This is a genomic window from Pseudomonas sp. GP01-A4 (assembly GCF_058780865.1).
This window is the reverse complement of the sequence record NZ_JBYSWF010000012.1, coordinates 1-56983: the sequence shown is the minus strand read 5'-3', so window position 1 is coordinate 56983 and position 56983 is coordinate 1. Positions and strand designations below refer to the sequence as shown.

The window sequence follows — 56983 nt, the reverse complement described above, 5'->3', positions numbered from 1 at the left end:
TGATCTGACCGGCCAGAGCCTCGCTGACTTCTTCGATCTGCAAATCCTGGCCCAATTCGTCGATAACCCGATCGATCGGCACCAGCTTGGCGTTCTCAAGCGCACGCTCGAGCACCGCCATATCGAACTGTTGTTCTTCGTACTCCACGCGGTTGCGCTTGGCGTGGGTCTTGGGGTTCACCGAGATGACCCCGCAATATTCCGGCATGTGCTTGGCGAAATCCGCCGTGCCGATCTGGGTCGCCAGGTCGATGATGTCTTGCTTGTGACTGGCGATCAGCGGGCGCAGTACCAGCTTCTCGGTCACAGAGTCGATCAACGACAGGTTCGGCAGGGTCTGGCTGGACACCTGGGAAATCGCTTCACCGGTGACCAGTGCGTCGATTTCCAGCCGATCCGCGATTCGGGACGCAGCGCGTAACATCATACGCTTCAATACTACGCCCATATGACTGTTATCGACTTTCCCGAGAATTTCTCCCAGGACTTCCTCGAACGGTACGCTGACAAACAGCACCCGTTGCGAGCTGCCGTACTTCTTCCAGATGTAATGCGCGACTTCCATCACGCCCAATTCGTGTGCACGCCCGCCCAGGTTGAAGAAGCAGAAGTGGCTCATCAGCCCGCGGCGCATGATCTGGTAGGCCGCGACAGTGGAATCGAAACCGCCGGACATCAATACCAGGGTCTGTTCCAGGGCACCCAGCGGGTAGCCGCCGATGCTGTCGTGCTGGCTGTGGATCACAAACAACCGTTGGTCGCGAATTTCCATCCGCACTTCAATTTGCGGCTCTTTCAGGGAAATTCCGGCAGCGCCGCACTCGCGACGCAGCTTGCTGCCCACATATTTCTCGACATCCATGGAGCTGAACGGGTGCTTGCCGGCGCGTTTGCAACGCACTGAAAACACCTTGCCTGCCAGCACATCGCCGTAGTGCTGCTTGCACTTTTCGGTGATGTCGTCGAAGTCGCCCAGCGGGTACTCGTCGACCTGCAGGAAATGCGCGATGCCCGGCACGCAGCTCAGGCGCTCGGTCATGTCCTTCAGGGCCTTGGGGTCTGTGAGGCGGGTTTCCAGCTCGAGATTGTCCCACACACCATTCACCACCACAGCCGGGTCCAGATCGCGGAGCACGGCACGGATGTTCTTGGCCAATTGACGGATGAAACGCATCCGTACCGGTCGGCTCTTGATGGTGATCTCGGGGAAGACTTTAACGATTAATTTCATGAAAACAGCGCGCGCAGGCCCAGCCGAAAAAGGGGGGCGCGGATTATAGCGGAAATCGCTCAAGGTTTAACCAGTTAATATGCAACTGACCTTTCGCGCACCAAAACGGGTCATAAACCAAAATAAGCGCTACATTGCGGTGCGCAATTTCTTCCGTTTCAGCGGATTGCACCTTTATAGGGGCGTTTTTGTGGCAAAAAACCCATGTCGGGGCACTGGCATGCAATTTGCTCTCTTGTGAGGCAGGTTGCCTTGGTCGAGTATTCGCGCCGCCATCACCCACATTCTAAGGGCTACTCCACTACCCCAGCCCGAAGCCACCCGGAGGACACTATGTCGAAGTCGGTTCAACTCATCAAAGATCATGACGTCAAATGGATTGATCTGCGCTTCACGGACACAAAAGGCACTCAGCACCACGTGACCATGCCGGCTCGCGACGCGCTGGATGACGCCTTCTTCGAAGAAGGCAAAATGTTCGACGGTTCCTCCATTGCCGGCTGGAAAGGCATCGAAGCTTCCGACATGATCCTGATGCCGGACGACAGCACTGCCGTACTCGACCCGTTCACCGAAGACCCAACCTTGATCATCGTCTGCGACGTGATCGAGCCTTCGACCATGCAGGGCTACGACCGTGACCCACGTGCGATCGCCAAGCGTGCCGAGGAATACCTGAAGTCGACCGGTATCGGCGACACCGTATTCGTAGGCCCGGAACCAGAATTCTTCATCTTTGATTCGGTCAAGTTCAAGTCCGACATCTCTGGCTCCATGTTCAAGATCTTCTCCGAACAAGGTTCGTGGATGTCCGACCAGGACGTGGAAGGCGGCAACAAAGGCCACCGTCCAGGTATCAAAGGCGGCTACTTCCCGGTTCCTCCGTTCGACCACGACCACGAAATCCGTACCTCCATGTGCAACGCCATGGAAGAGATGGGCCTGGTCATCGAAGTTCACCACCACGAAGTGGCGACTGCCGGCCAGAACGAAATCGGCGTGAAGTTCAACACCCTGGTTGCCAAGGCTGACGAAGTTCAGACCCTGAAGTACTGCGTACACAACGTGGCTGATGCCTACGGCCGTACCGCTACCTTCATGCCTAAGCCTCTGTACGGCGATAACGGTTCGGGTATGCACGTTCACCTGTCCATCGCCAAAGAAGGCAAGAACACCTTCGCTGGCGAAGGTTATGCCGGCCTGTCCGACACTGCCCTGTACTTCATCGGCGGTATCATCAAGCACGGTAAGGCCCTGAACGGCTTCACCAACCCATCGACCAACTCCTACAAGCGTCTGGTCCCAGGTTTCGAAGCTCCGGTAATGCTGGCCTACTCGGCTCGCAACCGTTCCGCTTCGATCCGTATTCCTTACGTGTCCAGCCCTCGCGCTCGCCGTATCGAAGCCCGTTTCCCGGATCCGGCAGCCAACCCGTACCTGGCCTTCGCTGCCCTGGTCATGGCCGGCCTGGACGGTATCCAGAACAAGATCCACCCTGGCGACGCCGCCGACAAAAACTTGTACGACCTGCCGCCTGAAGAGGCCAAAGAGATCCCACAAGTATGCGGCAGCCTGAAAGAAGCCCTGGAAGAGCTGGACAAGGGCCGTGCGTTCCTGACCAAAGGCGGCGTGTTCAGCGACGACTTTATCGATGCCTACATCGCCCTGAAAAGCGAAGAAGAAATCAAGGTCCGCACCTTCGTACACCCACTGGAATACGAGCTGTACTACAGCTGCTGATCCGGTAGCGCTGCGTAACGCGGCGTGATGAAAAAGGCCTCCTTTGGGAGGTCTTTTTTTTGCCCGCAAAACCCTGTGGGAGCCGGCTTGCCCGCGAAAAATTCAAAGGCACCGCATTTCTTCAATACTTACGCGTTATCGTTAACGACCTTCGCGAGCAAGCTCGCCCCTACAGAAGAGGGATCTGCCTTGAAACTCAAAATTGGGTTCATCTTGCTGGCCATCAGCGCCAATGTATTCGCAGCACCACCCACCCTCGCCCCGCTGCTCGACAGCATTGCCGAACGCCTGGCGATTGCCGACCAGGTGGCCCTGAGCAAATGGGACAGCCACAAGCCCGTCGAAGACCGCCCACGGGAGCAGGACGTGATCGCCAGCGTCGTCGCCCAGGCGCCGAGCTACAAACTGGCACCGGCACAGGCCGAGCAGTTTTTCTCGGCCCAGATCGAGGCGAACAAACTGGTGCAGTACGCCCACCTTTCCGACTGGCAGCTGCAAGGCAAGGCGCCGAATGACCCACGCCCGGATCTGGTCGGCCAGATCCGCCCTAAACTGGACCTGCTGCAAAAACGCCTGCTGCAACAGCTGGCGGACTTCACCCCGGAGCGCACCAACCCGCAATGCCCGCAATGGCTGGCCCAGGCCAATCACGCACCTGCCAAAGACGCGCTGCACCAACTGGCAATGATCCGCGCCACCGCCGAGCTGTGCCTCTATAAAATCTAAAATTGCGAACGCCATCAAAATGTGGGAGCGGGCTTGCTCGCATGGCGGTGTGTCAGTTGATATATGCATGACTGACACGCCGCCTTCGCGAGCAAGCCCGCTCCCACAATTTAGATCCGACCCATTCAGCCAATCAGTCGCTGCCACCAGCTTCCTGAACAGACTTTTCAAAACCGCACTATATTGGTGCGATACGCTGCACCCTTCCCACTTACGCAACCCATTTTGGTTCGAAACTTCCCGTCCAAGCTGGCAGAACGCCACAGTTTCGCGCCTTAAGCCCCCATTTCAGGGCTTTAACGCTTCTTTTCGGAGCTTTGGTTTGGTTTTTGCATTTTCCTTGTATCAGCGTGTGCCTCAAGCCCGCGCCTTGCTCCAAAAGAGGTCCTAATGACCATCAGCGACGCACTGCACCGCCTGTTACTCGACAACCTGACCACCGCGACCATTCTGCTCAATGACGAACTGCGCCTTGAGTACATGAACCCGGCGGCGGAGATGCTGCTGGCCATCAGCGGGCAGCGCAGCCATGGGCAATTCATCAGTGAGCTGTTCACTGAGTCGGCCGAGGCCTTGAGCTCGTTGCGCCAGGCCGTGGAGCAGGCGCACCCGTTCACCAAGCGCGAAGCGATGCTCACCGCCCTCACCGGCCAGACCCTCACCGTCGACTACGCGGTTACACCGATCCTCAGCCACGGCGCCACCTTGCTGCTGCTGGAGGTGCATCCCCGCGATCGCCTGCTGCGCATCACCAAGGAAGAGGCGCAGCTGTCCAAGCAGGAAACCAGCAAGATGCTGGTGCGCGGCCTGGCCCATGAGATCAAGAACCCCCTGGGCGGGATTCGCGGTGCCGCACAGCTGCTGGCCCGCGAGCTGCCGGACGAGAACCTCAAGGATTACACCAACGTCATCATCGAGGAAGCCGACCGCCTGCGTAACCTGGTAGACCGCATGCTCGGCTCCAACAAGCTGCCGTCGCTGGCAATGACCAACGTGCACGAAGTGCTGGAGCGGGTTTGCCAGTTGGTGGAGGCCGAAAGCCAGGGCTGCATCACCTTGGTGCGCGACTACGACCCGAGCATTCCCGACGTATTGATCGACCGCGAGCAGATGATCCAGGCGGTGCTCAATATCGTGCGTAACGCCATGCAGGCCATCAGCAGCCAGAACGAGCTGCGCCTGGGGCGCATCAGCCTGCGCACCCGTGCCCTGCGCCAGTTCACCATTGGCCACGTGCGCCATCGCCTGGTAACCAAGGTCGAGATCATCGACAACGGCCCCGGCATCCCTGCAGAACTGCAGGAAACCATCTTTTTCCCAATGGTCAGCGGCCGCCCGGACGGTACCGGGCTCGGCCTGGCCATTACCCAGAACATCATCAGCCAGCACCAGGGTTTGATCGAATGTGAGAGCCATCCCGGTCACACCACCTTCTCGATCTTTCTGCCACTGGAACAAGGAGCCCCATCGACATGAGCCGTAGTGAAACTGTCTGGATCGTCGATGACGACCGTTCTATCCGCTGGGTCCTGGAGAAAGCCTTGCAACAGGAAGGCATGACCACCCAGAGCTTCGACAGCGCCGACGGGGTGATGAGCCGCCTGGCTCGCCAGCAGCCCGATGTGATCATCTCCGACATCCGCATGCCCGGCGCCAGTGGCCTGGACTTGCTGGCGCGGATTCGCGAGCAGCACCCGCGCCTGCCGGTGATCATCATGACCGCGCACTCGGACCTGGACAGCGCTGTCGCGTCCTATCAGGGCGGCGCCTTTGAATACCTGCCAAAACCGTTCGACGTGGACGAAGCGGTGGCGCTGGTAAAACGCGCCAACCAGCACGCCCAGGAACAGCAGAACCAGGAAGCCCCGCCGGCCCTGACCCGTACCCCGGAAATCATCGGCGAAGCGCCGGCGATGCAGGAAGTGTTTCGCGCCATCGGGCGTTTGAGCCACTCCAACATCACCGTGCTGATCAACGGCGAGTCGGGTACCGGTAAAGAGCTGGTGGCTCACGCCCTGCACCGTCACAGCCCACGGGCGGCGTCGCCGTTCATTGCGCTGAACATGGCGGCGATCCCGAAAGACTTGATGGAATCGGAACTGTTCGGCCATGAAAAAGGCGCGTTCACCGGCGCAGCCAACCTGCGCCGTGGCCGTTTTGAACAGGCCGACGGCGGCACGCTGTTCCTCGATGAAATCGGCGACATGCCGGCCGACACCCAGACGCGCTTGCTGCGGGTCCTGGCCGACGGCGAGTTTTATCGGGTAGGCGGGCACACGCCGGTCAAGGTCGACGTACGTATCATCGCGGCGACGCACCAGAACCTGGAAACCCTGGTGCACGCCGGGAAATTCCGTGAAGACTTGTTCCACCGCCTGAACGTGATCCGCATCCACATCCCACGAATGTCGGACCGTCGCGAGGACATCCCGACCCTGGCCCGTCACTTCCTCAGCCGCGCCGCCCAGGAGCTGGCCGTCGAGCCGAAGCTGCTGAAAAGCGAGACCGAGGAATACCTGAAGAACCTGCCATGGCCGGGCAACGTGCGTCAGCTGGAGAACACCTGCCGCTGGATCACGGTGATGGCTTCGGGGCGCGAAGTGCATATCAGCGACCTGCCGCCTGAGCTGCTGAGCCTGCCGCAGGATTCGGCACCGGTGACCAACTGGGAGCAGGCACTGCGCCAATGGGCCGACCAGGCCCTGGCACGTGGCCAGTCGAACCTGCTGGACAGCGCCGTGCCGGCTTTCGAGCGGATCATGATCGAAACCGCCCTCAAGCATACCGCTGGACGTCGTCGCGACGCCGCCGTGCTGCTGGGCTGGGGCCGCAATACGCTGACACGCAAGATCAAGGAGCTGGGGATGAAGGTCGACGGTGGGGATGATGATGAAGGTGATGAGGCCTGATCACTAATCCCTGATCCACTGAAGATCTAATGTGGGAGCCGGGCTTGCCCGCGATGGCGCTGTGTCAGTCACTGGATTTATCGACTGACACAGCGCCATCGCAGGCAAGCCAGCTCCCACATTTGTTTTGTACCAGACTAACGACCGTGCACCGCTTCAATGCACCACGAACCGGCATCGCGCACTTATCCAACGCCTGAAACCCATGCCTTGTTAAGAAAATATTAAAACCCAAAAAAGCCAAAGCCCCGTATTCCGGGGCTTTGCGCTTTCTGAAGAAATTTTTTGGCGCCACTTCGCAATTCTGGCACGCGCCCTGCAATAACCCTGTTACTACCCAGTTTCGGGGACCTTGGTACAGGCAGGCCGAGAATCCCCTCTTTAACACCCGGGGTGCTTGATGCGGATCGCGTCGCGCCCCACACCCGTTTCGGGAACCTCGGTACAGGCAGGCCGGGGATTCCCTCTTTAACACCGAAGCCTTTGGCTTCACCCCGTTTTGGGAGCCCTGGTACAGGCAGGCCGGGAACTCCCTTCTTTACACCCGGGGCTTATGAGGCAACGCGCCCATAGCCCCAGCCCGTTTTGGGAACCTTGGTACAGGCAGGCCGGGGATTCCCTCTTTTATTGCTCCTGGAGATGGATCTCCACCCGCCAGCGTCCATCGGCCTTCTCTCCCGACCACTCCCCGCGCAACGGCCGAGCCGCCACCAGGTTCAGCAGCAAGCCGCCATCGGTCTTGCGTACGCGCCAGTTCACATCCTTGTCATTGACCTTCAATTGGCCGCCCTGGGCCTTGCCAAGCGCATCGAACAGCAGCGCCACGGTGCCGTCGATATGCTCGCCGTGCAGCTTGGGTTCGCTGTTGAACCACACCACCAGGCCATCGGCGGCGGGCTCTACCTGCTGCAGCTCAACCGGGTCTGGCGTGGTCAGCCGGCCGATCATCAGGCCTACCATCAAGCCGACAATCGCCAACGAGCCTAAAACCCGTGGCAATAGCTTCGGCCTGGGGTCTTCTTCAGGGGTAGAATGCAGCGCATCTTTGCCTTCGGAGCCGTGCATGTTTCACGTCATCCTTTTTCAACCAGAAATTCCGCCGAATACCGGCAACGTTATCAGGCTGTGCGCCAACAGTGGCTGCCACCTGCATTTGATCGAGCCCTTGGGTTTCGACATGGACGACAAGCGCCTGCGCCGCGCCGGGCTGGACTACCACGAGTACGCCACCCTGCAACGCCACGCCGACCTTGCCAGCTGCCTGGAAAGCCTGAACCACCCACGGTTGTTCGCGTTTACCACCAAGGGTTCGCGGCCGTTTCATGATGCCAGCTTTGCCGAAGGCGACGCCTTCCTGTTCGGCCCGGAAAGCCGCGGCCTGCCGGCAGACGTGCTCGACGCCCTGCCCGACGGCCACCGCCTGCGCCTCCCGATGCGCGAAGGCTGCCGCAGCCTGAACCTGTCCAACACCGTGGCCGTCGCGGTTTACGAAGGTTGGCGGCAACTGGGGTTCAAGTAACACTGCATAACGAATGTGGGAGCGGGCTTGCTCGCGAAGGCGGAGTGCCAGTCAACGAAGATATCGACTGAAGTACCGCATTCGCGAGCAAGCCCGCTCCCACATTGGATCGGCGTCGTTGCTCAGAACAGCTTACTGAACCGTTGGCGAGCCTTCCTGTTGCATGCGCTGCAGCTCTTGCGCATACAGGGCATCGAAGTTCACCGGGGCCAGCATCAGCGCCGGGAACGAGCCACGGGTGACCAGGCTGTCCAGGGTCTCACGGGCATACGGGAACAGAATGTTCGGGCAAAACGCGCCCAGGGTGTGACTCATGGACGCTTCGTCCAGGCCCTGGATCAGGAAGATACCGGCCTGTTGCACTTCAGCAATGAAGGCCACTTCTTCGCCGTTCTTGACGGTGACCGACAGGGTCAGCACGACCTCGTGGAAGTCACCTTCCAGGGCCTTCTGACGGGTGTTCAGGTCCAGCGCAACGCTCGGGGTCCATTCCTGACGGAAGATGGCCGGGCTTTTCGGCGCTTCGAACGACAAGTCACGCACGTAAATACGCTGCAGGGAAAATTGTGGGCCTTGAGCTTCTTCTGCTGCCGCTTCGGTGTTCTGTTGGTCAGTCATCGCAGATCCTTCGTGATCTTGGGGTCTTTTAGGGGTTAGGAGTCAGACGTGAAGCAGCGCATCCAGTTTACCGGCGCGCTCGAGTGCGAACAGGTCATCGCAACCACCGACATGCTTGTCACCGATCCAGATCTGCGGCACGGACGTGCGTCCCGCTTTCTTGGTCATCTCGGCGCGCACCTGGGGCTTGCCATCAACCTTGATCTCTTCGAAGACAACGCCCTTTTTCACAAGCAGGGCCTTGGCCCGCATGCAATAAGGGCAATAATCGCTGGAATAAACGACAACCTGGCTCATATCACTTCACCAGCGGCAGGTTATCGCCACGCCAGCTGGAAATACCACCCGACAGTTTGGCGGCGTTGAAGCCGGTTTTCAGCATCTCGCGGGCGTGGGTGCCGGAGTGCTGGCCCTGGGCGTCGACCAGGATAATGGTCTTGGCCTTGTGCTTTTCCAGCTCGGCCAGGCGCGAAATCAGTTTGTCCTGGGGAATGTTCAGCGCGCCGACAATGTGACCGGCGGCGAAATCCTTGGCGGGACGAATGTCCACCACTACGGCCTCATCCTTGTTGACCAGGGCGGTCAGCTCGGACGTGCTGAGGCTGCGGCCACCGCGGCTCAATTCGTGAGCGATCAGCAGCGCCAGCAGTACGACGAACGCACCAGCGAGCAAATAGTGGGTAGTGGCAAATGCAATCAGGTGATCAACCATCAAGGAGGTTCCAGGGCGTTAAAATGGCGGTAAGTATACACAGCCGTCATGGTCGGCCAACCCCCGTAAAGCGGTGACGTGGTCGGAACTTCGCTTTAAACTGCCACTCCCTTTTCTATTCCCTTCATTCATTACCGCCGCGAGAGGATCTATGACTACTACGCCTAAACCTTTGGTCCTGATAATTCTCGATGGCTTCGGACACAGTGAAAGCCACCACGACAACGCCGTGTACTCGGCCAGCAAGCCAGTACTGGACCGTCTGAGCGCTACCGTTCCGAACGGCCTGATCTCGGGCTCGGGCATGGATGTTGGCCTGCCGGACGGCCAAATGGGCAACTCGGAAGTCGGCCATATGAATCTCGGTGCCGGACGAGTGGTCTATCAAGACTTCACCCGCGTGACCAAAGCGATCCGCGACGGTGAGTTTTTCGAGAACCCAAACATCTGCGCGGCAGTGGATAAAGCGGTCAAGGCCGGCAAGGCCGTGCACTTCATGGGCCTGCTGTCGGACGGCGGCGTCCACAGCCACCAGGACCACCTGATCGCCATGGCCGAACTGGCCTTCAAGCGCGGCGCCGAGAAGATCTACCTGCACGCGTTCCTCGACGGCCGCGACACCCCGCCGAAAAGCGCCCAGTCCTCCATCGAACTGTTGGATGAAACCTTCAAGACCCTCGGCAAAGGCCGCATCGCCAGCCTGGTCGGCCGCTACTTCGCCATGGACCGCGACAACCGCTGGGACCGCGTGGCACAGGCCTACAACCTGATCGTCGACGGCCAGGCCGAATTCAACGCCACCACCGCCCAGGAAGGCCTGGAGGCCGCCTACGCCCGTGGCGAGAGTGACGAATTCGTCAAGGCCACCACCATCGGCGAACCGGTCAAGGTCGAAGATGGCGACGCCGTGGTGTTCATGAACTTCCGCGCCGACCGTGCCCGCGAGCTGAGCCACGTATTCGTCGATGCCGGCTTCAAGGACTTCGAGCGCGCCCGCCAGCCGAAAGTCGAATTCGTGATGCTGACCCAATACGCCGCCAACATCCCGGCCCCGTCGGCATTCGCCCCGGGCAGCCTGGAAAACGTGCTGGGGGATTACCTGGCGAAAAACGGCAAGACCCAACTGCGCATTGCCGAAACCGAGAAGTACGCCCACGTGACCTTCTTCTTCTCCGGCGGTCGTGAAGAACCGTTCCCGGGTGAAGAACGCATCCTGATCCCGTCGCCGAAAGTCGCCACCTACGACCTGCAGCCGGAGATGAGTGCCCCGGAAGTCACGGACAAGATCGTCGACGCCATCGAACACCAGCGCTACGACGTGATCGTGGTCAACTACGCCAACGGTGACATGGTGGGCCACAGCGGCAACCTGGAAGCGGCGGTAAAAGCCGTGGAATGCCTGGACCTGTGCGTCGGCCGCATCGTCGACGCGCTGGAAAAGGTGGGCGGCGAAGCGCTGATCACCGCTGACCACGGCAACTGCGAGCAAATGTCCGACGAATCCACCGGCCAGGCCCACACCGCCCACACCACCGAGCCGGTGCCATTCATCTACGTCGGCAAACGTGACTTTAAAGTACGTGATGGCGGCGTGCTGGCCGACGTGGCACCGACCATGTTGATGCTGATGGGGCTGGAGAAGCCGAAAGAGATGACTGGCACTTCGATTCTGGTCTGACACAGTTCAGGGGTTGCTCAAAACAGGCAGCCCGTCAATAATGGACTTGAGCGCGAAACCAGTTGCCTCCAGCGGCGATAACTGGCGTAGGAACCCCGCAGATGGCTGGATATCCGCGTAGGGTGAGACCTCCACACCCCTGCTTGAGGGTGTGTATATGAATATCAAGCAAGCACTACTTAGGGCAGTTCGAAAGAGCTGCCCTTTTCTTTGGGCGTCACAAAAGCTCGTAACGCTTGTAGAGCAACTCACCATGACGATGCTTGTTCAAGGCCTTGGCATCTGTCTGCATGAAGTTCCACAGCACATTGCCAGCCTGAATATTGACCACCACCAGCATCTGCCTCCTGGATTCATAAGCCCCAATGAATGCTAAACGAGCGGAGCAATCGCTATAAGCAACACGCCATATTTCCAGAGGCCCCGTCAATGTGTCCAAGGCGAACCTGACATAACGCTCTCTGGCGTCCTGCCGCTTTTCAACAATGTGCTGCAGACAGCTACGCCTGATCGCTATTTGCCCCAAAGGCGAGGCAACTTCCACTTCCGAACAGCTCGAATGGGCAATGCCAAAATGCATTGCGACTATATCGATGGCCGCTTCGACATCGTTGCCGGCGGCCACTTCCTCAAGTGGACGCGCTCGCAAGGCCCGATCCAGACTACGAAGGTCGGGAAGCCCATAATCAAGCCACGTATGCTGGCCTTTTGACTCGTGAATACAAGGCATTACTGACTATGCCGACCGTCGGATTAACAGGGCCGAAGAGTCTATTCCGAGCGCAAATGCACCGTCAGGGTGGAGCATTTCAAGGCATTTCGCGAAGCACACAAAACAACTGCAGAATCACGACACGACGCTCTCAACCGCTCGTCGCCTTCAAAGGGCTATGGGACTTGCCCACAATTGCTTGCAGAATGCGGCCACTGGGCACCTAACTTGCCTGCCAAGCCGAATTGGGCGTTTTTTTTGCAGCGCTTGGCGGGCATACTAGGCCGTCCCTTTCCCTGGTGTCGCCCGCCTCTATGCTTCGCGCCTTGATTACCCTTGCTCTTGTCTGCCTGCTCCAACCGGCGTTTGCCGATGAGCGCGCACAAACCCAACAACAGTTGGACGCTACGCGTCAGGACATTACCGAGCTGAAGAAGCTGCTCGGCAAGCTCCAGGAAGAGAAGTCCGGCGTGCAGAAAGACCTGCGCGGCACGGAAACCGAGATGGGCAAGCTGGAGAAGCAGGTCCAGGAGCTGCAAAAAGAACTAAAGAAAAGCGAGTCGGAACTGGAGCGACTCGACGCTGAGAAAAAAAAACTCCAGAGCGCCCGCGTTGAACAGCAACGCCTGATCGCGATCCAGGCCCGCGCCGCTTACCAGAACGGCCGCCAGGAATACCTCAAGCTGCTGCTCAACCAGCAGAACCCGGAAAAATTCGCCCGCACCCTTACCTATTACGACTACCTGAGCAAGGCCCGCCTGGAGCAACTGAAAAGCTTCAACGAGACCCTGCGCCAGTTGGCCAACGTCGAGCAGGAAATCGCCAACCAGCAGGCGCAGCTGCTCGACCAGAAAACCGCCCTCGACAGCCAGCGCGACGAGCTGGACAAGGTCCGCAAGGAGCGCCAGCAGGCGCTGGCCAAGCTGAATGACGACGTGAAGGCCCGTGACGCCAAGCTCCAGGCCCGCGAGCAAGACCAGGCCGACCTGGGCAAAGTCCTGAAAACCATCGAGGAAACCCTGGCGCGCCAGGCCCGTGAGGCAGAGCAGGCGCGGCAAAAAGCGCTGCTTGCCCAGCAGGAAGCCGAAAAAAAGCGCGAGCGTGAAGCCGCCGAGGCAGTCGCCAGCGCCACTACCGACGCCCCGGCCCCGCGTAAACCGGCGCGTGCAGCACCTGGCCCGCTGGTTTCCAGCGCCGGCGAATCCTTCGGCGGACCTTTTGCTTCAGCTCGGGGCAAACTTCCATGGCCAGTTGATGGTCGATTACTGGCACGCTTTGGTGAAACCCGTGGCGATGACACCCGCGCCAAGTGGGACGGTGTGATGATCAGTGCCGGTGCCGGCACCCAGGTCCACGCTATCCACGGCGGCCGTGTGGTATTCGCCGATTGGCTGCGTGGCGCAGGTTTGTTGGTGATTCTTGACCACGGTAATGGCTATTTGAGCCTTTACGGCCACAATCAAACTTTGCTTAAAGCGGCAGGTGATGTTGTAAAAGCCGGTGAATCCATCTCCACTGTCGGTAACAGTGGTGGCCAGGACACCCCGGCGCTGTACTTCGCTATTCGTCAGCAGGGCCGCCCGAGCGACCCGGCACAATGGTGCCGTACCCAAGGATAAGGGTCGCATCTACATTAGGAGTTCGTTCGACATGCTGCATTTGTCCCGCCTCACATCGCTGGCCCTGACGATCGCTCTGGTGATCGGCGCGCCTTTGGCATTCGCCGACCAGACCGCCCAGTCGGCCACGGCCGCGACCACCAAGGCCCCGCTGCCGCTGGACGAGTTGCGCACCTTTGCCGAGGTCATGGACCGGATCAAGGCCGCTTATGTCGAACCTGTGGACGACAAGACCCTGCTGGAAAATGCCATCAAGGGCATGCTCAGCAACCTTGACCCGCACTCCGCCTACCTGGGCCCGGAAGATTTCGCCGAGCTGCAGGAGAGCACCAGTGGTGAATTCGGTGGCCTGGGCATTGAAGTCGGCGCCGACGACGGCAACATCAAGGTCGTTTCGCCGATCGATGACACCCCTGCGTCCAAGGCCGGCATCCAGGCCGGTGACTTTATCGTCAAGATCAACGGCCAGCCGACCCGCGGCCAGACCATGACCGAAGCCGTCGACAAGATGCGCGGCAAGATCGGCCAGAAAATCACCCTGACCCTGGTGCGCGACGGCGGCACGCCGTTCGACGTGACCCTGACCCGCGCCACCATCACGGTCAAGAGCGTGAAGAGCCAGCTGCTGGAGTCGGGCTACGGCTACATCCGTATCACCCAGTTCCAGGTCAAGACCGGCGACGAAGTGGCCAAGGCCCTCGCCAAGCTGCGCAAAGACAACGGCAAGAAACTCAGCGGCATCGTGCTCGACCTGCGCAACAACCCGGGCGGCGTGTTGCAGGCAGCGGTGGAGGTGGTCGACCACTTCATCACCAAGGGCCTGATCGTCTACACCAAGGGCCGTATCGCCAACTCCGAGCTGCGCTTCTCGGCCACCGGCAACGACCTCAGCGAAGGCGTGCCGATGGTTGTGCTGATCAACGGCGGCAGCGCCTCGGCTTCGGAAATCGTCGCCGGCGCCCTGCAAGACCAGAAACGCGGCGTGCTGATGGGCACCACCAGCTTCGGCAAAGGCTCGGTGCAAACCGTGCTGCCGCTGAACAACGAGCGTGCCTTGAAGATCACCACGGCGCTGTACTACACGCCGAACGGTCGCTCGATCCAGGCCCAGGGCATCGTGCCGGACATCGAAGTGCGCAAGGCCAAGATCACCAACGAAGCCGACAGCGAGTTCTACAAGGAAGCGGACCTGCAAGGCCACCTGGGCAATGGCAACGGCGGCGCCGACCAGCCGACCGGCAGCGGCTCGAAAGCCAAACCGATGCCGCAGGACGACGATTATCAGTTGGCCCAGGCGCTGAGCCTGCTCAAGGGCCTGAGCATTACGCGCAGCCGTTGATATGCGCCGTGGACTGATCATCGCTTTGCTGTGCTGTCTGGCGGGTGTCGCCCAAGGCAACCCCGCCAGTGCAGCCCCCGCTGAACACAAAGCCTACCTGACCCTGATCATCGACGACCTTGGGCAAAACCTGCCCCGGGATCGTCGTGTGCTCGCCCTGCCCGGCCCGGTGACCACGGCGATCATGCCCGACACACCCCACGCCGCCGAATTCGCCCGCGAAGCCCACAAGGCCGGCAAGATCGTTATCCTGCACATGCCCATGGACCCGGCCACCGGCCCGTTCGCCTGGCACCCCGACCTGCCTATCGAAGAGCTGGGCAAACGCCTGGACGCGGCCTTCAAGGCCGTGCCCTACACCGCCGGCATCAACAACCACATGGGCAGCCGCATGACCGCCCAGCCGGAGGCCATGGCCTGGTTGATGGGTGAGCTGCAACGACGCCACAAGTTCTTCGTCGACAGCCGCACCAGCGCTAAAACCGTCGCCGCCGCCGAGGCGCAAAAGATTGGCCTGGCCAGCGTCTCGCGGGATGTGTTCCTCGACGACGAACGCACCGAAGCGGCCATCACCACCCAGCTGCAGACCGCGATCAAGCTGGCCCACAAACAGGGGTCGGCGGTGATGATCGGCCACCCTTATCCACAGACCCTGGCGGTACTCGAACGTGAGCTGCCCAAGCTCAAGGCCCAGGGCGTCGAGTGGATCGACATCAAGTTGATGATCAGCCTGCGCAGCAACCAGGCCATGGCCGGCCACGGAAAAAACGGCACTTACCGCTAGTGCTATATAGCTACCGCGCCTGACCGAGCGGACTCTTCGATAGTGGATCTTCGTATCCACTGGAGAGTCTGTAGATGAACTCACTGCAATACAAAGACCTGCTGATCAACTTCACCACCGAGTTCGTTCCTGTATGGAACGACAAAGGCACTCGCGCCGAGAAACCCGTGACCTTCTGGCGCCCGAGCACATCCTCCGACGCGCTGGGCAACTTCGTCCCGCTGGGTGATGTGGCGGTGGCGGGCTACCACAACATCAATCAACTGAACATCGTCGCTGTTGTCAGCGAAGTTGACCGGGAGAATGGCACCGCCTTGCGTCCCCCCGTCGACTTCGAGAGAGTCTGGGAACACTCGGGACCAAGGGCGCGCGCCAATTTCTCAATCTGGCGGCCCACCGCTCCAGAAGGTTATGTGGCGATGGGGCTGGTCTGTGGCCTCGGTAACGACAAACCACCACGCAATACCATCCGCTGTGTCAGAGAAGACCTGGTGACTCAGGCCTATGTCGACCAGTTGATCTGGAGCGACCAAGGCAGCGGCGCCCACCGGGACTTCAGCGCCTGGGGTGTCTCCCCGTCGCAAGCAGCTCCTGGCCAAGCCTACCTGGCACCGGGCACCTTTACCGGCGCCGAGGGCTATGCCAAGCCAACCAGGCAAAGCCCGGTGCACGCCCTGCGGCTGGACCTTGCGCTTCACTCCGAAGATTTGCCGCCACTTTCACCCGAAATGGCACCAGGACGCACGATGCCGGAGCAGGTAACAGAGGGCATTCATGTGTGCGAACTGCCCTGGTTTACCGTGAACGACCCGACCCTGACGCCCCTGGAAAAACTGCAAACCTGCCCGGTATATCGGTTGAAAAGAATCGACCAGTACAGCTTGGTGGCCAGCGGTCAAAACACCACGCCAGCAAGCCAAACCTTCAGTTGGGTATTCGCAAAAGGAGAGATCAGTGACTTCTCCATGGGCCTGCGCTCCTTGACCGGCCTAGATATAAAGGCTGCCTGGGCACCCCGGCATCCGTTGAGTATCAGTGCCAACCTCAATCGCGACTTCACGCATACGGGCTTGACCGCACAAGGCTGGGAACGGGAGGGCGTGGCGGATGTGATGGCTTACATCCCGGCGAATAAATCCATCGCTGCCTACCTGGTCAAAAGCCGATACGAGCTATTGCGGGCTGACGGCAGCCAGCTCGGGCCAACCCTGACCTATGCCAGCGGAGATAACGTCTACTTCAGCGAGCTGCTGCAACCTGAAGCGGCGGTTACTGCTGTTGAGGAGCCAGAGGAAGTACCAGAAGAGGTGCCCGAGCCCACAGAAAACAACCTAGAGATAACGCCCCATGATTTCATCGACGACACCCTCCTGCCGTAACTGATCGAGGGCCGCCTGGAGTTTCGCCACTACGTCATCCGGCACGTTTTTGTTCAGCGCCAGGTACAGCTCCGCGCTGTTGAAACGCAACACAGTCTTGAGCCCGGTCACCCCGACCTGGCGTGCCAGATAACGGCCCGCCGGGTCCCCGGTGGCCCACAGGTCGATCTGGCCATCCACCAGCTTTTTCGCGTTGTCCTGATCCCGCAACACGATCACCGGCTTGAGCCCCTGCTTCTCCAGGCTCTCGGCGATGGCGTCGCCCTTGTAGGCGCCGATCTTGTAGCGCCGCGCCTGCTCAAGGTCGCTCAGCTGGATCTTGCTGTCAGCCTTGGCCAGCAGCACCCAATCGTCCGGGCCGATGGGGCCGACCCATTTGAACAGCGCCTCACGGTCCGGCAAGCGCGCCATCACGAACACGCCGTAACCGGGTTTTTCCAGGGCGAGTTTGTAGATCCGGTCCCAAGGGAACCGCAGGGTCAGGTTGTAGGAAATACCGGCACGCTGGAACGTCTCGCGGACGATGTCCACGGCAATGCCTTCGATGTTCTCTTCCTTGGCGAAGTTCTTGCCGTTTTTCGCCATGTTGTACGGCGGGAAGTTTTCCGTCAGCAACACCAGGGAAGCGCCGTCGGACGGTTCATCAGCGTAAGCCGAACCCGTCAGCAGAACGGTGGTACTGGCGAGGGCGAGCAGCAGGTCTTTGAACATGAAAGTTACCGGAATCCATGGCAAGCCCAGAGAGTGCCGCGAGCCTGCCATGGTGTCCAGTGACGTTTAGCGTACGACGATACCGCGCGCCGCCATGTAGGCCTTGGCCTCAGGCACGGTGTATTCGCCAAAGTGGAAAATACTCGCCGCCAGCACTGCGCTGGCGTGGCCTTCGATCACGCCGTCGGCCAGGTGCTGCAGGTTGCCGACGCCGCCGGAAGCAATCACCGGGATGCCCAGTGCGTCGCTGATGGCGCGGGTCACGCCCAGGTCGAAGCCGTTTTTCATGCCGTCCTGGTCCATGCTGGTCAGCAGGATTTCACCGGCACCCAGGGCTTCCATCTTCATCGCCCACTGCACGGCATCCAGCCCGGTCGGCTTGCGCCCGCCGTGGGTGAAGATCTCCCAGCGCGGGGTTTCGCCCGGGCCGGAGACTTTCTTGGCGTCGATGGCAACCACGATGCATTGCGAACCGAAGTGCTGTGCGGCTTCGCCGACAAATTCCGGGTTGAACACCGCCGCGGTGTTGATCGAAACCTTGTCCGCGCCAGCATTCAGCAAGTTGCGAATGTCCTGCACGGTGCGCACGCCACCGCCCACGGTCAGCGGGATAAACACCTGGCTGGCCATGCGCTCCACGGTATGCAGCGTGGTGTCGCGACCATCGACGCTGGCGGTGATGTCGAGAAAGGTAATCTCGTCGGCACCCTGTTCGTCGTAGCGGCGGGCGATTTCCACCGGGTCGCCGGCGTCACGGATGTTCTCGAACTTGACGCCCTTGACCACGCGACCGTTGTCGACGTCCAGGCAAGGGATGATGCGTTTGGCCAGCGCCATGGTCAGTCCTCAGCCGTTGTAGGCGTCGCAGTAAGCCTGGGCTTCAGCGACGTCCAGGGTGCCTTCATAGATCGCCCGGCCGGTGATGGCGCCGATGATCCCCGGCGCCTTCGCGTCCAGCAGCGACTTGATGTCGCCCAGGTTGTGGATACCGCCGGAAGCGATCACCGGGATCCTGGTGGCAGCGGCCAGCGCAGCGGTGAACGGTACGTTGCAGCCCTGCATCATGCCGTCTTTGGCGATGTCGGTATAAACGATAGCGGAGACGCCGTCGGCTTCAAACTGCTTGGCGAGGTCGATCACCTGGACGGTACTGATCTCGGCCCAGCCGTCGGTGGCGACGAAACCGTCCTTGGCGTCCAGGCCCACGATCACTTTGCCGGGGAACGCACGGCAGGCTTCGGCGACGAAGGCCGGGTCTTTCACGGCCTTGGTGCCGATGATCACGTAGCTCACGCCTGCTTTCACGTAGTGCTCGATGGTTTCCAGGGAGCGGATACCGCCGCCGATCTGGATCGGCAGGTTCGGGTAGCGCTTGGCGATCGCCGTGACGACTTCACCGTTGACCGGCTGGCCTTCGAACGCACCGTTCAAGTCCACCAGATGCAGACGACGGCAACCGCCTTCCACCCACTTGGCAGCCATGCTCACCGGGTCATCGGAGAACACCGTGGAATCTTCCATGCGGCCCTGGCGCAGACGTACGCAGGCGCCGTCCTTGAGATCGATAGCGGGAATAATCAGCATCTGGCAAACCTTATTCGATATTCAGCGTTGCTCGGGAAATCAGGGTTTCTCGAGCGCCCACAAGTCGCTTTCGATGCTTTCGAACCTTTCTTTAAGGTGCGTCTGCACATCGAAAATCGCCCTGTTGTAATAGTGCGGAGCAATTTCAGTGGTGAACAGTTCGAGGATTTCTGCGACCTCGAACGAGCCGAGCTTGAGCTCGAAGCGGTCTTCCATGAAACGCTTGATCTTGTCGGTGGCCTCACTCTCCTGCTGGGGAGTGAGGTTCAAGATCGGCGGCTTGACCTTCTTGGCCATTACCAGCGCCCGTCCCACGCGGCGAAGTTCTGCAGCAATTGCAGGCCATGGGTATGGCTCTTCTCCGGGTGGAATTGCACGGCAAAGCGCGAACCGTCGGCCAGGGCCGCGGCGAAGTCGACGCCATAGTGCCCGCCACCCACCACCTGGCGCGGGTTACCGGCGGCGATGTAATAGCTGTGTACGAAATAGAAACGCGCCAGGTCCGGCACTTCGTGCCACAGCGGGTGATCCACGGTCTGGCGCACTTCGTTCCAGCCCATGTGTGGCACCTTCAGGTGCTCGCCGTCTTCGTGCAGGTCCTTGCCGAAAAACTTCACCTGGCCCGGAAACAGACCGATGCAGTCGACGCCGTCGTTCTCTTCACTGCTGTCGAGCAAGGCTTGCATGCCCACGCAGATGCCGAGGAACGGCCGGTCCTGGCTGACTTCACGCACCAGGCTGTCGAAGCCCAGGCGGCGAATCTCGGCCATGCAGTCGCGAATCGCGCCAACCCCCGGGAACACCACCCGGTCGGCTTCGCGAATCACGTCGGCATCGCTGGTGATCAGCACCTTGCCGGCACCTACGTGCTCAAGGGCCTTGGCCACCGAGTGCAGGTTACCCATGCCGTAGTCGATAACCGCGACCGTCTGCATTACAGGACGCCCTTGGTCGACGGCATTTGCCCGGCCATGCGGTCATCCAGCTCCACGGCCATGCGCAGGGCACGGCCGAAAGCCTTGAACACGGTCTCGATCTGGTGGTGGGTGTTGGTGCCACGCAGGTTGTCGATGTGCAGGCTGACCAGGGCGTGGTTGACGAAACCCTGGAAGAATTCCTGGAACAGGTCGACGTCGAAGCCGCCCACGGTGGCGCGGGTGTACGGCACGTGCATCTGCAGGCCCGGGCGGCCGGAGAAGTCGATGACCACACGCGACAGCGCTTCGTCCAGCGGGACATAGGCGTGACCGTAGCGACGGATGCCTTTCTTGTCGCCGATGGCTTTGGCAAATGCCTGGCCCAACGTGATACCGACGTCTTCCACCGTGTGGTGGTCGTCGATATGCAGGTCGCCCTTGCTGACGATATCCAGGTCGATCAGCCCGTGACGGGCGATCTGGTCCAGCATGTGCTCAAGAAAAGGTACACCGATATCAAATCGGGCCTTTCCGGTGCCATCCAGGTTGATCGAGGCTTTGATCTGGGTTTCCAGAGTGTCGCGCTCGACGGACGCCTTACGTTCGGCCATCACCAGCTCCGCAAAATCATTGGGCGAAAAAGGCAGCCATTATAGGGGCGCGGGCGCTAAACAGAAACATCGGAGGGGATAAGACTGATGGAGTGTCGGGGATAGACATGTCAGTACAAGTGTGGGGGCAGCTTTGCGTGGGAGCGGGCTTGCTCGCGAAAGCGGTGTGTCAGCCAACATGGGCTGACTGGTCCATCGCATTCGCGAGCAAGCCCGCTCCCACAAGGGTTACGCGGTGTTAGTGGAACAGGACTGCGGTTTTCTGCAGGGTGACCCACACGCCCCACGCCAACGGAATGCCCACCGCCAGCCAGGCGGCAACCGCCAATGGCACGCTGCCGGAGGAGGCTTTCCACTCCAGCACGGTGCTGGAATCGGCGCCCTTGTCATGGCCCAGCGCCTGCTCGGCAGCCAGTTCGGCGTCGGTCATGAAGTACTTGTCTGCCACCGGCCGGACCAGCAGGTTGCAGATGAAGCCCAGCACCAGCAGGCCGGCGAGGATGTACAAGGTGATGTCGTAGGCGGCAGCGCGTTCAACGCCGATGCTCAACTGATACTCACGCAGGTAGTTCACCAGCACCGGACCCAATACGCCCGCCGCTGCCCAAGCGGTCAGCAGGCGACCGTGGATCGCACCCACCATTTGCGTACCGAACAGGTCCGCCAGGTAAGCCGGCACCGTCGCAAAACCACCGCCGTACATCGACAGGATGATGCAGAACGCCGCCACGAACAGCGCGACGTTACCCAGGTGACCCAGGTTCGGGATCAGCGCGTACAGGGCAAAGCCCAATGCGAAGAACACGAAGTAGGTGTTTTTACGGCCCAGGTAGTCGGAGAACGATGCCCAGAAGAACCGGCCACCGATGTTGAACAGGCTCAACAGACCGGTAAAGCCGGCTGCGATGGCCGCGATGGAAGCCAGTTGGCCGGCATCCAGTTGGCCAAATGCCAGGCCGTTACCCAGCAACTTGCCGCCGAACACTTCCTGCAGCAGCGGCGAAGCCATGCCGAGGATGCCGATGCCGGCAGACACGTTCAGGCACAGCACCAGCCACACCAGGCGGAATTGCGGGGTTTTCCAGGCCACGTTCACGTGCACGTGACGATGGGTGATCATCGCGTTGCTGGCTTTTTTCGCCGGGGCAGTCCAGCCCTCAGGCTTCCAGCCGGTAGGCGGAACGCGGTAGGACAAGGCGCCGCCGATCATGAACACGAAGTAGATCACGGCCATGACCACGAAGCTCTGCCACACGCCAACGCTGGTCGGCGAGGCAAAGTGGCCCATCAAGGCGGCTGCCAGCGGGGCACCCACCATCGCGCCGCCGCCGAAGCCCATGATCGCCATGCCGGTAGCCATGCCGCGCTTGTCCGGGAACCACTTGATCAGGGTCGAGACCGGCGAGATATAGCCCAGGCCCAGGCCGATACCGCCAATGACCCCGGAGCCGATCCACATCAGCCAGATCTGGTGGGTATAGATCCCCAGCGCGGAGATCAGCAGGCCGCCACACCAGCACAAGGCCGAAACGACACCAGCCTTGCGTGGCCCGGCGTGTTCCAGCCAGCCGCCCCAGATCGCCGCAGAGCAGCCGAGGAAGATGAAGAACAGGGTGTAGATCCAGCCCAGCATGGAGATGGGCCAGTCGCATTGCGACGAGAAGACCTGGCTGATGAAGCTCATGTCCGGCGCGCAGGCGACCGGTGCGGTGATCCCCAGCGCCTTGGACAACGGCAGCCAGAACACCGAAAAACCGTAGGCCATGCCGATACACAGGTGGATCGCCAGGGCGGCCGGTGGTACCAGCCAACGGTTGAACCCGGGCTTGGCGATAATGCGTTCCTTGGACAGGAACGCAGGCTGTGCAGCAGTATTACCCGCCGCAGTGCTAGTGCTCATTGATGTTTCCCCCAGTTATTAGTATGTGTCCGTCGGGCGCTCTCTCCCTCGGCCTTACACGCAAGGCGTGGCCGTTTTGTTGAGTAAAGCTCCTTTTAAACGCGACGTTTAGTCGCAGACGGCAGACGAACATGCGCAGATTAGCATCTGTGGATGACAGAAAAACCAAACTGACATCACCTTTCTGGAGTTATCTGATTTGTTTGACGCCATGTAACGATCCCTAAACAGCCATAGGGCTACGAGCGTTATACTCTTCGGCTAAATTTTAAAATCGACATACAAGGACTCGCCCATGAAAGCGTTCGGCAAAATCCTGGGTCTGGTACTTCTCGGGCTGTTGCTGATCATTGTGGCTCTAGGCTTTGCCCTGACCCATCTCTTCGATCCCAACGACTACAAAGACGAGATTCGCCAGATTGCCCGCGACAAGGCCCACATCGAGCTGACGCTCAATGGCGACATCGGCTGGAGCCTGTTCCCCTGGCTTGGTCTTGAATTGCACGAGGCCAGCGTTGCGACCCTGACCAATCCGAGCCAACCGTTTGCCGACCTGCAGATGCTCGGCCTGTCGGTGCGCGTACTGCCGCTGCTGCGCCGTGAAGTGCAGATGAGCGATGTACGTGTCGAAGGCCTGAACCTGCGCCTGAACAAAGACGTGCATGGCCACGGCAACTGGGAAGACATCGGCAAGAATGTGCCAGACCCGGCTACCGCCGCCGCCACGCCTGCCGTGGCTGAAGCGGCCACACCGCCCAAGCCTGAAAAGCCGCCGCAGCCGATCCGCCTGGACATCGACAGCCTGACCATCAACAACGCCCGCGTCGAATACAACGACGAGCAGACCGGCAAGCAGTTCAGCGCCGAAAGCATCCAGCTGAGTGCCGGCGCCGTGCACGAAGGTGCAAGCATCCCGGTCAAACTCACCGCGTTCTTCGGCACCAACCAGCCGCTGATGCGCGTCAAGACCGAGGTCAACGGCAACCTGCGCATTCAGCGCGCCCTCAAGCGCTACCAGTTCGAAGACATGAAGGTCACTGGTGAAGCCACCGGCGAGCCGCTGCAAGGCAAGACCGTGACCTTTTCGACCCAGGGCCAATTGCTGGTGGACCAGTCTGCGAATATCGCCGAATGGACCGGCATGAAGTTGTCGCTGAACCAACTGCGCGCCCTGGGCGAGCTGAAGGTCAACGACCTGGACAAGACTCCACAGCTCAGCGGCGCCCTGTCGATTGCCCAGTTTGACCTGGCCAAGTTCCTCGACAGCGTCGGCAACCCGCTGCCACCGATGGCCGCCGGCAGCCTGAGCAAGGTCGAACTGGTCAGCCGCCTCAAGGGCACGCCGACCAGCCTGGCGCTTGAAGACCTCAACCTGAAACTCGACGACAGCACCTTCACCGGTCGCGTGGCCGTGGATGATTTCGCCAGGCAATCCCTGCGGGTGCAGCTCAAGGCCGATACGTTCAACGCCGACAACTACCTGCCGGCCAAGTCCGAAGCCGCCAAGGGCGCTGCGGCCGCGCGCCAGGCTGAAGTGCAGAACAGCGAAGCCGGCGCCATGGCGGCCGGTGGCACCACACCGCTGCCGGACGCCCCGACCAAAGCCGCCTGGAGTACCGACAAGCTGCTGCCGCTGACCCGCCTGCGCACCCTGGACGTAAACGCCGACCTGTCCTTTGGCCAACTGACCCTGAGCAAGCTGCCGATCCAGAATGCCGCCCTGAAAGCCTCCGGCCTCGATGGCCAGCTCAAGCTCGATACCTTGAGCGGCGGCCTCTACAACGGCACCTTCCAGGCCAACGGCAACCTTGACGTGCGCCAGGACATCCCGCTGCTGGCGCTGCAAACCCGCATCAAGCAGGTACCGGTCGAACGCATCCTGCAAGCCCAGGGGCAGAACCCGCCGGTGAAGGGCCAGCTCACCCTCGACAGCAACCTCAACGGACGCGGCAATAGCCAGAAAGCCCTGATCGACAGCCTCAACGGTACCGCCAGCTTCGCGATCAACAACGGCGTGCTGCTCAACGCCAACATCGAGCAACAGCTGTGCACCGGCATCGCCCTGCTCAACCGCAAGACCCTCAGCGGCGACCAGCGCGGCAAGGACACCCCGTTCCAGGAACTCAAGGGCAACCTGACCTTCCGCAATGGTGTGGCCAGCAACCCCGACCTGAAAGTGCGCATCCCGGGCCTGACCGTCAACGGCGACGGTGACGTCGACCTGCGCGTGCTGGGCATGGACTACCGCGTCGGCATTATCGTCGAAGGCGACCAGCGCGACGTGCCGGACCCGGCTTGCCAGGTGGGCTCCAATTTCCAGAACATCGAAGTCCCGCTGCGCTGCCGTGGCCCGCTGGAACTGGGCGCCAAGGCCTGCCGCCTGGACAAGGACGGCTTGAGCCAGGTCGCCATCAAGGCGGCGGGCAACAAGCTCAGCGAGAAGCTTGAACAGAAGCTCGACAAGGTCAATCCACAGCTGAAAGACGCGCTTAAAGGCCTGTTCAAACGATGAGAAACGAGCAGTTTTCAACGGCGGTGCTCGACTGGTACGACCGCCACGGTCGCCATGACCTGCCCTGGCAACAGGGCATCACGCCTTACCGGGTGTGGGTCTCGGAGATCATGTTGCAGCAGACCCAGGTCAGCACCGTGCTGAACTACTTCGACCGGTTCATGGCGTCCTTGCCAACGGTCGAAGCCCTGGCTGCCGCGCCGGAAGACGAAGTGCTGCACCTGTGGACCGGGCTGGGTTACTACACCCGGGCGCGCAACCTGCAAAAGACCGCGAAGATCGTCGTTGCCGAATATGGCGGCGAGTTTCCCCGTGACGTCGAAAAACTCACCGAACTGCCCGGCATTGGCCTGTCCACCGCGGGTGCGATTGCCAGCCTGAGCATGGGCCTGCGAGCGCCGATCCTCGATGGCAACGTCAAACGCGTGCTGGCGCGCTTTACCGCGCAAGAGGGTTACCCGGGCGAGCCGAAGGTCGCCAAACAGCTGTGGGCCACCGCAGAGCGCTTTACGCCCCATGACCGCGTCAACGCCTACACCCAGGCCATGATGGACATGGGCGCCACCCTCTGCACCCGCAGCAAGCCCAGCTGCCTGCTGTGCCCGCTGGAAAAGGGCTGCGAAGCGCACCTGCTCGGCCTGGAAACCCGCTACCCGATCCCCAAGCCACGCAAGACCGTGCCCCAGAAGCGCACGCTGATGCCGATGCTGGCCAATGGCGAGGGCGCGATCCTGCTTTACCGTCGCCCCTCCACAGGCCTGTGGGGCGGTTTGTGGAGCCTGCCGGAGCTGGATGACCTGGCCGACCTGGAACACCTGGCCAACCAGCACTCGCTGGCGCTGGGCAAACACCAGGAGCTGCCGAGCCTGATCCACACCTTCAGCCACTTCCAACTGGCTATCGAACCCTGGCTGGTCCAGGTCCAGGAGTCTGCCCATCACGTGGCCGAGGCTGACTGGCTCTGGTATAACCTCGCCACCCCGCCGCGCCTGGGCCTTGCCGCCCCGGTGAAAAAACTGCTGAAGCGCGCGGCTGAAGTATTGAACGCAGGAGTTCCGTCATGACCCGCACCATCATCTGCCGCAAGTACCACGAAGAACTGCCCGCCCTGGAGCGCGCCCCGTTCCCTGGCGCCAAGGGCCAGGACATTTTCGACAACGTCTCCGCCAAGGCCTGGGCTGACTGGCAAAAGCACCAGACCCTGTTGATCAACGAAAAGCGCCTGAACATGATGAACGCCGAAGACCGCAAATACCTGCAGGACGAGATGGACAAGTACTTTTCCGGCGAGGATTACGCCAAGGCCGACGGCTACGTGCCACCTGCTGAATAATTGATCAAATTTGGGGGTTGGCCCGTAAGCGACGGTAATAATTAAATATTTTTTGAAAACTTGCTTGACGACCCCCTGAAAAACCCGTTTAATGCGCCCCGTTGCCCAGATAGCTCAGTCGGTAGAGCAGGGGATTGAAAATCCCCGTGTCGGCGGTTCGATTCCGTCTCTGGGCACCACTAATTAGCTTCAGGTGGTGCAAACGTCATCTGAAACACACAAAAAACCCGCCTGGTGCGGGTTTTTTGTTGCCTGGCGTTTTTGACTCCTTCAGCCCCCGCCCCGCATCAACGTCAACACCGCAACCCGCTCCTGCTCGGAGATGTGAAAACCACTCTCCTCCACGCGCGCAATCCAATCCTGCGCCGAGAGCGACTCGCCAAAACGCACCAGGCGTCCGTAGCGCCTGAACACAGCCTCCAGCACGCTGATCATCGAGGGGTAGCTGCAGCCTCCGTCAAAACAGATGCTGAGGCCGCCAAGCCAGGAACGGCCGATCACGTGGGCACTACCGACGCTCTCGGCACCGGCATACTCAAAATCCATTTTTACTGCTTCCATGTCGCACCCAAACTCATCACCACGAAAGTACCCAAGCCTAGCAGGCGCCTGTTTTGCGGCAGGCTGCAAAGCGCTCCAATCAGACCAACCGGTCATCCAGGCGGCGACCATACAGTAAGACGATCCAAAGTGCCGGTTATCAACACCTCATTCCGACCCCATTGATCCATCCTTAATTCCCCAGTGATCGCCACTCTCGTCGGCGTCACCACCGACAAGGATGTCAAGGCGACTGAGTCACTTCACCAGGAACACCAGCAGCGGGTTGTCATTCAACCGCCCATTGAACACCGGCGCCATGTGTTCCAGCGGCGTGCCGCTGAGCAATGCGGTTTGCTTGCGCTCCACAATCACCCAGGCGGGGCGCGGTAGCGTATCCACCAGCAAGGGTTGGTTGCGCCCGATGAACAGCGGCTGCTCGTCGTGATCCAGGTTCATGATGTAGCGAATCGCCCAGGTGTCCTTGGCCAGATCGACGAACACCAGGGTCCCGGGATTATCGGCACGCAGCTTTTCCACCGCGCTTACGAAGTTCCTGGTGTCGAATTGCAGGTCCTTGGCCGGCTCCACAACCTTCACCAGCACCAGCCATTGGGTGGCCAGCGCAATCAGGCTGAGCACCACCAGGCGCTGGCCGAGATTGCCCTGCAAACGGCGCCAGGCAATCACGGCTGCGAGTTGCAGCACGATCAGCACACCCACCAGCGCCGGCACTGAAACGTCCGGCCAGTAGCCGTGCTTGTGCCACAGATGCCGACAGACAAACACCACGACAATGCCCAGCACCGGCAGGACCGCCACCAGGCACTCATAGCCACGCCGCACGCCGAGCAACCAGCCCTGGGCCTGGAGCAAGCCATAGGCGGCCACCGCGGCAAACATCGGGACCATGGGCACGATGTAGTAGGCGCGCTTGAAGTGCGGCACCGACAAGCCCAGCAAAATCATCAGGCCGCAGGCGGCCAAGCGCAGCATCAACTGCACATCGGCATCGTCGTGGCGGGCCGACCATTTGTGGCGCAGGGCAATCATCGTCGCCAGGGCCAGCGGCACCACCGGGAAATAGCGGTACAGGCTCAGCTTGAAGTAGAAGTAGAACGCCTCACCGGTTTCATCAAGGCGCCCGGTGAATTGCATCCGCAGCACATCATCGACGAAAGCATCGCCCCCGCTGATCCGCGCCAGTTTCAACAGCGCCCACCAACAGCCGGCCAGCAGGATCAAACCGACCACGCCGTGGGCAATCACCTTTTTCAGCAGTGCAATCCGCTCTTGCCGCGTACGAGCGGTGCCCAGCGCCCAGTAGACACAGGCCACCCCGCACACCTCGATCAACCCCAGCGGCCCGCGAATTGCAAACGCCACCACGAACAACGGAAAGATCGCATATTGGCGCAGCCGCGAGCCCAGGCGCTCACCGGTATGCAGCAGGTAGAAACACCCCAGGCACAACAACGAGATCATCTGGTCCAGGCACACCGAGCGCGACTTCTCCAGCAACTGGGCAGTCAATGCGGTGAGCAGCACCGTCAGCAGCGCCCACGCCCGGCCCGACGGCACCAGCAAGCGGTAGATCAGCGCCATGACCCCGGCAGACGCCAGGGCGGTGGGCATCACGTTAGCCAGGTCGTTGGGCGCGCCGAATAAACGGGCAAAGAGGTAGCTGAGGTAGGTCGCGGTGCCCGGATAGTCCGGGTAAGGCTCACCGTAGGTGGTAGGAAACAGGCTCGCGCCGTGGCGAAACATCTCTTGCATGAACACGGCCCAGCGGCCGTCGAAGCCCTGTGGCTGCTGGTCCCAGATGCCCAGGGTAAACAGCAGCAAGGCGATGAGGAAAATACCCAGCGATTCCATTCGAAAGCGATTGTGTTGATCCATTATTCAGCCTGTCAGGTGGGGTAAACCGGCTCATGTTGCCGAACGCCACCCTGAATAAGCCCTGAACGGAATCAAACATTCATCCGCCTAACGACGAGCGGGCCAGATCAGCAGCGGCAACAGGCGGATATAGAGTAGCTCCCCTACCAATTCCACCAGGGTTTGCGTGATCACCGCTGCAGCAGCGAGCCCGCGGATCTCTTCGGGCAACGCCAACGCCAGCGGCAGCACCACCAGGGAATTACGCGTGGAGGCGCTGAAGGTGACCGCCCGCGCCGTGGGCGCCGATAGCTTGAACAGGCGCGAAGCCAGCGCCCCCATCAGCGGGGCCAGCAACAGGAAGCCGATATACACCGGGATCACCGGCGCCAGCAGGCCGATATCGCGGACCACGGCGGTGATCTGCGAACCGATCACCACCATCAGCACCAGCGCCATGGCCGGCACGGGCAGCCAGGCCCAGGCATCGTTCCAGGCACTGACGACCGGTGAGCGCCGGGACTGGGAAGTGGTCAGCACCGCCAGAATCATGGGGGCAACGATCAGCAGCAGGAAGGCCTCGACAAACGGCCCCACTGCAACCACCACCTGCGACTGCGCCCCCAGCATCAACCCCAGGTAGACCGGCAACAGCAGCAGTTGCAGCAACAACAGAATCGGGGTCGCTGCCAGCATCAACCGCGAGTCACCCTTGCCGATATGGGTAAACACCACCACGTAGTCGATGCACGGCGTCAACAGCACCAGCAACGCACCCACCAGGATCGCAGGGTGTTCCACCAGGCCCCGAGTCAGCGCCCACACCAGCAGCGGAATCAGGATGAAGTTGGCCAGCAGCAACGCGCCCATGAAGTGTTTGTTGCCCAGCCCCTGGCGCAGGTCCAGAAACGGGATTTGCAGGAACATCGCGTACATCAGCACGGCGATGGCGGGCGTAACCAGGGCGGCCACACCTTGAGCCATGGAGGGCGCCAGCAGGCCGACAACGGCAGCCAGCACCACGCTGGCGAAGTAGATCGGGATCTGGTTTTGTTCGAGGGTGTCGCGGGTCATGGGCCGGCTCTGGTGGGCGAAAGGGTCTAAGCCTAGGCATCTGTGCCGCTCAGGTCGAGCCTCAGAAAAATCCCCGGGGTCTTCATAGCAGAAATTTGTTAGTTTCGACTTCTCATAAAACTGCGCACGGGCCTTTGACACCCCATCGAAAGCGCAATGATCGAGCCTGTTCATGAACCTGCCAGTCCGACCTCAAGCCGAAGCATTCCGCGAGCCCACAGCCGATGGGCATTCCATCGGCGGCTTCACGTGGCGCCATCCGCGCACAGACGTTGAACGCCCGGTCGTCATCATCAACGCCGCCACCTCCGTACGCTGCCGTCACTACTCACGGTTTGCCGATTACCTGTTTGCCAATGGCTTCGACGTCATCACCTACGACTACCGCGGCATCGGCGAATCCCGCAGCGGCTCGCTGAAAGGGTTCAAGGCCTCGTGGTCGGATTGGGGCGTGCTGGACTTCGAAGCGATCCTGCAGCGGGCCCAGCGGGAGTTTGCCGGCCAACCGATTGATGTGGTCGGGCACAGTTTTGGCGGATGTGCGGCGGGACTCGGGGCTTCCGGCGCAGTGATTCGGCGCCTGGTGACGGTAGGCGCGCAGTTTGCCTACTGGCGCGACTACGAGGCGAGCGGGCGCTGGCGGATGCTTGCCAAATGGCATGTGGTGATGCCGCTGGTGACAGCGGTTTTTGGCTACTTCCCGGGCAAACGCATAGGCTGGCTGGAGGATACCCCGGCGGGCGTGGTACGCGACTGGAGTACGCCGACGCCGAGTTATGAAAAACGTCCGAGTGGGCGAGCCTTGCCCGAGTTGCCGTTTTCGCGGGTGAAGGCACAGATATTGGCCATCAGCATTACCGACGATCCGTTTGGTACCGTCGCAGCAATCGAACGCCTGCTGGGTTACTTCGACGGCAGCGAGCGCACGCATCTGCGAATCGCGCCTGAAGATATCGGCGAAAAAGAGGTCGGACACTTCGCATTCTTTCGCAGCCAGTATCAAGATCGGTTGTGGCCGATTGCATTGGCTTGGCTGCAAAGGGGAGAGTTGGCCAACGGCACGCCGGGGCGCCAAGTGACGGATCGCACCTAGAAAGCCTTGGGATTTCTCCAGACCTGCGCTTCAATACCCCACCCCCAGATCCTGACACCAAGGACGTGAGCCCATGGCTTCGCCGAACAAGCAGCAAAAACGCGCCCACCGGGCAAAAGCCAAGGCCAAGCAGAATCGCACCCAACGCGCCGTCGCCACCAAGCCGGATGCCTTTGCCGGCGATGACAGCCGCATTGATCTTGAATCGGTGGATTTGACCGAGCTGTTCCTGGAGATGCGCACCGCTGGCGAAACCAGCCAGCAGGCGCTGTGTGCCGTGTTCCTGGCGCACCCGCTGCTGGCAGTGGTACTGGAGCAGGAAGGCGAAGAAGAAGCGACGGACTTTATCCTCGCGGCGCTGATCGAGTATCGCCAGTGGGCCACGGATACCGAGGATGAAGCGGCAGCGCTGGCGTGGATTGAGTCGCCGGAATTCCAGGCCGATTACGTCGCGGCGTCACAGGCGCTGGTGAATTCCGAAGACTGATACAAAACGAAATGTGGGAGCCGGGCTTGCCCGCGATAGCGGCGTGTCAGTCGATACATGTGTTGACTGACACACCGCCATCGCGGGCAAGCCCGGCTCCCACAGTGTTTTGCAGTGTTTGATGAATCGTATTTCAATCCATCAGTTAAGCACCGCCGCCCCAACCTTCCGGCCCTTGCGCCGACGCGACACCATCAGCCCCGCCGCAACGACCAGCAAGCTCAGGATCCCGGTGGCAATGATCTCCACCTGATGCGCTTCCTGGAACAACATGATCGTCAGCACGCCCACGATGAACACGATCACCGCATACGTCAGGCCCGGGAACAGCCACATCTTGAAGGCAATCTTCTCGCCCGCTTCCGTGCGTTTCTGGCGCATGCGCAGTTGCGACACGGCGATCACCAGGTACACCAGCAGCGCGATGGCGCCGGAGCTGGCCAGCAGGAATTCAAACACCGCCGCCGGTGCCACGTAGTTGGCGAATACCGCCAGGAACGCCGCACCGGTAGACAGCAACACCGCCCAGTAAGGCGTGCCGCTCTTGTTGGTGATCTTGGACACCGCCGGTGCATCACCGCGACGGCCCAGGGAGAACATCATGCGCGAAGCGGTGTACAGCGCCGAGTTCAGGCAACTGGTCACGGCCACCAGCACCACCAGGTCAACGATCAGCTTGGCATTCGGGATGCCCATGCGTTCCAGCACGGTCTGGTAGGAACCGACCGCTGCCAGCGCAGGATCATTCCACGGCACCAGGGCCACGACGATGAAGATCGACACCAGGTAGAACAAGCCGATCCGCCAGATCACCGAGTTGGTGGCCTTGGAAATCTGCTGGCCCGGGTTCTTCGATTCAGCGGCCGCGATGGTCACGATCTCGGTGCCCATGAACGAGAACATGGTGGTCAGGATCGCCGCCAATACCGCGCCCATGCCGTTGGGCAGGAAGCCCTGGGTGTCGAACAGGTGCGAAACGCCGCTGACCTGACTGCCCGGCAGGAAGCCGAAGATCGCCAGGATGCCGAGGATCACAAACCCGATGATCGCCACCACTTTGATCAGCGCAAACCAGAACTCGAACTCGCCGTAGTTCTTCACACTGAACAGGTTGGTCGCGGTCAGCAGCAAGGTAATGATCAGGGTGAAGGCCCAGATCGCCACGCCGGGGAACCAGGCGTGCAGGATGGTCGCGGCAGCGTTGGCTTCCAGCGGAATCACCAGCACCCAGAACCACCAGTACAACCAGCCGATGGTGAAACCGGCCCAGTGCCCGATCGCACGGTCGGCATAAGTAGAAAACGAACCCGTGTCCGGCGATGCCACGGCCATCTCGGCCAGCATGCGCATCACCAACACCACCAGCGTACCGGCGGCGGCATAAGCCAGCAGCACGGCCGGGCCCGCCGCAGCAATCGCGTGGCCGGAGCCCACAAACAACCCGGCACCGATAACGCCGGCAATCGACAGCATGGTGACGTGACGCGGTTTGAGCCCCTGTTCGAGGTCATTGGAGCTTTGCGTACTACTCATTGACACACCTTTGCGAGGAATTGCGAATACGGTCCACCCGGTCTGGCGTCTTTCTCGTGAAAAGAAACCAACGGGGCGTTCTTTATTTTTTACGCAAGATTTGCGCCAAAATGTTACAGAGCCGCGATTGACGCGGGCTGTAGGGAAACTCAATAGCTCTCGTAAGTCACTGACACTAATGGCATTCCGCTATAGCGTTACTGTGCGACTCACTTGAAAGACGAATCAGCGCACCAAAAACACACACAATTTGTGCGTGACGCCCCATAAAAGGGCTGATAAGGACCGTTCGCCGGTTTAACCCTTCCAACACCCGGCCAAAGCTGGCACCATCGCGCCCTTTTTTACGCGAAACCTGTAGGAATACTGGTTCAAACGGCTGTTCGGTTGTTGATGGCGCGACACACTGCTGTGCCGATGCGACACCCTGCCGCAGACCGTCTGTTTACCGCCTGCAGGGCTGTTGGCTGTCATCCGGACGCTATGCTAGCTTGGCGCCTCGCCAGGAAGGCGGGCCAACAGCAGGAGCGCAATGAACACAATGAGGACCGCACATGGCTGAGGCCACGCCCGCGCTTGAAATCCGCAACTTGCATAAACGCTATGGTGAGCTGGAGGTGCTTAAAGGTATCTCGCTGACCGCCCGCGACGGCGATGTGATCTCGATCCTGGGTTCCTCCGGTTCCGGCAAGTCCACGTTCCTGCGCTGCATCAACCTGCTGGAAAACCCGCACCAGGGGCAAATCCTGGTGGCTGGTGAAGAGCTCAAGCTCAAGGCTGCGAAAAACGGCGAACTGGTGGCCGCCGACGGCAAACAGATCAACCGCCTGCGCAGCGAAATCGGTTTTGTGTTTCAAAACTTTAACCTGTGGCCGCACATGAGCGTCCTCGACAACATCATCGAGGCCCCGCGCCGCGTGCTCGGCCAGAGCAAGGCCGAAGCCACTGAAATCGCCGAAGCCTTGCTGGCCAAGGTCGGCATCAGTGACAAGCGTCATGCCTACCCCGCGCAACTGTCCGGCGGCCAGCAACAACGCGCCGCGATCGCACGCACCCTGGCCATGCAGCCCAAAGTCATCCTGTTCGACGAGCCCACATCGGCCCTTGACCCGGAAATGGTTCAGGAAGTACTTAATGTGATCCGCGCCCTGGCCGAAGAAGGCCGCACCATGCTGCTGGTCACCCATGAAATGGGCTTTGCCCGCCAGGTGTCCAGTGAAGTGGTGTTCCTGCACCAGGGCCTGGTCGAAGAGCAAGGATCGCCACAGCAGGTATTTGAAAACCCACTTTCGGCGCGCTGCAAACAATTCATGTCCAGCAACCGCTAACGGAGCAACATGCATGCAGAACTATAAAAAATTCCTCTTGGCCGCCGCTGTTTCGATGGCGTTCAGCGCCACGGCGATGGCTGAAACCTTGAAAATGGGGATCGAAGCGGCCTACCCGCCGTTTAACAATAAAGATGCCAGCGGCAACGTCGTCGGCTTCGACAAGGACATCGGCGACGCCCTGTGCGCCAAGATGAAAGTCGAGAAGTGCGAAGTGTATGTCTCCGACTGGGACGGCATCATCCCGGCCCTGAATGCCAAGAAGTTCGACTTCCTGGTCTCCTCGCTGTCCATCACCGATGAACGCAAGCAGGCCGTCGACTTCACCGACCCGTACTACTCCAACAAGCTGCAGTTCATCGCGCCCAAAGCCAACAAAGACTTCAAGACCGACGCGGACTACCTGAAGGGCAAGATCATCGGTGCACAGCGCGCAACGCTGGCCGGTACCTACCTGGAAGACAAGCTGCCGGACACCACCGCCAAGCTCTACGACACCCAGGAAAACGCCTACCTCGACCTGACTTCCGGCCGCCTGGACGGGATGCTCGCCGACAAGTACGTGCAGTACGAGTGGCTGAAAAGCAAAGACGGCTCCGCCTACGAATTCAAGGGCGACCCGGTGGTCGAGAGCGACAAGATCGGTATCGCCGTACGCAAAGGCGACCCGCTGCGCGAGCGCTTGAACAAAGCCCTGGCTGAAATCAAGGCCGACGGCACCTACAAGAAGATCAACGACAAGTACTTCCCTTTCAGTATCGAGTGATCCTGAATGGCCTGCCCGGCGTGCTCGCTTGAGTGCGCCGGTCCTGAGCTTTGCCTTGCGAAACGACTAAACCATGAATTTCGACCTCTACGGATTCGGCCCGGCGCTCGCCGCCGGCGCGCTGATGACCGTCAAGCTGGCGCTCACCGCCCTGTGCCTCGGGCTGGTGCTCGGGCTGGCCGGCGCCCTGGCCAAGACTTCCCCGTACAAGCCGCTGCAATGGCTTGGCGGCAGCTACTCCACCCTGGTTCGCGGTATCCCGGAACTGCTGTGGGTCCTGCTGATCTACTTCGGCACGGTCAACCTGATGCGCTCCCTCGGGGAGCTTTTCGGCAACCCCGACCTTTCCCTCAGCGCTTTCGCCGCCGGGGTGATCGCCCTGGGCCTGTGCTTTGGCGCCTACGCCACGGAAGTCTTCCGCGGCGCGATCCTGGCCATTCCCAAGGGCCACCGTGAAGCCGGTGTCGCACTGGGCTTGTCGAAGGTCCGGATCTTCACCCGCTTGATCATGCCGCAGATGTGGCGCATCGCGCTGCCGGGCCTGGGCAACCTGTTCATGATTCTGATGAAGGACACCGCGCTGGTCTCGGTGATCGGCCTGGAAGAAATCATGCGCCACGCGCAGATCGGCGTGACCGTCACCAAGCAGCCCTTCACCTTCTTTATGGTCGCGGCCTTCATGTACCTGGGCCTCACTGTCCTGGCGATGACCGGCATGCACTTCCTGGAAAAACGTGCCGCGCGCGGCTTTGCGAGGAGCACGCAATGAGTGGCGACTACAGCTGGCTGTCGCATTTCGACCTGGGCCTGAACTGGGCCGTGATCATCAAATGGCTGCCGAAACTGGCCCAGGGCGCAACCCTGACCCTGGAGCTGGTGGCCATCGCCGTGATCGCCGGCCTGCTGCTGGCAATCCCGCTGGGCATCGCCCGCTCGTCACGCCTGTGGTACGTGCGCACCCTGCCCTACTGCTACATTTTCTTCTTCCGCGGCACGCCGCTGCTGGTGCAGCTGTTCCTGGTGTACTACGGCCTGGCACAGTTCGACGCCGTGCGTGAGAGTTTCATGTGGCCGTACCTGCGGGACCCGTTCTGGTGCGCCACCGCCACCATGACCCTGCACACCGCCGCCTATATCGCCGAGATCCTGCGCGGCGCGATCCAGGCCATCCCGCCGGGTGAAATCGAAGCCGCGCGGGCGCTGGGCATGTCCAGGCCCAAGGCGCTGTTCTACATCATCCTGCCGCGTGCCGCGCGCATCGGCCTGCCGGCCTACAGCAACGAAGTGATCCTGATGCTCAAGGCCAGCGCCCTGGCCAGTACCGTGACCCTGCTGGAACTGACCGGCATGGCCCGCACGATCATTGCCCGCACCTACCTGCCGGTGGAGATCTTCTTCGCTGCCGGGTTGTTCTACCTGCTGATGTCGTACGTTTTGGTGCGCTTCTTCAAGCTGCTGGAGCGCTGGTTGCGGGTCGATGCCTGCCAGGGCCGCTGACGCCTTGTTGACGGGTGAGCAACTGCTCGCCCGCTTCCAGGCGCTGGATGCGTTCCTCACCGAACATCAAGGGCTGTGGCGACCACGGCCCTTTACCCATCTGCAATTGCCGTGGGAAACCCAGCATCCCGAACTGGCCCATTGGTTGCACCAGCGCTCGCTGGCCGAAGCGGAAAGCAGCCATAACCAGCCTCACCACTTGCCGGCGCCTGCGCCTTTCCCTGAGCTGGCCATGCAGTCGCTGAATCTCAGCGCTGTGGATAACTTACCGTCCCGCCCGCTACCCGCCGCCCGCCATCGCCTGAACGTCGATGTACCCGGCCGCAAATGGCAGCAGATCGAAGCCTTCGGCGCCGCACTGCAATTTCGCCACCCCCCCGAACACTGGCTCGACTGGTGTGCCGGCAAGGGCCACCTCGGCCGCCGCCTGTTGCAACCCGGGCAGCAACTGACCTGCCTGGAATACGACCCGGCCCTCATCGCCTCAGGGCAAGCCCTCAGCGAACACCATCAATTGCCCGTCACCCATCGCCTGCAAGATGTGATGGCCGACGTACAGATCAGCCGCGACCAAACCCCGGTGGCACTGCACGCCTGCGGCGACCTGCATGTGCGCCTGCTCCAGCTGGCCAGCGCCGCCGGCTGCCAGCAGTTGGCCGTGGCGCCCTGCTGCTACAACCGCATCCGCGCCGAGCAGTACCAGCCGCTGTCGATTGCCGCCCAGGCGTCGTCACTGCATTTATCGGTGGAAGACCTCGGCCTGCCGCTGAGCGAAACCGTTACCGCAGGCGCGCGGGTGCGTCAGCAGCGCGATACGTCGATGGCCAGGCGCCTGGGTTTTGATGTTCTGCAGCGGCAACTGCGCGGGAGCGATGCTTACCTGCCCACTCCGTCCCTGCCCGCGAGTTGGCTGGCCAAGCCGTTCGCCGACTACTGCCGCGAACTGGCGGCCCTCAAGGGATTATCCACAGGGGAACAGGATTGGTCGGCACTGGAGGCCCAAGGCTGGCAGCGCTTGGCACAGGTGCGAAACCTGGAATTAGTGCGTGGTCTGTTTCGGCGCCCGCTGGAAATGTGGCTGGTGCTGGACCGGGCATTGTTTCTCGAAGAAAACGGTTACAGGGTTCAAGTCGGCAGCTTCTGCGAAACACCGCTCACCCCGCGCAACCTGATGCTGCTCGCCGAGCGCAATTAAAGGGCATTTTGTCGCAGCGTGCCCTGTGGATAACTCTGTTGATGGAATTCTGGCAGAGGCCCTGCCGGCAAGCTTCGCGGCGCAAAATGCTGACTGGTCATTTTTTGTTCACAAAATAAAACGCACGCAAAACAGGCAGTTGCAGCGTGATGAGAACCGCTCCGCAAAATTGCGGTTTGATGACAGGTCGAACCAACCGATTGTGCATAAGCATCTGAGGTTAGCGGCATAACCCGGGCTTTTCAGTGGGCAACCAGCAGGCGGCAAAGCGCGTTTATATCGTCACAGGCCATGCTTGCGGCTTGGTTATCCAGCGGATCGCTGCCAAAAGCCAGGGCCTCGCTGATCGCCGGATCCCGATGCACCACCTCCAACAGGCTGTCACCCAGGCGCTTCCTGAACACCTCGACCATGTCCAGGCTGAAGCCCGAGGTCTCGTCGAGTTGGTTGATCACGAAGTGGCAACGCAGCGCCGGCCGATCATCAAGGTGTGGCGCCAGCAACTGCTCCATCTGCTCCAGGGTGCCAAGGGAAGCCGCATCCGCCTGGGCGATGACCAGCACCACATCGGCCACGTTCAGTGCCTGATGCAGGTAGACGTTATTACCCGCCGGGGTGTCGATGATCACCGTGTCCTGCTCACCCAAGCCCAGGGCCGACAAATGTTGCGCCAGCCAATGCGGCTCCTGTTTCAGCCAGCGCTGGAGGTCTTCCTGCTGACGGATATCGGTTTCGCCAAACGTGATCACCTGGCAACCGGCAAAGCCTGAATGAAGGATCTGGCTCCAGCGCTCGTTGTGCAGGCTGGTGCGCCCGATGCCGGGCAAGGTATGGCTCAGGCCGAAGTGGTGATAGAGCGCGTTTTGCGGGTCCAGGTCCAGCGCCACCACTGGCTGTCCCAGGCGCTGCAAACCGCTGCTCAGCGCGGTGGCCAGGGTGCTGCGGCCGACGCCGCCATTGACCGAAACCAGCGCTACCACCTTCGCCCGGATGTTCGCGGCTTCGCGGGACTGCTCGTTGGCACAAGGGGAATGTCGGGAGAACGACGCGCCACTGCCCATATTGAGGCTGGCACTGTCGTCGACCGGCATGTCTTCGAAGAACTGCAGCATCGAATCCATCCCTTGAACATCACTGGCAGTCGTCTTATCGAACAACGAAAAAAGATCATCGGTACGGCTCATCGCCAACACTCCCTCACGACGCATCTTAAAGACGTGAAAGGTCAGCTGTACTGATGCTTACCGCAGGTCTTTTTGTGGGCGCCTTTGTGTACGCATTCTGTGACAAAGGAATGAAAGTGTCATTATTTTGGTGTTTCTGAAGAAATCTTTAAGACGAGCGGTAAATGGTCAATTTACTGACTAATCTTTATCGGGTCGTAAGGTGTTTGCAAATCCCGCTCCGGGATCTCCCAGATCAGCAGCTTGGGCGGCGTCTGCTTGAACGCCGGGCTGTCGAAATAAGCCTTGGCGGCGCCTGAAAATTCGCCGCCGTCCTTGCTGAAGTTACCCACCGGAGCGTTCAGGGCTTTTTGCAGGAAACCCACGAAATTCGAATTGCGCGAAAACGAGGTACCGATCAGCGCCACGTTCGGCAGGCCGGCGTCACCAAACAAATCGTCAGGGTTACTCGACGCCGCCGGGCCATTCTCATGCGCGGTGCTGGCCGCAACCTGCTCGCCCACCGGCTGTAACTTCGGCGGCAACCAATCGAGACCGGCCAGGCGCACCAGGTCACCCGGTCGCGGTGCGAGCGGTGCCTGGGTAATGTCGAAGGCTTGCTCCGGCGTGGCCTGGATACCGCGCTGCTGGATGCGCAGGGCCACGGCGCGGGCGCCGGCATTCGAGCCGATTTCGCTCCAGTGCGTGTCGGTACGCAGGTAGGCGTCCGGGCCGAGGGGTTTCAGGGTGTCGGTCAAATCCAGCACTTCAACGCCCGCCGCTTGCAACAGCGTGCTCCATTGCTGAATCCGGCCATCCAGCACGGCCGGACGATACAAGCCGCAACGCTGGGCAGCGGCGATGCGGGTTTTATCCGGCACCACCATCACTTGCAGATCAATACCGCGCTGGCCTAGCTGCTTTTTCAGGTCGATCACCGCGTCGGCCTTGGTGCGCGCATTGTCTTCGGCGTGGCGGTTGAGCTTCAGTTCATCGCTGATAAACAGCCAGCCCGGGCACCCCTGGCGCACCCGCGGCCCAGTGTCGCCGAACGCCAGCCAACTGGCGCCGCGCTCCAGGTTTGCCGCTTCGATGGCCATCGGTGCCTTGGACAGCTCCTTGGCAAACCGATGGGTCACTTCACCGTGCAGCAGCATGTCGCTGTCGACCTTGGGCGGCAGGAAACTCACCGGCCCCTTGACCATCAGCCAGACGCAAGACAACAGCCCCGCCGCCAGGAAAGGCACCAACACCCAGCCCGCCAGGGGGCTGGTGCGGACGGCCAATTCACTCGGTGGGGTCGGCGCGGTAGGGGCGGGCATCGTCAGGCTTCCTTAGAACTGAAAGTACAGAAACGGCACGGCATCGCGGCTGGCAATCAGCGCGAACGACAACACAAACCCGGCAACCGGCCACAGGGATGCGGCCACCACAAACCAGGGCTGCGTACCAAAACGCTGCTCGCAGCGGGTCTGCCAGATCGGCGCGATGATGCACACCAAACCGAGCAACGCGGCCATGCCATGAGCCGGGCGCATGGCCACGGCCAACGCATCACCCAAGGCCATGCCATGCATGCCGAATTGGCCGGCGTACATGGTCAGTGCCGAATGGAAGTCCGGTGCGCGGAACAGCGTCCAGGCCAGGCACACAAACAGCAGCGTCAAGATGTGCGACAGCACCGGCGGAATGCTCGGCAGGCTCGAGCGCGACCACGCCCGGTCAATGCACAACGCGATACCGTGGGCCGAACCCCACAACAGGTAGTTCCAACTGTCGCCGCCATGCCACAACCCGGCAATCGCCATGGTCAGGAACAGGTTGCGGTAGGTACGCCATACGCCATCGCGGTTACCGCCGAGGGCGATGTACAGGTAGTCCCGCAGCCAGCTGGACAACGACAAATGCCAGCGCCGCCAGAAGTCCTGGATGCTGCTGGCGAGGTACGGCCGGTTGAAGTTTTCCGGGAAGTGGAAGCCCAGCATCAAGCCCAGGCCGATGGCCATGGCACTGTAGCCGGCGAAGTCGAAAAACAGTTGCAACGAGTACGCCAGGCAGCCGATCCAGGCATCCACCAGGCTCGGAGTTTCCAGGTGGAAGGCGATGTCCACCAACGGCGACAAGGTGTCGGCCACCAGCACTTTCATGCCCATGCCGATCATGAAACGCCGGGCGCCAAGGCTGAAATTCGGCCAGTTGAAATAACGCTGGTTCAGCTCGCGCCGCACCCAGTCATAACGAATGATCGGGCCCGCAATCGAGTGGCCGAACATCGAGATATAGGTCGCGTAATTGATGAAGCTGCGCTCCACCGGCACCGTGTGCCGATGCACATCCACCAGGTACGAAATCGCCTGCAGCACGATGAACGACAACCCGGCCGGCAACGCCACGCGCTGCCAATCCAGCGGCATCGCGCCGTACCAGGTGATTACCTCACTCACGGTGCCCGCGACGATGTTGGCGTACTTGTACCAACACAGCACCGCGGTGTTGAACACGATCAACGCGATCAACAGCCGCACCCGGCCCTTGCCGTCTTCACGGGAACGGTCCACCAGCAAACCGCCGACCCACGCCACCACGGTCAACACCATGTGCAGGAACAGGAACAGCGGGCTCAACCAGCCGTAGAACAGCCAGCTGCCGATCAACAGGATGACGTTGCGCCAGCCCGGACGGGCCAGCGCATAAATCAACAGGAAGGCCGGCAGGAACAGCGTGAGGAATTCCAGTGAGGCAAAGACCATGGTGGTGTCGGGCCCGATCAGTTAGCGAGCGTGTCGGAGGTAAACAGCAACCTCGAACCGGCGGCCGATGGCAGTGCGAGCACGCTGTAGCGTTCGCCGGCCTTGAGGGTGAAGGTCAGCGGCTGGCCCACCGGCGCGTTGGCGCACTTGAGCTGCACCGACAGTTCCACCGGGTTGATCATGCGGCGCGAAATCGCGCCTTCGGCGACCTTCTTGAACAGCTCGGCTTTTTGCGCCACGGCTTCCAGGCTCGCATCGGCGCAGGCGGCGTCGGCGTTGATAAAGGCCAGCGAGGCCTTCAGTGCGTTGAAGTCATCCGGCTGTTCGTGGATCACCAACTGGCGCGTGCCGCTCTTGGCGTCCGGCACGGCCACTACGGTGGCGAACTCGCCCGGCGCGACGGTCACGGCCAGCTCGGAATCCTTGCCGCCCTGACTCAACACACCCTTGATCGGGGTCTTGCCGCCCGACACCGGCAGGTAGTCAGACACCAGTTTGTCGCCACCCAACACCAGGCTGGCCTTGGAACCCTGGGGCAGCAATTTCAGCTCGCCGTCGGTGCCGTTGGCCAGGCGCAGGAAGGCCGAATCCTTCTCCGGGCCGGTGGGGTAAAGCGGGATGTCGGCGCTGTAGGCGCTGACGCTGGCGAGCAAGGTCGCCAGGCCCAGGGTGATCCGTTTCATTATTGCGCTCCTTTGCCCACGGCGGCCGGTGGCAACTTCGCCAGGGAGTCGCCGATCGCCTTGGCCCACTTCTGGTAGCCGTCGATGGTGAAGTGCTGGCCGTCGGTGGTGATCCACTGGCCCGGCTTGGAGAAGGTCAGCGAGTCAACGTAGGTGCACGGCGCCACGTTGGTGGCGAGGAACTGCGACATCACCTTGGTGCGCGCATCATCCTTCTTGTACTGCGAACCGACCTTGCCCCACGCCGGCCCCACCCACACGCACTTGGTGCCGGTTTCGGTGATGGCCTTGGTCAGGGAAGTCACGCTTTTCCAGGCCCAGACTTTCGGGAACTGCGGCTCCGGGTACGAGGCCATGGTGTCGGCGATGATGATCACCACCAGGTCCGGCTTGTCCTTGGCGATCAGGTCTTTGATCGGGGTGGTGCTCATGGCGTTCTTGCCGAAAATCTCGGCCTTGCCAACCGGCAGGCGCTCGGCACCGCACTCGACTTTCTTCGGCACGATCCAGTCGGCTGCACCGGCGCCGCACGCGCCGATGGAGTGAACCTTGGCGCCCTGGGCGGTGAGGTTGTCCTGCAGCGGGTTGAGCAGTGAATCAGGAAAGCTCATGTGACTTTCGCCCAATACCAGCAGGGTCAGGCCGGCAATAGCAGAAGCGGAAACAGGCATGGATGACTCCTATCAAATCAATTCGAATAAGGGGAACGGTACGGACTGACCGGCAAGGGCATAGGCCCGCTCAGGTCTTCAAACAAGTAGCGCAGGTAGGCGTTACCGACGTACTGGCGATAGTCCTGGGCGTTGTCGAGACCGACTTCGCCACCCAGGTAAAAGCGCGAGCTGAGGCGGTATTCGGCGGCGGCGTTGAAGCTGTAGCCGATGCCGGTCTTGCTGTCCTTGGCGTATTTCGGATCGCCCCGGGTCGGGTCATTTTGGTAATCGCTATGCCCCGGGAAATAATCGACCGCATCTTGCTCGATATGCTGGATGCCCACCGAACTTTTTATCTGGTAGCTGAACCGATCAAAACTCTGCGCCCAGCGCACCGGCACACCCAGGGAGAAGAAGCGCTGCGGGCTGAAGTAACCGCCCTGGCCGTAGGTGTAGTAACCCTGGTTTTCCTTGAAGCCCATGACCGAACCGCTGATGCCGAGGGTCAGGGTGTCGGTCGGGGTATTGCGCAGGTACCAGTAGATGCCGCTGCCCAGTTCCAGCCGGGTGTTGTCTTCGACGTTGTTGCCCAACAGCTCGTGCAACGAGGCGTAGCCATACACACCGAGCTTCTGGTTGTCGTAGCTCAGGTCGCCACGCCCGCCGTTGGCGGTCACGCCGCCCCATTTCTCGCCGGTACGCTTGTCTTCGGAACCGGCAAAGGAGGTCACACTGTCGGTGACCGGGCGCCGCGAAACGTTGACCCCGTAACGGAAATTGGAGCCCTGGGAGAACGGCCGCGAGACGCTGGCGCCACCGACGATGGTGTCGTACAGGAAGCCCAGCGGGCTCACACCGATGTCGGCCTTGAGGCCTTCATCCGGGTTCTCCACGGCAACGGCCAGACCGACGCCCGTGTCGCTCTGGGAGCCCGCCGGGTTGGCCGTGCCACCGCCAAAGCGTGTGGCAGAGTCGCTCTTCACGCTGCCGGAACTCACATGCACCGGCGTCACGCGCAGCGCAACGTTCAGATCCCCCACCGGCATCCGCGCTTCGAATGGCGCCTCGACGTCAGTGATTTTGCTCAAGCCGCTTTCGCCATTGTTGCTGCGAACGCTCAAGCCCTGCACCAGGTAACCGGTGCGATCCCGCAGGATCGTATCCAGCGCACGACGTGCCGGGCTGAGGTTGGCGGTGTCGAGTGCAGCAATGCTCGACGGTGGCTCGAACGGCTCGTTCCAGTTGTTCGACGCCGGACGCGCGGAGGCTGCCAGGGCATTGTCCGGCACGACATTGGTCGGTGCATCAATCGGCGGCGGCACGGCGCCGGCAACGGTCAGGTCGGTGACCTGGCGACGCTGGCCCGGCAAGCCGACGAAGGGGTTGTAAGGCACGCCCTGGGAGCCGGCCTGAGCCAATTGCGTCTGGCTCTTCTGACTGTTCTCAATCGCCAACGCCTTGCGCAGCAGTGCAGCGGCTTCGTTGTTCTTGCCCAGCCCCTGATAGATGCGCGCAGCCGAGGTGAGGATCTCGGGGTTGCCCGGCTCCAGGGACAGCGCCTTTTCACTGGCGCTTTCCGCCAGGCCACGATCACGGCCTTGCAGCGCGATATCCGCCAGGCCCAGTTGCAGGCGAGCGTTGTTCGGGTTCTGCTGAATCAGCGGCGCATAAAGCTCCATGGCCTTTTTGCTATTGCCGCTGGCCGCGTACATCCGCGCCAGGGCACCTACCGCCATTGCGTCGTTGGGACGCTGGGCAAGGGCCGGCGACAGCATGTCGTAGGCCGCGACCAGGTCGTTTTTCTCACGCAGGGCATCAGCCTGTTTGACCCGGTAAAGGTAGATCAAATCGTCGTAACGCTGGCGACCGGTTTCACTCAGCGGCTTGCCCTGCACTTCACGCAGGATGTCGCCCGCCTCGGTGTAGTGGTTGGCCTTGAGCAGGACATTGGCGTACAGCAGTTTCTGGTCAACGGTCGGGTTCGGATTGTTATCCAGAACCTTCTGCATGATATCCAGGCCCTGCTGCGTCGCGCCGACTTCCACATAAGCGGCAGCCAGCACTGCCAGGCGCTCAGGCTTCTGCCGGGTCATGGCTTCACTGCGGCCCAGCAGCGCGAGGGCTTCCGGGCGTTGGCCACGGCGGGCGGTCTCGATCGCGATGTCGGTCTGCTTGTGCAGCGCGATATCGATACCCAGCTCGTTCATGTCAGCGGTACGTTGCCCCGCAGGGATACGCGCCAGGGTCTCTTCAGCCTTTTTCCACTCACCCAGCTCCGCGGACAGCAGCGTGCTGGTGTACAGCGCGTCCGGCTGGTTCGGCTGCTTGGCCAGCAAGCCGTCGATCAAGGCACGGGCGTTGCGAATCTGGCCGTCGCGCAGGTAAATGCGCGCCAGGGCGAAGCGTGTCCACGGGTTTTCCGGGTCGGCATCAAGGGCTTGTTTGTAGGCGGCTTGCGCGGCTTTCAAATCGCCCCGCTGCTCGGCCAGCTTGCCCACTTGAGTAGCGCGCAACGCGGTGATTTTCACACTCGGCGCGAACTTCGCGCGCTCGGCGGGCGACACCGAGTCGATCAGCTTCAAGGCTTCTTCCGGCTGCCCGGATTGGGACAGCACGTTGATCAAGCCGCTCAGCGCGTCCGGGTCGCCAGGATGACGGGCGAGCACTTTGCGGTAGCCGGCTTCGGCGGTGTCGAACTGATTGTCCTGGGCCTGGAAACCCGCCAGTGCCACGGCAGCGCCGGGCTGGCCAGGGTTCAAGCGTTCGGCCTGGGCCACCAGGTCGCGGGCCTGGCTGCCGCGCCCGCCACGCTGGGCGTCACGGGCCTGGTTGAGCAGGTTCCAGTAGCGCACATCATTGAGCGCCGACTGCCATGCCGCGCCACCCGGCAAACGGGTGGCCTGAACTAGGTAGCTTTCAGCCTCGCTGAAGCGCTGCTGCTGTTGACGCAGCACGCCCATGCCACCGAGGGCATCGACGTCATTGGGTTTTTCGTTTAGACGCGCCGCCAATAGCGGCTCGGCGGTTTTCAGGTCGCCGTCATCCAGCGCCTTGAACGCCTTGGTCATCTGCGGATCACGCTGCCAACCGGCGCCGGTCTTGCCTTGGGCAATGCCCTTGTTCATCAGCGCACGGATTTCGCTGTCGTCCGGATGCGCCGCCAGAAACTGCTGGAACAACGGCACCTGGTCGCTCTTCGGCGGGCCGAGCCAGATCAGCGCAAAGCGCCAGGTTTCATCGGCGTTGCCGCCCACGTCGTTGTTCGGGGCCAGCTTGGCCAGGGCGCGGATGCCGTCGGCGCGGGTGGCCGGGTTACGCGCCAGATGCTTGGCCAGGAACAGCGCCACAATCGGGTCGTTCGGCCGCTCGCGAGACAAACGCTGCAAGCCGGCGATGGCCTCGTTCGTGCCCTTGGGCGTGAAGCCCAGGGTGTTGTAATACTCGCGGGCAAGCAGGCCCTGAGGCTGGCGCCCCTGGAAGATCTGGCGATACAGCGCCACCGCTTGTTCGCGCTCTTCTTCAGGCTCGCCGAGTTCACGGGCCTGTTCCAGCAACTTGGCGTTGGCCGGGATGTTGACGGTGATGTCCTGCTCCAGCAGCAAGGCCTGGCGCGGTACCGGGCTCAGCGCCTGCAGGCGGGCCAGGTACTTTTGCGCTTCGGCCGGACGCTGTTGTTGCACCTGGATCAAGCCGATGCCGTACAGCGCATCCGGCTGTTCGGGGCTCAGGCGCAGCAGTTTCTGCCAGGTCTCGAGGGCGCGTTCCGGGTTCTTTTTCGACTGCCAGTAATAGCCCTGCTCGATCAGCAGGCTTTGCGGGTCAGTGGTTTCGGCAAAGCTGGCGCTGGAAGCCAGGGCCGCCAGAATCGCAATGGCTAGCGTGTGACGGCGCATGCAGACTCCCAGGATAATTTCACCGTGCCGTCTTGTTCGAAACGGTACTTTTGATCAGCGAAGCCCTGGCCGAACAGGCTGAGCATGTAGTCGTAGTAAATCGGCTGGGCGCTGTCCGGGGCCGAAGGCGCGAGCGCCTTGGCGAGGGCGTCGTCGACTTTCTGCTTTTGCAATTGCGCCAGGGCGGTTTCGCCCCGGGCCTGGAAGAAGGCCATGGTGGAGGCCGAGAAACCCGTCGGCGTGTAGCCGTTGTTTTTCTCGACTTCAGCGGTCAGCACGTGGACTTTCTCCGGCGGCAAACCGCTGACCGACGCAGCAGTGGCACGGGAAATCCCGCCCAAGGCCTTGAGCATCGGCGCGGCCAGCGGGTCGCTCTTGGCGGTCATGCCGGCCCAGAGGTAAGTGCGGATCGCGTCGTAGCTGCCCAGGTCATCGGAAAACGGGTCGACGATAAACAGCCCGGTGTTTGCGCTGGTGGCGCGGTAACCGACCCAGTTGGCCGCCAGGCCATGGGGATTGCTCGGCAGGTCGGCGAGCATCTTCGCGTTGCTCTCGGCCACTTCGTTCCAGCCGGCGTTCGGGCGCTCTTTTGCAAAGCGGCGCAGTTGCGGCAGTACTTGATAGCTGGGGTTGAAGCGCCACAGGCCTCCCGCGTGTGCATAGCCTACCGGCCCCGGCAACAGCATCTTGCCCAGGCCCGGTACGCGCACGATCAGGTTGCGTTCAACGTTGGCCAACACCAGTTGCGCGTCGCTGCGGTACTGCGGTGCGTTCCACACGCGCGCGGCTTCGAGCAACGCATAGGCCATCCACAAATCGGCGTCGCTGGCGGAGTTGCTGTCGATCGCGCCCCACTTGCCATCGTCACGCTTGCCCCACAGCCAGGCCGGCAGGTTCTGGCCGATGTCGGCGCCCGCCATGTTGGACTTGGTCCAGGTCCAGAGCTTGTCGAAGGTCGCCCGGTCGTTGCCCACCAGGGCAAAGAACATCGCGTACGACTGCCCTTCCGAGCTGCTTTCCGTCGGCTTCATGGACGAGTTCAACACCCGGCCATCGTCCTGGATAAAGCGCTTGGCATAGTTCTGCCACAGCGGCCAATCGCAGGTCTGTGCCTGGGCGGCACCGGCAAGCAATGTGCTGCCAATCACCGCCAGGATCGCGCTACGCAAAGGGCTCATGCCAACCGCCGTTTTGCACGGGCACGCAGTGCCAGGTAGATCAGGCAGGTCAGCACCAGCAGCCCCAGGAAGGTAATCGCCAGCATCCAGCCCAGGTTCTGGGACAGCTGCCATTGCATGAATTTGAAGTAGTTCAGGTCGCCGACGTAGTACTGCTGGTCCGCGACCAACGAGCTGATCTGCGTGCCCTGCACCACCGCCAGGCTGCCCTGGATCGAGTCTTTGTAGTCGTCACCGCCAATCAGCGCCGAGGTCGCTTCAAGCAGGCCCTGAGGCTGGTTGCTGGCGATCAGCACCACGCTGCGCCCGGCCTTGAGCGGCGATTGGAAGCCGGCGAACCAGGTGCTGTTGCTCAGGCCGCTGAAGGTGATGCCGGCATTGGCCGTATGCTGGTTGGCCGCGGCGTCCGGGCTGATCCAGCTGCGCACATAACGTGGCAGGTCAGACAACAGGAAGTGGTGCTGCAGGCCGTCACTGGTGGCCGGCAGGTATTGCTGCCATTGCTGCAGCAGCGGCTGGTTGCCGCCGGTGGCGAGCACCAGCAGGTCTTTGTCGGCAACGCTTTGCACGTCTTTGGCCTGCACCACTTTGACGGCGGTGGCCGGGTAGCCGGTGGACTCGCCGAAGCGGCCCATCACAGTCAGGTAAGCGCTCAATTCATCGGTGCCGACGTTGTCCGGCATCACCACCGCCGACTCCGAAAGGTCAGCCAGGCGGGTGAACGGGAAGCCGGAGTCGTTGAACACGCCCAGGTTCGGCATGGCGATAAAGTGCTGGTAGCTGCTCAGGTCCAGGCTCGAGTCCGGGTCAATCGCACCGCGCATGTTGTCGACGATGATGTCCCGGCATTCGCCTTCCTTGATGTAGTCGTACATGAAGCGCAGTTGCAGCTTGGACTTGGGCGAGGCCGAGCTGATCGGCAACAGGGTCGTCACTTCACGGGGCAGGGTTTCGTCTTTCTTCAGCTGGTCCAGCAGGCTCTGCCCACCGCCCAGGTTGCTCACCGACGGCAACGCGACAGACTTCATGAACTGGTCGTTCAGGCCGATCAGCAAGGAGGAGTTGGTGGACACCTGCTGCGGCGTGTAGCGGTATTTGACGTTGAGCGGCACGCCCTCTTCACGCCAGTTGAACAGGTCGGGCGGCAGGCGCAGGTCGACGCTGATCGGGCCCGGGTTGTAGCCGGAGACGTTGAGCTTTTTCAGTTCTACCAGCTCGCCAAGGCGTACCGGACGGTTGCTGGGCAGCCAGTTCGGCGCGTCGTAAGGGCTGCGCGGGGCCAGGGTGTCGAGCCTGGTGATGACCACGCTGTTGCCGGTCAACACCGGGTTGCCCAGCACCACGGCGGTGGCGGCACGCTTGAGTTCGGCGCCATCACGGCCGGAGACGATCAGCAGCTTGCCATTCGGGTCGTTGGGGTTGGTGATCAGGGTCAGGGTGGGCCCTTTAGGCTCAGGGACCGCCACACCGTGTACATCCACGGCCTGGGTACTTTGCACCAGCACGATGGCGTTGCCCTTGGCCGGAATCTCGCCAAGGGTGGTCGGGAACGTCGCACCCCGGTAGCTGGCCAAGCCGCCTACCCACGACGACAGCGCGCCGGCAGCTTCCAGCGCGGCGTTGTCCGGCGCGCTGGCAAACACGAACGGCAGGCTGACCTGGCGCGCATCGCGCTTGTCGAAGAACGGCAGCGGCAACACCGACAGGTCGTCTTTCAAGACGATCGGCTCCACCTGCACTTTCAGCTCACTGCTGTTGCTGATCTTGGCCCACAGGCTGCTGTGCAGCGGGTCTTCACAGGACATGGTGTAGTGGCCGATGAACTGCAGGCTCAAGCGGTTGAATTCGGTGATCAGGTGCGCCGGAATCTGCACCAGTTTTTCCTGCTGGATACCTGCGCCCTCTTTGGGCAGCGGCAGGCTGGCGGCGACTTCGTCGTTGACCAGCACGTTGATCTGCGACAGGTCCGCCAGCAGCGCCGGCGAGTAGCTGTACTTGAGCAACAGTTGCGCGCCCTTCACCACTTCATCGGCACGGATGTCGAAGTTGACGCTGTCGGACGCTTCCACGCCTTGCAGGTTCATGGTGTCGCGACGGCCCAGTTGCTTGAGGGTCAGGCTGTAGCCGTCGTCAGTGCTCTGCACCGCAACAGCGGGTGCAGCGGCCTGTGCCTGCGAGCCCAGGCCCAGCAGCGAAGCGATCATCAGCGCGAGCACGCCGCGCGACTGCGGGCGGGCAAATAGTGTGGAAGTCATGGCTTGTCCATCAGCGTATCGAGCGGTTGTGAGGGAGTGCGGCGCAGGGCCAGACGCAATTCATGCAGCGTGGCGCGACCCAGGGTAAACAGGCCGCCGATGCCGATGGCACCGACTTCACGCAGGGCTGACAACGGTGTATCGGGCTGGCCGGCGCCCCAACTCGCGGCCCAGGTGTCGGCGCGGGAAAACGTCAGGCGTACCAGTTCGCTTTGTTGGCGCAGGGACAGTGCATCGAATTGCGCGCCAATCTGCGCGCCCTTGCTGAACACCACCCGCGCCTGGAACAGGCTGTCTTGTCCGTTGCGCGACAGCACCAACTGCAACTGTTCGCCCCGGGCAATCTGGTGCCCGTCGGCGAGGATCAGGCCGAAGCCGTTCTGCGAGAAATCCTGGGTCGTGCCTTTGAGCACACGACCGTCGGCGCAGATCACACTGACCGGCAATTTCGCGCTGACCCGCGGCTCGGAGCGCACTTGCCGCGCTTCGGAAGCCACCGCCACTGCAGCGCTGGTGATAATCAGGTTGTAGAGGGTCCAGGTCAGGTTGATCGCCACGGTGACCGCGGTGGACTCGTCGCCCCAGATCAATTGATACAGACCGAAGCACAGCCCGACCAGGTTCACCGCCAGCAGTACCAGGTACGGCCGGGCGAGTTTCCAGTCGAAGAATTGCTTGTCGATGATCCCGCCCTTGTCGGTGACGTTGAAGCCGCCCGCCTTGGGGTTGACCAGCGCCACCAATACCGGCGGCAGGATGTACCAGGCCAGTACGGTCTCGTAGACCTCGTTCCAGAACGAGTGGCGGAAGCGCCCCTGGATCCGCGAGTTGGTCAGGCTCGAATGCACGAGGTGGGGCAACACATAGGCGACAATCATCAGCGCTGAGGCGTGGAAAATCTGCGCGCCGAAAATCAGGTAGGCCAGTGGCGCGGTGAGGAACACCAACCGCGGCAAGCCATAGAAGAAGTGCAGCATGGCGTTGGCGTAGCAGATGCGCTGGCCCCACTTCAGGCCTTTGCCCAGCAGCGGATTGTCGGTGCGGAAAATCTGCGCCATGCCCCGCGCCCAACGGATGCGCTGGTTGATGTGGCGTGACAGGCTTTCGGTGGCCAGGCCCGCGGCTTGCGGGATCGCCAGGTAAGCGGTGTTGTAGCCCAGGCGGTTGAGCTTGAGCGCGGTGTGGGCGTCTTCGGTGACGGTCTCGACGGCCACGCCGCCGATTTCCAGCAAGGGCTTGCGGCGGATCACCGCACACGAGCCGCAGAAGAACGTCGCGTTCCACAGGTCGTTGCCGTCCTGCACCAGGCCGTAGAACAACTCGCCCTCATTGGGCACGGCGCGGAAGGTGTCGAGGTTCTTTTCAAACGGGTCGGGTGAAAAGAAGAAGTGCGGCGTTTGCAGCATCGCCAGCTTGGGGTCCTTGAGGAACCAGCCGAGGCTGACTTGCAGGAAGGAACGGGTCGGCACGTGGTCGGCGTCGAACAGCGCGATGTACTCGCCGTCGGTGACCTTCAACGCTTCATTGAGGTTGCCGGCCTTGGCGTGGAAATTGTTGTCGCGACGGATGTAGTTCACGCCGATCTTGCGGCAGAAATCGCGAAAGTCGTCGCGACGGCCATCGTCGAGCACGTGGACGCGCAACTTGTCCTTGGGCCAGTCCATCGCCTGGGCGGCGAAGATGGTCAGTTTGACGATGCTCAACGCCTCGTTGTAGGTCGGGATGAACACGTCGACCGTGGGCCACTCCGACGGTTCGGTCTTGAGCCACACCGGCTCGCGGCGCAGCGGCCAGGCGGTTTGCACGTAGCCGAAGATCAGCACCACCAGCGCGTACAGCTCGGCGAGCACCAGGCCGTAGCCGAACAGCATGTCGAGCCAGGTTTCAAAACCCAGGGTGGAAGTCAGCCGCCAGTACATGTAGCGCAGCGACGCCACCAGCGACAACACCACCAGCGCGAGGATCGCCATGCGCCCGGGAATCTTGCGCAGCAGCAGCACCGCAAGAAAGCACACGGCGGCAAACAGGCATTGGCTATAGAGGTCCAGCGGGGCGCTGACAATGCTCACCAACAGCAAGGTGCCGACCACACAACTGATCACCACCAGCACTTTGCGCAGCGTATCGGGCCAGCGATTGAAGCGCGAAATCGCGGCGTCCAGCCGCTGCTCGGCGCGCCCCGGAGTGTGGGGCGTAGAGGACGTAGTGTCGGTCATGGAAGGTCCGAATCGATGCGTTCGAGCAGCGTGCGGCACAGGGCGTGAATGTCCTGGCAGCCGAGACTGTTGACGGTAGGGTCGAGGGGATCGCGGCCGCAGGCCTGGGCTTCACTGAACACCGGGTCACGGTGGACCGTGCCGAGCAGTGCATCGCCGAGGCGGGCCTTGAACACTTCGGCCATGTCCAGGCTGAAGCGGTGGGCGCCGTCGAGTTGGTTGATCACGTAGTAACGCTGTGGTGGTTTTTCGCGCTCAAGGTACGGCGCCAGCACACTGTCCATCTGGGCCAGGGTGCTGAATGAGGAAACATCCGCCTGCACCGCCACCAACACCACGTCTGCCAGGGCCATGGCCTGGTGCAGGTACACCGTGTTGCCGGCGGGCACGTCGATCACCACCGTGTCCTGGCCATTCAACTGCAAGCCGGCCAGGTGCCGGGGCAGCCATTGGGCGTCTTCGCCGAGCCAGCGATTGAGGTTTTTTTGCTGGTCGTTGTTGGTCTCACCGAAGGCCACGAGGCGGCAACCGGCAAAGCCGCGCTCGGCCAGGCCTTCCCAGGACTCATTGCTCAAGCTCGTCGCGCCGATGCCGGGCAAATTCAGGCCCAGGCACAAGTGATGACGCAGGGCATTTTGCGGGTCCAGGTCCAGCGCCACGGCCGGGTGGCCTTGACGCTGCAAGCCGCTGGCAATGGCCGCGGTCAGCGTGCTGCGACCGACACCGCCCTTGAGCGAGACCACCACGATCACCTTGGGTGAGGATTGATCCGAGTACACCTCACCGGTCGGCCCTTCGACCACTTCGGGAGGTTGCAGGTGATCGGCTTCGCCCTGGGTCAGCTCTTCGAGCAAGCGCAGCAATGGCGCCGACGGCGGCTCATCCAGCGCGACGGTGCAAGCGGTTTGGGCCGGGATGGGCACGGCGTCGAAACGCTCGACCACCACGTCATCCTCAAGATAATCATGGACGGCGTACATCTCCCGGTAGCCATTTGGATTGGCGCCCAGCTTATTGAATAGTTTTGAAATATCGTCTGCGCGACTCACCCACGGCCCTCCCCGGTTATTACGCTTTAAAGGCGTTAAAAAGGTCAGCCCGTTGAGCTGACCTTGGTTTTTCTAGTTATGTGTTGGCTGGCGGCATTCTGTGATATCAGATTGATGGTGTCAGTATTTTGATGCTTTTTGATTAATTCTTTCCGACGAGCGGCTGAGTGCCGTATTTTTGACTTATTTGGCGAATTTTTATCAATTTCTTTCAGATCAGAAGCTTGCGGAGGCTTCTAACAGTTTTTCTGGCCGCCTGGTCAGGAAAAATTGCTTAGCTGACGAATCAAATTACAACTTAGTAATTAACTGCCAACGTTCCGTAAACCGGGTTAAACGATTCCGCTATTTATATGACGTTTAATATTTCGAAACAGAATACGGTAAGACTCACCTTATTCAAGGGAAAAACGATGACCGTTATGTCGAAAACATCTAAGAGAAAGACCCTGAGGCACTAATACCTCTAATGGATAAGTTTCTGTATCAAGTTGTATGCAATCCCCTTCTCAACACATGCCGAGGCAAAACGCCGGGGTGCATGACACAGGCCGGATACCTCCCGGGCGCTCAATAGGCTCCAACGCAACACACACCCTATTGAACCTCAGAGGACACCACCATGAACCGCAACACCCTCATCGCCAGCAGCCTGTTTGCCTTGCTCAACGTTGCCGCCTTTTCGGCCCAGGCCAGCCCCAAGCTGGATGTACAGCAAGTACTGTCGACCGTGGACGATGGAGGCGCGGCGTGTGGCGTGGTGAATGCGCGGATGACCTACCTGGATTCCCATGGGCAGAAGCGGGTGTTTGAGTACAAGAAATTTGCCGATTCGTGTAACGAAGGCAACTAAAAAGCTGAACGACAAAACCTGTGGCGAGGGAGCTTGCTCCCGCTGGAGTGCGCAGCGCTCCCACTGTTTTGGGCCTGCTGCGCAGCCCAGCGGGAGCAAGCTCCCTCGCCACAAAACCTCATCTGAAGCTAAATGGGATTAACCGCGAATACGGTGCTCGGTGAACTCATAATCCTCCTGGCAATCGTCGGTCGGGTCCGCCGCCACACCAGGTGCCGTTCTCGGTTTGAATCGGCTGGGTTTGCTGCGCATCGCGGAAAACGTGATGGTGAAGCGGCCGTCGGGCTTGAGGTTGTTGTTCCAGGACAGGAACTGGCACTTGCCGCTTTCTGCACGCAGGCCTTTCCAGTGATCCAGCGCATGGGATTGGCGGGGCTGGGGTGGCTGAAACGAGGCCGCGCAGAGAAAACCCGGTCGGTTGCAAAAATAGTCAGAATTCAGGGGTTTACAGATGCTTGCCAATCGCTATAATCGTCGCCCTAACACGCCGGTATAGCTCAGTTGGTAGAGCAACTGACTTGTAATCAGTAGGTCCCGGGTTCGACTCCTGGTGCCGGCACCATACAAGGTTCCAGAGAAGGCTTTCAAAATCTCTGGAACCCCCAAAAAACCCGCCTTCTGGCGGGTTTTTTCGTTTTGGCGTTCCGTCACGTTACGTCAAAATCTGGTGGATTCCAGCCGTTTTAGGGGTAATGTTAGGGGTAAGGTAATTCGATAAAGGGGGAGTACCCTTATGTCGCGCACCACTGCTCCACTCTCCGATTCGGCTTGCCGCTCAGCCAAGCCCACCGACCGCGCCTACAAGCTTTTCGACGGCGACGGCCTCTACCTTCTAGTCCAACCCAATGGCCGTAAAGGCTGGCGTCTCAGGTATGTCAAACCTGATGGACGCGAAGGACTGACCTCGTTCGGCAGCTATCCCGTGGTCGGCCTCGCCGATGCGCGCAACAAGCGTCTGGCGGTCAAGCGGATGTTGGCGGAAGGCATTGACCCCATAGAGAACAAACACCAAACCAAGACGCAGGCCGCAATCAAAGGCCGAACCTTTGAAAGCGCTGCACTGGAATGGCATAAAGCGATGTCTGCCAAATGGGCACCGGGCCACGCCAAGACGGTTCTGAGCCGCCTAAAAACCCACGTCTTCCCGCTGATCGGCGCTCGCTCCATTGTCGATCTGGACACCCATGACCTGATGCAACCCCTGGAAGCGATCCAGAAGCGCGGCACGATTGACGTCGCGTTAAGGGTACAAAACTACCTGCAAAGCATCATGCGCGAGGCGAAGCGTTCTCGGCAGATCACCGCAAACCCTGCCTACGACCTTGAAGGCTTGATCAAAGCCCCGAGAGTGATTCACCGCCCCGCTCTACCCTTATCGCGTTTGCCTGAATTGCAGGAGCGTATCGACACCTACAAAGGCCGCGCACTTACCCGGCTGACGGTCCTGCTCTCGCTGCATGTGTTCGTACGCTCCAGCGAACTGCGCTTCGCACGCTGGGGCGAGTTCGACCGCAAGCGCGGCACCTGGGAGATACCCGACACTCGTCCGGCATTGGACGGAGTGCCCTTTTCCACAAGGGGTACAAAGATGGCCGGGGACATCCACCTTGTACCCTTATCGCCGCAAGCCGTGGCTCTGCTTGAACAGATCCACGTTCTCACCGGCGAATTCGACTTGGTGTTTGCAGGCGATGCCAAGCCCTGGAAACCCATGTCTGAAAACACGGTGAACAGCGCACTCAGAAAAATGGGCTATGACACCAAAACCGAAATCTGCGGTCATGGCTTTCGCTCAATGGCCTGTAGCGCACTGATTGAATCAGGACTGTGGTCCGAGACCGCGATCGAAAGGCAGATGAGTCACAAGGAACGCAACAACGTCCGCGCCGCATACATCCACAAGGCCGAGTTCATTGAGGAGCGTAGGCTGATCATGAACTGGTGGAGCCGGTATCTGGAGGCCAACCGGCAGGAGCATGTCACTCCACACGAATTCGCGAACCAGACCGGAGCGAACGTCACTCGCCTAAAAGCAAAACGTGGCGCAACCGAGTAAGCGCTCGGTCTTCATATCTCAGTGATCCGCTTGTCCACGCGGGTCCATCCAAGCAGGGCTGCAAAGCCGCCCTGCTTGGATGGACCTCACTTAAAAAATCTAAAGCCCACGCAACTGTCTGTGGAAAACCACTGATTTCCACCGGTGGATAATTTCATCCACAGCCGCAGGATTCCCGAAAACTCGAGCCTTGACCCAATTTATCCACAGGCGTAGAAAAGATCGGGCAAAGTGCGGATTCCACGCCATTCGGACACTCAGCCCACGCTGATCCGGACACCTGTTCCACGCTCATTCGGACAGGCAGTC

The 56983-nt window shown here is 61.1% G+C and carries 50 protein-coding genes and 2 tRNA genes (1 of these 52 cut by a window edge); 24 read left to right on the top strand and 28 right to left on the bottom strand.

Going from position 1 to position 56983, the window contains the following annotated elements; all coding sequences use genetic code 11:
* Nucleotides 1-1231, bottom strand: partial view of a tRNA uracil 4-sulfurtransferase ThiI gene (gene thiI, locus AC3WKX_RS10145; RefSeq protein WP_023659343.1) — the 5' portion only. 224 nt of this gene lie to the left of the window's left edge; only the first 1231 of its 1455 coding nucleotides appear in the window; it begins with the start codon at nucleotides 1229-1231; its stop codon lies beyond the left edge, outside the window.
* A 333-nt stretch (nucleotides 1232-1564) separates the two neighbouring features.
* On the opposite strand from thiI, the gene glnA reads away from it, so the two are divergent.
* The 4 genes from glnA (at nucleotide 1565) to ntrC (ending at nucleotide 6606) form a co-directional block, all read left to right on the top strand.
* Nucleotides 1565-2971 carry a glutamate--ammonia ligase gene (glnA, locus tag AC3WKX_RS10140; protein ID WP_003217999.1) on the top strand — a complete coding sequence of 469 codons (1407 nt, stop codon included), beginning with the start codon at nucleotides 1565-1567 and terminating at the stop codon, nucleotides 2969-2971.
* A 189-nt stretch (nucleotides 2972-3160) separates the two neighbouring features.
* Nucleotides 3161-3697, top strand: coding sequence for a chorismate mutase (locus tag AC3WKX_RS10135; protein ID WP_102367926.1), 537 nt, complete (start codon nucleotides 3161-3163; stop codon nucleotides 3695-3697).
* 390 nt (nucleotides 3698-4087) lie between these two features.
* Nucleotides 4088-5173, top strand: a complete 1086-nt coding sequence (gene glnL / locus AC3WKX_RS10130; protein WP_003218001.1) for a nitrogen regulation protein NR(II) — start codon at nucleotides 4088-4090, stop codon at nucleotides 5171-5173.
* Nucleotides 5170-6606 (top strand): nitrogen regulation protein NR(I), encoded by a 1437-nt coding sequence (gene ntrC / locus AC3WKX_RS10125; RefSeq protein WP_008435682.1) that lies wholly within the window; start codon nucleotides 5170-5172, stop codon nucleotides 6604-6606. The genes glnL and ntrC overlap by 4 nt, the downstream gene beginning before the upstream one ends.
* 624 nt (nucleotides 6607-7230) lie before the next feature.
* Here ntrC and AC3WKX_RS10120 read toward each other — a convergent pair.
* Nucleotides 7231-7671 (bottom strand): hypothetical protein, encoded by a 441-nt coding sequence (locus AC3WKX_RS10120; protein WP_003218005.1) that lies wholly within the window; start codon nucleotides 7669-7671, stop codon nucleotides 7231-7233.
* Here AC3WKX_RS10120 and AC3WKX_RS10115 point away from each other — a divergent pair.
* A complete protein-coding gene (locus AC3WKX_RS10115; protein ID WP_003218007.1) occupies nucleotides 7670-8125 on the top strand; it encodes a tRNA (cytidine(34)-2'-O)-methyltransferase in 456 nt (151 codons plus the stop codon). The two genes, AC3WKX_RS10120 and AC3WKX_RS10115, sit on opposite strands and share 2 nt — an antisense overlap.
* Nucleotides 8126-8257: 132 nt before the next feature.
* On the opposite strand, the gene secB is transcribed toward AC3WKX_RS10115, so the two are convergent.
* From secB to AC3WKX_RS10100, 3 genes are read right to left on the bottom strand one after another with little or no spacing between them, the layout of a single operon-like run.
* Nucleotides 8258-8743 (bottom strand): protein-export chaperone SecB, encoded by a 486-nt coding sequence (gene secB / locus AC3WKX_RS10110; protein ID WP_003218009.1) that lies wholly within the window; start codon nucleotides 8741-8743, stop codon nucleotides 8258-8260.
* A gap of 42 nt (nucleotides 8744-8785) precedes the next feature.
* On the bottom strand, nucleotides 8786-9040 hold the full coding sequence (gene grxC / locus AC3WKX_RS10105) for a glutaredoxin 3 (RefSeq protein WP_003218011.1): 255 nt from the start codon (nucleotides 9038-9040) through the stop codon (nucleotides 8786-8788).
* 1 nt (nucleotide 9041) lies between these two features.
* On the bottom strand, nucleotides 9042-9455 hold the full coding sequence (locus AC3WKX_RS10100) for a rhodanese-like domain-containing protein (RefSeq protein WP_003218014.1): 414 nt from the start codon (nucleotides 9453-9455) through the stop codon (nucleotides 9042-9044).
* A 151-nt stretch (nucleotides 9456-9606) separates the two neighbouring features.
* Here AC3WKX_RS10100 and gpmI point away from each other — a divergent pair, with 151 nt between their 5' ends.
* On the top strand, nucleotides 9607-11133 hold the full coding sequence (gene gpmI, locus AC3WKX_RS10095; protein ID WP_102604472.1) for a 2,3-bisphosphoglycerate-independent phosphoglycerate mutase: 1527 nt from the start codon (nucleotides 9607-9609) through the stop codon (nucleotides 11131-11133).
* Nucleotides 11134-11350: 217 nt separating this feature from the next.
* Here gpmI and AC3WKX_RS10090 read toward each other — a convergent pair whose 3' ends face one another.
* A complete protein-coding gene (locus tag AC3WKX_RS10090) occupies nucleotides 11351-11782 on the bottom strand; it encodes a PBECR2 nuclease fold domain-containing protein (protein ID WP_256344182.1) in 432 nt (143 codons plus the stop codon).
* 377 nt (nucleotides 11783-12159) lie between these two features.
* Here AC3WKX_RS10090 and AC3WKX_RS10085 point away from each other — a divergent pair, with 377 nt between their 5' ends.
* From AC3WKX_RS10085 to AC3WKX_RS10070, 4 genes are all read left to right on the top strand, one after another.
* Entirely contained in the window at nucleotides 12160-13464 is a 1305-nt protein-coding gene (locus AC3WKX_RS10085) for a murein hydrolase activator EnvC family protein (protein WP_102604471.1), read from the top strand.
* A gap of 31 nt (nucleotides 13465-13495) precedes the next feature.
* Nucleotides 13496-14803 carry a S41 family peptidase gene (locus AC3WKX_RS10080; protein WP_003218023.1) on the top strand — a complete coding sequence of 436 codons (1308 nt, stop codon included), beginning with the start codon at nucleotides 13496-13498 and terminating at the stop codon, nucleotides 14801-14803.
* 1 nt (nucleotide 14804) lies between these two features.
* Nucleotides 14805-15587 (top strand): divergent polysaccharide deacetylase family protein, encoded by a 783-nt coding sequence (locus AC3WKX_RS10075; protein ID WP_008435686.1) that lies wholly within the window; start codon nucleotides 14805-14807, stop codon nucleotides 15585-15587.
* A 74-nt stretch (nucleotides 15588-15661) separates the two neighbouring features.
* Complete coding sequence (locus AC3WKX_RS10070; protein WP_102604470.1) at nucleotides 15662-16966, top strand: Vps62-related protein; 1305 nt, start codon at nucleotides 15662-15664, stop codon at nucleotides 16964-16966.
* Here the strand turns inward: AC3WKX_RS10070 and AC3WKX_RS10065 are convergent.
* The 7 genes from AC3WKX_RS10065 to AC3WKX_RS10035 form a co-directional block, all read right to left on the bottom strand.
* On the bottom strand, nucleotides 16919-17677 hold the full coding sequence (locus AC3WKX_RS10065) for a substrate-binding periplasmic protein (protein WP_003218028.1): 759 nt from the start codon (nucleotides 17675-17677) through the stop codon (nucleotides 16919-16921). The two genes, AC3WKX_RS10070 and AC3WKX_RS10065, sit on opposite strands and share 48 nt — an antisense overlap.
* A gap of 66 nt (nucleotides 17678-17743) precedes the next feature.
* Nucleotides 17744-18514, bottom strand: coding sequence for an imidazole glycerol phosphate synthase subunit HisF (hisF, locus tag AC3WKX_RS10060; RefSeq protein WP_003218030.1), 771 nt, complete (start codon nucleotides 18512-18514; stop codon nucleotides 17744-17746).
* Between the two features lie 9 nt (nucleotides 18515-18523).
* Nucleotides 18524-19261, bottom strand: a complete 738-nt coding sequence (gene hisA / locus AC3WKX_RS10055) for a 1-(5-phosphoribosyl)-5-[(5-phosphoribosylamino)methylideneamino]imidazole-4-carboxamide isomerase (RefSeq protein ID WP_008435688.1) — start codon at nucleotides 19259-19261, stop codon at nucleotides 18524-18526.
* 39 nt (nucleotides 19262-19300) lie between these two features.
* On the bottom strand, nucleotides 19301-19558 hold the full coding sequence (locus AC3WKX_RS10050) for a DUF2164 domain-containing protein (RefSeq protein ID WP_003218033.1): 258 nt from the start codon (nucleotides 19556-19558) through the stop codon (nucleotides 19301-19303).
* A complete protein-coding gene (gene hisH, locus AC3WKX_RS10045) occupies nucleotides 19558-20196 on the bottom strand; it encodes an imidazole glycerol phosphate synthase subunit HisH (protein WP_003218034.1) in 639 nt (212 codons plus the stop codon). Before hisH ends, AC3WKX_RS10050 begins: the two co-directional genes overlap by 1 nt.
* On the bottom strand, nucleotides 20196-20789 hold the full coding sequence (gene hisB, locus AC3WKX_RS10040; RefSeq protein ID WP_003218037.1) for an imidazoleglycerol-phosphate dehydratase HisB: 594 nt from the start codon (nucleotides 20787-20789) through the stop codon (nucleotides 20196-20198). Before hisB ends, hisH begins: the two co-directional genes overlap by 1 nt.
* A 238-nt stretch (nucleotides 20790-21027) precedes the next feature.
* Nucleotides 21028-22689, bottom strand: coding sequence for an OFA family MFS transporter (locus tag AC3WKX_RS10035; RefSeq protein ID WP_003218039.1), 1662 nt, complete (start codon nucleotides 22687-22689; stop codon nucleotides 21028-21030).
* Between the two features lie 295 nt (nucleotides 22690-22984).
* On the opposite strand from AC3WKX_RS10035, the gene AC3WKX_RS10030 reads away from it, so the two are divergent.
* The 4 genes from AC3WKX_RS10030 (at nucleotide 22985) to AC3WKX_RS10015 (ending at nucleotide 26713) form a co-directional block, all read left to right on the top strand.
* A complete protein-coding gene (locus AC3WKX_RS10030) occupies nucleotides 22985-25201 on the top strand; it encodes an AsmA family protein (RefSeq protein ID WP_102604469.1) in 2217 nt (738 codons plus the stop codon).
* Complete coding sequence (mutY, locus tag AC3WKX_RS10025) at nucleotides 25198-26265, top strand: A/G-specific adenine glycosylase (RefSeq protein ID WP_008435691.1); 1068 nt, start codon at nucleotides 25198-25200, stop codon at nucleotides 26263-26265. The genes AC3WKX_RS10030 and mutY overlap by 4 nt, the downstream gene beginning before the upstream one ends.
* Entirely contained in the window at nucleotides 26262-26534 is a 273-nt protein-coding gene (locus AC3WKX_RS10020) for an oxidative damage protection protein (RefSeq protein WP_003218046.1), read from the top strand. Before mutY ends, AC3WKX_RS10020 begins: the two co-directional genes overlap by 4 nt.
* Before the next feature lie 103 nt (nucleotides 26535-26637).
* Nucleotides 26638-26713 (top strand) — tRNA-Phe (locus AC3WKX_RS10015).
* Nucleotides 26714-26804: 91 nt separating this feature from the next.
* Here AC3WKX_RS10015 and AC3WKX_RS10010 read toward each other — a convergent pair.
* The 3 genes from AC3WKX_RS10010 to AC3WKX_RS10000 form a co-directional block, all read right to left on the bottom strand.
* Nucleotides 26805-27206, bottom strand: coding sequence for a hypothetical protein (locus AC3WKX_RS10010; protein ID WP_003218048.1), 402 nt, complete (start codon nucleotides 27204-27206; stop codon nucleotides 26805-26807).
* Between the two features lie 126 nt (nucleotides 27207-27332).
* Complete coding sequence (locus AC3WKX_RS10005) at nucleotides 27333-28973, bottom strand: ArnT family glycosyltransferase (RefSeq protein WP_173883000.1); 1641 nt, start codon at nucleotides 28971-28973, stop codon at nucleotides 27333-27335.
* An 87-nt stretch (nucleotides 28974-29060) separates the two neighbouring features.
* The gene (locus AC3WKX_RS10000) at nucleotides 29061-30026 is read right to left on the bottom strand and encodes an arsenic resistance protein (RefSeq protein ID WP_102604467.1); all 966 of its coding nucleotides are present in this window, start codon (nucleotides 30024-30026) and stop codon (nucleotides 29061-29063) included.
* 172 nt (nucleotides 30027-30198) lie between these two features.
* On the opposite strand from AC3WKX_RS10000, the gene AC3WKX_RS09995 reads away from it, so the two are divergent.
* A complete protein-coding gene (locus AC3WKX_RS09995; RefSeq protein WP_102604466.1) occupies nucleotides 30199-31119 on the top strand; it encodes an alpha/beta hydrolase family protein in 921 nt (306 codons plus the stop codon).
* Nucleotides 31120-31192: 73 nt separating this feature from the next.
* Nucleotides 31193-31606 carry a hypothetical protein gene (locus AC3WKX_RS09990; RefSeq protein WP_008435696.1) on the top strand — a complete coding sequence of 138 codons (414 nt, stop codon included), beginning with the start codon at nucleotides 31193-31195 and terminating at the stop codon, nucleotides 31604-31606.
* A 141-nt stretch (nucleotides 31607-31747) separates the two neighbouring features.
* On the opposite strand, the gene gabP is transcribed toward AC3WKX_RS09990, so the two are convergent.
* On the bottom strand, nucleotides 31748-33139 hold the full coding sequence (gene gabP / locus AC3WKX_RS09985; protein WP_003218057.1) for a GABA permease: 1392 nt from the start codon (nucleotides 33137-33139) through the stop codon (nucleotides 31748-31750).
* A gap of 554 nt (nucleotides 33140-33693) precedes the next feature.
* Here gabP and AC3WKX_RS09980 point away from each other — a divergent pair.
* From AC3WKX_RS09980 to AC3WKX_RS09960, 5 genes are all read left to right on the top strand, one after another.
* Nucleotides 33694-34467, top strand: coding sequence for an ABC transporter ATP-binding protein (locus AC3WKX_RS09980; RefSeq protein ID WP_003218059.1), 774 nt, complete (start codon nucleotides 33694-33696; stop codon nucleotides 34465-34467).
* A gap of 13 nt (nucleotides 34468-34480) precedes the next feature.
* Complete coding sequence (locus AC3WKX_RS09975; protein WP_003218061.1) at nucleotides 34481-35233, top strand: ABC transporter substrate-binding protein; 753 nt, start codon at nucleotides 34481-34483, stop codon at nucleotides 35231-35233.
* A gap of 73 nt (nucleotides 35234-35306) precedes the next feature.
* Nucleotides 35307-36002, top strand: a complete 696-nt coding sequence (locus AC3WKX_RS09970; protein WP_102604465.1) for an ABC transporter permease — start codon at nucleotides 35307-35309, stop codon at nucleotides 36000-36002.
* 38 nt (nucleotides 36003-36040) lie between these two features.
* On the top strand, nucleotides 36041-36730 hold the full coding sequence (locus AC3WKX_RS09965) for an ABC transporter permease (protein WP_032899447.1): 690 nt from the start codon (nucleotides 36041-36043) through the stop codon (nucleotides 36728-36730).
* Nucleotides 36711-37925, top strand: coding sequence for a methyltransferase (locus AC3WKX_RS09960; RefSeq protein WP_102604464.1), 1215 nt, complete (start codon nucleotides 36711-36713; stop codon nucleotides 37923-37925). Before AC3WKX_RS09965 ends, AC3WKX_RS09960 begins: the two co-directional genes overlap by 20 nt.
* Nucleotides 37926-38167: 242 nt before the next feature.
* On the opposite strand, the gene bcsQ (AC3WKX_RS09955) is transcribed toward AC3WKX_RS09960, so the two are convergent.
* From bcsQ (AC3WKX_RS09955) to bcsQ (AC3WKX_RS09910), 10 genes are all read right to left on the bottom strand, one after another.
* Nucleotides 38168-39109 (bottom strand): cellulose biosynthesis protein BcsQ, encoded by a 942-nt coding sequence (gene bcsQ / locus AC3WKX_RS09955; RefSeq protein ID WP_102604463.1) that lies wholly within the window; start codon nucleotides 39107-39109, stop codon nucleotides 38168-38170.
* 173 nt (nucleotides 39110-39282) lie between these two features.
* On the bottom strand, nucleotides 39283-40410 hold the full coding sequence (locus tag AC3WKX_RS09950; protein WP_008435708.1) for an alginate O-acetyltransferase AlgX-related protein: 1128 nt from the start codon (nucleotides 40408-40410) through the stop codon (nucleotides 39283-39285).
* Nucleotides 40411-40422: 12 nt separating this feature from the next.
* Nucleotides 40423-41838, bottom strand: coding sequence for an MBOAT family O-acyltransferase (locus tag AC3WKX_RS09945; protein ID WP_102604462.1), 1416 nt, complete (start codon nucleotides 41836-41838; stop codon nucleotides 40423-40425).
* 17 nt (nucleotides 41839-41855) lie between these two features.
* Nucleotides 41856-42521, bottom strand: coding sequence for an alginate O-acetyltransferase AlgF (locus AC3WKX_RS09940; protein WP_102604461.1), 666 nt, complete (start codon nucleotides 42519-42521; stop codon nucleotides 41856-41858).
* Entirely contained in the window at nucleotides 42521-43192 is a 672-nt protein-coding gene (locus tag AC3WKX_RS09935) for an SGNH/GDSL hydrolase family protein (RefSeq protein WP_003218072.1), read from the bottom strand. Before AC3WKX_RS09935 ends, AC3WKX_RS09940 begins: the two co-directional genes overlap by 1 nt.
* Before the next feature lie 17 nt (nucleotides 43193-43209).
* On the bottom strand, nucleotides 43210-47067 hold the full coding sequence (locus tag AC3WKX_RS09930; protein WP_102604460.1) for a cellulose biosynthesis protein BcsC: 3858 nt from the start codon (nucleotides 47065-47067) through the stop codon (nucleotides 43210-43212).
* Complete coding sequence (bcsZ, locus tag AC3WKX_RS09925) at nucleotides 47049-48245, bottom strand: cellulose synthase complex periplasmic endoglucanase BcsZ (protein WP_102604459.1); 1197 nt, start codon at nucleotides 48243-48245, stop codon at nucleotides 47049-47051. Before bcsZ ends, AC3WKX_RS09930 begins: the two co-directional genes overlap by 19 nt.
* The gene (bcsB, locus tag AC3WKX_RS09920; RefSeq protein WP_003218075.1) at nucleotides 48242-50500 is read right to left on the bottom strand and encodes a cellulose biosynthesis cyclic di-GMP-binding regulatory protein BcsB; all 2259 of its coding nucleotides are present in this window, start codon (nucleotides 50498-50500) and stop codon (nucleotides 48242-48244) included. Before bcsB ends, bcsZ begins: the two co-directional genes overlap by 4 nt.
* The gene (gene bcsA, locus AC3WKX_RS09915; RefSeq protein ID WP_003218076.1) at nucleotides 50497-52716 is read right to left on the bottom strand and encodes a UDP-forming cellulose synthase catalytic subunit; all 2220 of its coding nucleotides are present in this window, start codon (nucleotides 52714-52716) and stop codon (nucleotides 50497-50499) included. The genes bcsB and bcsA overlap by 4 nt, the downstream gene beginning before the upstream one ends.
* The gene (gene bcsQ, locus AC3WKX_RS09910) at nucleotides 52713-53696 is read right to left on the bottom strand and encodes a cellulose biosynthesis protein BcsQ (protein WP_102604458.1); all 984 of its coding nucleotides are present in this window, start codon (nucleotides 53694-53696) and stop codon (nucleotides 52713-52715) included. Before bcsQ (AC3WKX_RS09910) ends, bcsA begins: the two co-directional genes overlap by 4 nt.
* Before the next feature lie 691 nt (nucleotides 53697-54387).
* Here bcsQ (AC3WKX_RS09910) and AC3WKX_RS09905 point away from each other — a divergent pair.
* Nucleotides 54388-54618, top strand: coding sequence for a DUF2790 domain-containing protein (locus tag AC3WKX_RS09905; protein ID WP_102367909.1), 231 nt, complete (start codon nucleotides 54388-54390; stop codon nucleotides 54616-54618).
* A 138-nt stretch (nucleotides 54619-54756) separates the two neighbouring features.
* On the opposite strand, the gene AC3WKX_RS09900 is transcribed toward AC3WKX_RS09905, so the two are convergent.
* On the bottom strand, nucleotides 54757-55080 hold the full coding sequence (locus tag AC3WKX_RS09900; protein WP_371858864.1) for a hypothetical protein: 324 nt from the start codon (nucleotides 55078-55080) through the stop codon (nucleotides 54757-54759).
* 24 nt (nucleotides 55081-55104) lie between these two features.
* On the opposite strand from AC3WKX_RS09900, the gene AC3WKX_RS09895 reads away from it, so the two are divergent.
* Together AC3WKX_RS09895 and AC3WKX_RS09890 are read left to right on the top strand one after the other, a co-directional pair.
* Nucleotides 55105-55180 (top strand) — tRNA-Thr (locus AC3WKX_RS09895).
* A gap of 171 nt (nucleotides 55181-55351) precedes the next feature.
* On the top strand, nucleotides 55352-56674 hold the full coding sequence (locus AC3WKX_RS09890) for a tyrosine-type recombinase/integrase (protein WP_010567878.1): 1323 nt from the start codon (nucleotides 55352-55354) through the stop codon (nucleotides 56672-56674).
* Nucleotides 56675-56983: the final 309 nt, after the last annotated feature.

What these genes read in the sequence shown, in the direction of transcription:
- glnA (WP_003217999.1), top strand. Translation starts at nt 1,565, where the DNA reads ATGTCGAAGTCGGTTCAACTCATCAAAGATCATGACGTCAAATGGATT.
- glnL (WP_003218001.1), top strand. Translation starts at nt 4,088, where the DNA reads ATGACCATCAGCGACGCACTGCACCGCCTGTTACTCGACAACCTGACC.
- ntrC (WP_008435682.1), top strand. Translation starts at nt 5,170, where the DNA reads ATGAGCCGTAGTGAAACTGTCTGGATCGTCGATGACGACCGTTCTATC.
- AC3WKX_RS10115 (WP_003218007.1), top strand. Translation starts at nt 7,670, where the DNA reads ATGTTTCACGTCATCCTTTTTCAACCAGAAATTCCGCCGAATACCGGC.
- AC3WKX_RS10120 (WP_003218005.1), bottom strand. Translation starts at nt 7,671, where the DNA reads ATGCACGGCTCCGAAGGCAAAGATGCGCTGCATTCTACCCCTGAAGAA.
- secB (WP_003218009.1), bottom strand. Translation starts at nt 8,743, where the DNA reads ATGACTGACCAACAGAACACCGAAGCGGCAGCAGAAGAAGCTCAAGGC.
- grxC (WP_003218011.1), bottom strand. Translation starts at nt 9,040, where the DNA reads ATGAGCCAGGTTGTCGTTTATTCCAGCGATTATTGCCCTTATTGCATG.
- AC3WKX_RS10100 (WP_003218014.1), bottom strand. Translation starts at nt 9,455, where the DNA reads ATGGTTGATCACCTGATTGCATTTGCCACTACCCACTATTTGCTCGCT.
- gpmI (WP_102604472.1), top strand. Translation starts at nt 9,607, where the DNA reads ATGACTACTACGCCTAAACCTTTGGTCCTGATAATTCTCGATGGCTTC.
- AC3WKX_RS10085 (WP_102604471.1), top strand. Translation starts at nt 12,160, where the DNA reads ATGCTTCGCGCCTTGATTACCCTTGCTCTTGTCTGCCTGCTCCAACCG.
- AC3WKX_RS10080 (WP_003218023.1), top strand. Translation starts at nt 13,496, where the DNA reads ATGCTGCATTTGTCCCGCCTCACATCGCTGGCCCTGACGATCGCTCTG.
- AC3WKX_RS10075 (WP_008435686.1), top strand. Translation starts at nt 14,805, where the DNA reads ATGCGCCGTGGACTGATCATCGCTTTGCTGTGCTGTCTGGCGGGTGTC.
- AC3WKX_RS10070 (WP_102604470.1), top strand. Translation starts at nt 15,662, where the DNA reads ATGAACTCACTGCAATACAAAGACCTGCTGATCAACTTCACCACCGAG.
- AC3WKX_RS10065 (WP_003218028.1), bottom strand. Translation starts at nt 17,677, where the DNA reads ATGTTCAAAGACCTGCTGCTCGCCCTCGCCAGTACCACCGTTCTGCTG.
- hisF (WP_003218030.1), bottom strand. Translation starts at nt 18,514, where the DNA reads ATGGCGCTGGCCAAACGCATCATCCCTTGCCTGGACGTCGACAACGGT.
- hisA (WP_008435688.1), bottom strand. Translation starts at nt 19,261, where the DNA reads ATGCTGATTATTCCCGCTATCGATCTCAAGGACGGCGCCTGCGTACGT.
- AC3WKX_RS10050 (WP_003218033.1), bottom strand. Translation starts at nt 19,558, where the DNA reads ATGGCCAAGAAGGTCAAGCCGCCGATCTTGAACCTCACTCCCCAGCAG.
- hisH (WP_003218034.1), bottom strand. Translation starts at nt 20,196, where the DNA reads ATGCAGACGGTCGCGGTTATCGACTACGGCATGGGTAACCTGCACTCG.
- hisB (WP_003218037.1), bottom strand. Translation starts at nt 20,789, where the DNA reads ATGGCCGAACGTAAGGCGTCCGTCGAGCGCGACACTCTGGAAACCCAG.
- AC3WKX_RS10035 (WP_003218039.1), bottom strand. Translation starts at nt 22,689, where the DNA reads ATGAGCACTAGCACTGCGGCGGGTAATACTGCTGCACAGCCTGCGTTC.
- AC3WKX_RS10030 (WP_102604469.1), top strand. Translation starts at nt 22,985, where the DNA reads ATGAAAGCGTTCGGCAAAATCCTGGGTCTGGTACTTCTCGGGCTGTTG.
- mutY (WP_008435691.1), top strand. Translation starts at nt 25,198, where the DNA reads ATGAGAAACGAGCAGTTTTCAACGGCGGTGCTCGACTGGTACGACCGC.
- AC3WKX_RS10020 (WP_003218046.1), top strand. Translation starts at nt 26,262, where the DNA reads ATGACCCGCACCATCATCTGCCGCAAGTACCACGAAGAACTGCCCGCC.
- AC3WKX_RS10010 (WP_003218048.1), bottom strand. Translation starts at nt 27,206, where the DNA reads ATGGTCGCCGCCTGGATGACCGGTTGGTCTGATTGGAGCGCTTTGCAG.
- AC3WKX_RS10005 (WP_173883000.1), bottom strand. Translation starts at nt 28,973, where the DNA reads ATGGATCAACACAATCGCTTTCGAATGGAATCGCTGGGTATTTTCCTC.
- AC3WKX_RS10000 (WP_102604467.1), bottom strand. Translation starts at nt 30,026, where the DNA reads ATGACCCGCGACACCCTCGAACAAAACCAGATCCCGATCTACTTCGCC.
- AC3WKX_RS09995 (WP_102604466.1), top strand. Translation starts at nt 30,199, where the DNA reads ATGAACCTGCCAGTCCGACCTCAAGCCGAAGCATTCCGCGAGCCCACA.
- AC3WKX_RS09990 (WP_008435696.1), top strand. Translation starts at nt 31,193, where the DNA reads ATGGCTTCGCCGAACAAGCAGCAAAAACGCGCCCACCGGGCAAAAGCC.
- gabP (WP_003218057.1), bottom strand. Translation starts at nt 33,139, where the DNA reads ATGAGTAGTACGCAAAGCTCCAATGACCTCGAACAGGGGCTCAAACCG.
- AC3WKX_RS09980 (WP_003218059.1), top strand. Translation starts at nt 33,694, where the DNA reads ATGGCTGAGGCCACGCCCGCGCTTGAAATCCGCAACTTGCATAAACGC.
- AC3WKX_RS09975 (WP_003218061.1), top strand. Translation starts at nt 34,481, where the DNA reads ATGCAGAACTATAAAAAATTCCTCTTGGCCGCCGCTGTTTCGATGGCG.
- AC3WKX_RS09970 (WP_102604465.1), top strand. Translation starts at nt 35,307, where the DNA reads ATGAATTTCGACCTCTACGGATTCGGCCCGGCGCTCGCCGCCGGCGCG.
- AC3WKX_RS09960 (WP_102604464.1), top strand. Translation starts at nt 36,711, where the DNA reads ATGCCTGCCAGGGCCGCTGACGCCTTGTTGACGGGTGAGCAACTGCTC.
- bcsQ (WP_102604463.1), bottom strand. Translation starts at nt 39,109, where the DNA reads ATGAGCCGTACCGATGATCTTTTTTCGTTGTTCGATAAGACGACTGCC.
- AC3WKX_RS09950 (WP_008435708.1), bottom strand. Translation starts at nt 40,410, where the DNA reads ATGCCCGCCCCTACCGCGCCGACCCCACCGAGTGAATTGGCCGTCCGC.
- AC3WKX_RS09945 (WP_102604462.1), bottom strand. Translation starts at nt 41,838, where the DNA reads ATGGTCTTTGCCTCACTGGAATTCCTCACGCTGTTCCTGCCGGCCTTC.
- AC3WKX_RS09940 (WP_102604461.1), bottom strand. Translation starts at nt 42,521, where the DNA reads ATGAAACGGATCACCCTGGGCCTGGCGACCTTGCTCGCCAGCGTCAGC.
- AC3WKX_RS09935 (WP_003218072.1), bottom strand. Translation starts at nt 43,192, where the DNA reads ATGCCTGTTTCCGCTTCTGCTATTGCCGGCCTGACCCTGCTGGTATTG.
- AC3WKX_RS09930 (WP_102604460.1), bottom strand. Translation starts at nt 47,067, where the DNA reads ATGCGCCGTCACACGCTAGCCATTGCGATTCTGGCGGCCCTGGCTTCC.
- bcsZ (WP_102604459.1), bottom strand. Translation starts at nt 48,245, where the DNA reads ATGAGCCCTTTGCGTAGCGCGATCCTGGCGGTGATTGGCAGCACATTG.
- bcsB (WP_003218075.1), bottom strand. Translation starts at nt 50,500, where the DNA reads ATGACTTCCACACTATTTGCCCGCCCGCAGTCGCGCGGCGTGCTCGCG.
- bcsA (WP_003218076.1), bottom strand. Translation starts at nt 52,716, where the DNA reads ATGACCGACACTACGTCCTCTACGCCCCACACTCCGGGGCGCGCCGAG.
- bcsQ (WP_102604458.1), bottom strand. Translation starts at nt 53,696, where the DNA reads ATGTACGCCGTCCATGATTATCTTGAGGATGACGTGGTGGTCGAGCGT.
- AC3WKX_RS09905 (WP_102367909.1), top strand. Translation starts at nt 54,388, where the DNA reads ATGAACCGCAACACCCTCATCGCCAGCAGCCTGTTTGCCTTGCTCAAC.
- AC3WKX_RS09890 (WP_010567878.1), top strand. Translation starts at nt 55,352, where the DNA reads ATGTCGCGCACCACTGCTCCACTCTCCGATTCGGCTTGCCGCTCAGCC.